This window comes from Streptomyces flavofungini, from assembly GCF_014650815.1.
Taxonomy (GTDB): domain Bacteria; phylum Actinomycetota; class Actinomycetes; order Streptomycetales; family Streptomycetaceae; genus Streptomyces; species Streptomyces flavofungini.
Map to the genome: position 1 here is coordinate 514,265 of NZ_BMVR01000002.1, position 57,671 is coordinate 571,935.

The window sequence follows — 57,671 nt, forward strand, 5'->3', positions numbered from 1 at the left end:
ATGCTGAGCATCCCGGCGGGGAAGATCAGCGTGTGCGGGTTGTTCCGGATGTCGTTCAGGGCGTCGGAGATGTCACTGCCCCAGGAGAACGAGTCGTTGCCGAAGCCGAGACCCAGGAACGAGAGGGTCGACTCGGCGACGATGTACGTGCCGAGCGAGATGGTCGCGACCACGATCACCGGAGCGAGGGCGTTGGGCAGGATGTGGCGGAACAGGATCCGCCCGGTGCCCGCGCCCAGAGCCTTCGCCGCCATCACGTAGTCCGCGTGCTTGGTCGTGATGACCGCGCCGCGCATGACGCGGGCGATCTGTGTCCAGCCCAGGAACGCCAGCGCGCCGATGATCACCATCGCGGTGCGGTCGGTGAAGGCGTTCAGGACGACCATCGCGCCGAGCAGGAACGGGATGCCGAAGAACACGTCGACGATCCGGGACAGCAGGCTGTCCCAGAAGCCGCCGAAGTACCCGGCGAGCATGCCGACCAGACCGCCGAAGGCGGTCACCAGGATCGTGACGCCGAGGCCGACCATGATCGAGTTACGAGCGCCGAAGATGACGCGGGCGTAGATGCTGCGGCCCTGCCGGTCGTACCCGAACCAGTCGGCCTGGAAGAAGTGGCCGAGGTTGGGCTTCTCCAGGAAGTGGTTCTGGAGATCGCCGGATTCCGGGTTGGCGTCCGTGAACAGACCGGGGAACGCGGCCACCAGGATGAGGACCACGATCAGCGCCGCGGATATCACGAACAGCGGCCGACGCCGCAGATCCCGCCAGGCGTCGCCCCACAGGCTGCGCGGCTTGCCGCTCGCCTCGCCGCCGTCGACGACCTTGGCGGCGACCGGTGTCTCGGCCACGGCTTCCGCGGCCGTGGTCTTGGTGGCGTCAGGCATAACGAATCCTCGGGTCCAGGACCGCGTAGAGCAGGTCGACGATCAGGCTGGCGAGGAGGTACACGAGCACCAGGACGGTCACGATGCCCACGATGACGGCGCCCTCGCGATCGCCCAGGGCGTCGAAGAGAAGGTTGCCGACACCGGTCACGTTGAAGATGCCCTCGGTGATGACCGCGCCGCCCATCAGGGTGCCGATGTCCGTACCGAGGTAAGTGACCACCGGGATCAGGGAGTTGCGCAGCAGGTGCCGGGTGATGATGCGCTGGCGCGGCAGGCCCTTGGCGACCGCGGTGCGCATGTAGTCCGCCTGCCGGTTCTCGGCGATGGCCGTGCGCGTCAGGCGCGCCACATAGGCGAGTCCGACGAGGCCGAGCACCAGCGCCGGCAACATGAGCTCTCCGAAGTTCTCGGAGTCCTGGACCGTCGGTGTCACCCAGCCGAGTTCGTTGCCGAAGACCATCTGGAGCGCCAGGCCGAAGACGAAGATCGGGACGGAGATCACGAGCAGCGTGAAGAGCGTCACCGTGTTGTCGATGAAGCGGCCGCGCTTCACACCTGCCAGCACGCCCAGGGCGATGCCGACGACGAGCTCGAACGTCCACGCCATGATGGCGAGCCGTGCCGAGACCGGGAAGGCCTGCTTGATCTCGTCGATGATGGGTCTGTTACCGGCAATGGTCTTGCCGAAGTCGCCCTGCAGCAGCCCCTTCATGTAGTGCAGGTACTGCTCCCACAGCGGCAGATCGAGCCCTCGGTCGTGCTTGATCTGCGCCACCTGCGCGGGGTCCGGCGGCTTGTCTCCCCACAGCGCCCGTACCGGGTCGCCGGGGAGGACGTTGACCATCAGGAAGATCAGCAGGGTTGTCCCGATGAAGACCGGGATCATCTGGAGCAGTCGCCTCGCGACGTAGCGCCCCATGGTGGTGCCTCCGTCCATTGCGGAGCCGTTCCGCAAGCGACGCCCGGGGTCGCCGGGCGTCGCTTTACGGGAACGGGACTCCGGCGACTGCTACTTCTCGAAGACCTGGACCTCGGAGAGGATCGGGTCACCGGCCTGGTCGAACTCGACGTTCTTCACGTTGTTCGAGTACGCGGAGAGCGTCTTGTTGTACCAGAGCGGGATGCCCGGGAAGCTGTTCTGCAGTTCCTTCTCGGCCTGCGTGTACAGCTTGGCGGACTCGTCGATGGTCTTGGCCTTGTCGGCCTGCGCGGTCAGCTTGTCGAACTTCTTGTCCGAGAAGCCGCCCTTGTTGCCGTCGACGCCGGTGCCGTAGAGGTCGGCGAGGAAGTTGCCGTTGAACGGGTAGTCGAGCACCCAGCCGGAGCGGTAGATCGACTTGACCTTCTTCTGGTCACGGATCTCGGTGTCGGCCGCGAAGTCCGTCACCGGGTCGCCGACGCACTTCACGCCGGTGCTCTTGGTGATGGAGTTGCAGACCGCGACGACCCAGTCCTTGTGCGGCTGGTCGGCGTTGTACTGGATGGAGATCTTGTTGCCCGGGACGCCGCCGCCGTCCTTGATGAGCTGCTTGGCCTTCTTGGCGTCGAACTTGCAGTACTCGCCGCAGGTGTTGGCCTCGTAGCCCTTCACGCCCTTGGCGACCCAGCTGGTGGCCGACTCACGGGTGCCGCTGAACACCGTCTTGGCGATGGTGTCGCGGTCGATGGCCATCGACAGGCCCTGAATGACCTTGACGTCGATGTCCTTCCACTGCTTGGTGTAGAAGGCGGGGTTGATCGTGTTGATGGCCGAGAAGTCCATCTCGATCGCGCGGTCGCCGAAGTCGTTCTTGAAGTTGGCGATCTCGCTGTTCGGGACGAGCGGCATCGTGTCGACCTTGTCGGACCGCAGGTCGGCGTAGGCGCCGGTGTCCTTGTTGTAGGCCTTGAAGTCGATGCCGCCGTTCTTCGGCTTGTCCGCGCCCTTGTAGCCGGGCCAGGTGCGGACCGAGATCATCTTCTTGCGGTCCCACTTGGAGAACTTGTACGGGCCGTTGCCGACCGGCGCCTCGCCGTACTTCTTCGGGTCCTTGAGCGCGGCCGCGGGCAGCGGGAAGAAGGGCTTGTAGACCAGCTTGTACGCGTAGTACGGGATGCCCGTCTTCAGCGTGATGGTGAAGGTGTTCTCGTCCACGACCTTGAGGCCGGACATCGCCTTCTTGGTGGCCTTGCCCTTGGCCGGGTGCACGGCCTCGTAGCCCACGATGTCGCGGTACCACGAGCTGTTCTGCTGGCCGTTGGCCGGGTCGGCGGCCCAGTTCCAGGCGTCCACGTACGACTTGGCCGTGACCGGCGTGTTGTCGTGGAACTTCCAGCCCGGCTTGAGCTTGACCGTCCAGACCTTGTTGCCCTCCGACGGCTTCACCGACTCGGCGTTCTCGTACGTGATGTTGCCCTGCTTGTCATAGTGAACAAGCCCGGTGAAGAGCGCATCGATGACGACGCTGCCGTACGCCTCCATGGTGTTGGACGGCTGCAGCAGGTTCTGCGGCTCACCATTGGCGTAGCTGACGATCCCCTTGGGGTCGACCTTGCCGCTGCCCTTGTCGTCGTCGCCGCCACCACAGGCAGTAGCGGTAAGCGCCACAACGCCGGCTATGGCGACCCACTTGGCGCTCTTGGCACCACGCATGGGGTTCCTCCTCATGAGTCCACTTGTTCACTACAAGAGGGGGTACGCGGAGCAGCGCCGACACCCCTGCCGGCGAAGATCGAGTACCCCAGTGTGCTCGTGAGTCGGCGCTCCCCACAGCGCGTGACCCATTGACCCGAGCTATACGCGGTCAACTATTAGCCATGAGGTACGGCCCGACCACACCCTTTTGGTCTCGGTTCAATCACACCTGACACGTACAACTTCCAAAATCCGGACAAACCGATCCCAGATAGATGGTTGCGAAACGGACGTGTTACACATCTAACGGTCAAGTGGGTCCGCATACCGGACAGATCGCGGGCGAAAACCGGTTGCCAGGCGACCCGTCGACGGCCCCCGAGGTCGACGCGCGTCACGCCGTCACCGTATCGCCCGCCGCAACGTGAGAGGCCGGTTCTCCCGCACACAACCTGTGCGGGAGAACCGGCCTCAGCGACCGAAGGGGCGCGGGGAACTGCGCGACCAGCCACGACGGAGTCGCGGACGAGAGACGGCAGGTGGCGACCCAGCTCGGAGGGCTAGGCCACGCCCGCGTGGCTCAGCCGTGCTTGGCGCGCGAAGCCGTGCGGCCGCGCTCCTTCTGGTCCAGGACGACCTTGCGGATGCGCACGGACTCCGGGGTCACCTCGACGCACTCGTCGTCGCGGCAGAACTCCAGGGACTGCTCCAGGGAGAGCTTGCGCGGCGGGACGATCGCCTCGAAGGAGTCGGCGGAGGAGGAGCGCATGTTGGTGAGCTTCTTCTCCTTGGTGATGTTCACGTCCATGTCGTCGGAGCGCGAGTTCTCGCCGACGATCATGCCCTCGTACACCTCGGTGCCGGGGTCGGTGAACAGCACGCCGCGCTCCTGCAGGTTCGTCATCGCGAAGGCGGTGACGGCACCGGCGCGGTCGGCGACCAGCGAGCCGTTGTTACGGGTCTTCAGCTCGCCGAACCACGGCTCGTGGCCCTCGTGGATGGAGTGCGCGATGCCCGTGCCGCGGGTCTGGGTCAGGAACTCCGTGCGGAAGCCGATGAGGCCGCGGGACGGGACGACGAACTCCAGGCGGACCCAGCCGGAGCCGTGGTTCGACATGTTGTCCATGCGGCCCTTGCGGACGCCCATGAGCTGCGTGACGGCGCCCATGTGCTCCTCGGGCACGTCGATGGTCATGCGCTCGACGGGCTCGTACGTCTTGCCCTCGACCTGCTTGGTGACGACCTGCGGCTTGCCGATGGTCATCTCGAAGCCCTCGCGGCGCATCTGCTCGACCAGGATCGCGAGCGCCAGCTCGCCGCGGCCCTGCACCTCCCAGGCGTCGGGGCGCGCGGTGTCCAGGACGCGGAGCGAGACGTTACCGATCAGCTCGCGGTCCAGGCGGTCCTTGACCTGGCGGGCGGTGACCTTGCGGTCCTTGACGGCCGCCTTGGCCTCCGCGCCCTTGCCGGTGCCGCCGCGGCCGACCAGCGGCGAGGTGTTCGTACCGATGGTCATGGAGATCGCGGGCTCGTCGACCGTGATCAGCGGGAGCGCGATCGGGTTCTCGGGGTCGGCGAGGGTCTCGCCGATCATGATGTCCGGGATGCCGGCGACGGCGCAGATGTCGCCGGGGCCCGCGACCTCGGCGGGCTTGCGGGTGAGCGCCTCGGTCATCATCAGCTCGGTGATGCGGACGTTGGCGATCGAGCCGTCCCGCTTGATCCACGCGACGGTCTGGCCCTTGCGCAGCTCGCCCTGCTCGACGCGGAGCAGCGCGATGCGGCCGAGGAAGTTGTCGGCGTCCAGGTTGGTGACGTGGGCCTGGAGGGGCGCGCTCTCGTCGTACTCCGGCGCCGGGACGTGCTGGAGCAGCGTGGTGAAGAACGGCTCCAGGTTGGTGCTGTCGGCCGGGACGGTGCCGTCCTCCGGCTTGGTCAGCGAGGCCACGCCGTCACGGCCGCAGGCGTAGACGATCGGGAACTCGATCTGGTCCTCGTCGGCGTCCAGGTCGAGGAAGAGGTCGTACGTCTCGTTCACGACCTCGTCGATGCGCGAGTCCGGACGGTCCGTCTTGTTGATGCAGAGGATGACGGGCAGCCGCTGCTGGAGCGCCTTGCGGAGCACGAAGCGGGTCTGCGGCAGCGGGCCCTCGGAGGCGTCGACGAGGAGGACGACCGCGTCCACCATCGACAGACCGCGCTCGACCTCGCCGCCGAAGTCGGCGTGGCCGGGGGTGTCGATGATGTTGATGGTGATGACGTCGCCGCCATCCTTGGGGTGGTACTTGACGGCCGTGTTCTTGGCCAGGATCGTGATGCCCTTCTCACGCTCCAGGTCGTTGCTGTCCATCATGCGGTCGTCGAGGGACTCAGCGGCGTGCGCGGCAAAGGCGCCCGCCTGCTTGAGCATGGCGTCGACGATGGTCGTCTTGCCGTGGTCGACGTGGGCGACGATGGCGACGTTACGAATGTCGTGGCGCGTGGGCATGCGAGGTGCGCTTCTCCCGGGAGGCTTGGACGGCGGCGCGTACGTCCATTTCGTACGCGTGCCCTGCCGGGCAGACGTGCCACGGCCTTACCCCATCCTACGGGTCCGCGCCGGGGGCGGCTTGTCGGGCTCCTGGGCGGCCCCCGGAACAAGGGGTTCCGGGGGGCCGGGGGCCGCCCGGGAGCGCGTCCTCCGGCCCGGCTCGTCCGCCGTCGCCGGACGGGCTTGCTACCTCCCGGAGCGACTCATTCGGCCTTCGGCTGCCTGCTCGCCTTCGCGCCCGGCTTCAGGAAGCCCATGTCCTGGTAGACGGGGGTCTCGAAGCCGAAGGCGCCCGCGTTGGCGAGGTTGGTGCGGGCCGCCATCAGCTGGGGGCGCTGGTAGAGGGGGACGGAGCCCGCCGCCGCCCAGATGCGGGCGTCGGCCTTCTTCACCAGGGAGCGGTTCTCGGACTCGTCCAGCTCGCTCACGGCCTGGTCGAAGAGCTGGTCGATGTGGTCGGTGCCGACGCGGGTGTAGTTCTGCTCGACGTTCAGGGAGCCGTCGGCGGCGGGCACCGGCTTGGCGAAGATCGGGCGGGCGTCGGTGGCGGGGAAGGCCGACGCGGGCCAGGAGTACAGCGCCAGGTCGTACTGGCCGGACGCGATGTGGTCCTTGAAGTAGCTGTCGTCGGCGACCTTGGCGATCTCCGTACGGACCCCGATGCGCTGCAGCATCCGCGAGATCCGGTCGGCGACACCGCGCAGCGACTCCGAGCCCGTCCCGGAGGGGAGCACGAAGCGCAGGGTGAGCGCCTTGCCGTCCTTGGCCAGCGGGCCCGCCCCGGCACCCTTGGCGCCCTTGGCCGCCTTGGGGGCGGCGGTGCCCTTGGGGGCGTACGCACCCGGGGCGCCGCCCTGGGCCTGCTTCTTCGCGTGCTGCTTGGCGTGCCCGCCGGGGTCCTTCTTCTGCTCCTTGTCGGCCTCGCGGCGCGCGATAAGGGCGTCGGCCTGCCGCATCAGGACGGCCTGCTGGTAGGCGGCGGCGCGGGCGGGGGCCAGGAGGGCGGTGCGGGGGTCGCCGGGCTTCTGGTCGTCCTCGCCGACGATGTAGGTGCCGTCGTCGGACTCGGAGCCGGAGCCGGACTCGGTGTCGTCCTCGGCGGCCTCCGAGCCCGCGTCCCCCTCGCCCTTCTCTCCCTTCTCGCCCTTCTCCCCCTTCTTCTTGCCCTTCTCCTTGAGCGGGCCGCCGGGGGTCCAGCCCGCGTCGGCGAGGAGGGCGGAGGCCTCTGCGGTGTCCTGGTCGCCGAGGGCGCCGCTGTTGTCGGCGTAGGCGTCCTGACCGGCGAGGGCGAGGTGGCTGCCGACGGGCTCGGCGGGCAGGCCGAGGGGCTTCAGAACCGTTTCCGCAAGTTCGTCGCGGTTCAGGGCGCGGGCGACGGCGCGGCGGACGCGGTCGTCGGCGAGGGGGCCCTCGGAGCCGTTGAGGGCGAGCTGGGTGTAGGCGGGTTCGAGGGACTTGCGGACCTGGTAGCCGCGCAGGCCGGACTGCTCCTCGGCGTACCGCTCGACGGCCTTGGCGGACTTCTCGCGGGCCTGCTGCTCGGTGTCCGCGGCCTCCTCGTCGGAGCCGTGGGCGCGGGCCCAGGAGCGGAGGGCGGCGGCCGGGGTGAGGGCGGCGCCGGGGCCGTGGGCGAGCGGGCCCCCGGCGCCCTTGTCGCGGCGGGCGAGGGCGATGCGACCGGCTTCCGAGGCGTCGATCTCGGCGAGGTCGACCTTGCCGTCGGCGAGGGCGGCGGCGCGCTTGTCGCGGGGTACGGCGCGCAGGACCAGCTTGTCGAGCTTGGCGGGGCTGCCCCACCAGCGGGGGCTGCGGCGGAGGGTGAGCTCGCCCGCGGCGCGGTCGACGTCCTTCAGGGCGAAGGGGCCCGCGGTGACCTTGAGCTTGGTGCGGGCGCCGTCGTTGAAGGAGTCGGGGGTGCCCATGACCTCCTTCGGGTACAGCGGGGAGAACAGGGAGCGCCAGTCCGCGTAGGGCTTGTCGAAGGTGACGCGGACCTCCAGGTTGTTGGCGCCGCGTTCGATCTTGCCGATGCGGTCGTAGCCCGCGTTGCGGGCGGTCCAGTACGCGCTGTCCTTGCCGGAGAGGGCGCGCCACTGGGCGGCGAAGTCGTCGGCGCCGATCTCGCGGCCGTCGCTCCAGACCGCCTGCTGGTTCAGCTTGTAGAGCACGACCTGCTGGGGCTCGCGCTCGACGACCTTCGCGGACTCCAGGAAGTCGGCGTTGGGCTGGGGTCTGCCGCGGGCGTCGAGGCGGTACATCGACGGGAGTACGGCGGCGGCGACGCGGGTGGTGGCCTCGTCGGCGTCGGACTGGAAGGAGTTGAAGGTCTCCGGGAGGGCGTCGACGGCCCACTTCATCGAGCCGCCGTCGGCGACCAGGTCCCGGGCCGCGGGGGCGATGTCCTGCCCGGCCGTCGGGGCGCCCGACTCCTCGCCGGAGCCGCAGCCGGTGAGGGCGGGCAGGGCGAGGACTCCGGCGGCGAGGAACACGGCGGATCGGGCCGTGGCCGCCGGGCGGACCGGTCGCGGCCTGGCGCGGTCGTGGGGCATGACGGTACCTCCGGGGGTTGCCCGGGCTCGCCCGCCCTGCCGGGACGGGGGCGGGGGCGGCCGGATGTGGTGGCTTCGCCGTTTGTGCGCGTTTGCACGTTTGGCGGTACTACAGGGGGAATATGGAGTTGATCACACGTATGGCATCCACTGAAGGGGACGCCCAGCCGGGGGCGGCGCCGACACGGCGGGGCGGGCGGGGGATGCCACCCGTGCGGCCCAACGGGCGCCCGCGGCCGCGGCTGTCCGCCCTCGGCCGGCTCGGCTCGACGTGCCTCCAGCCCTGCGCCGGGGGTTCCCTGCGGGAGATTTTGAGCCCGTCCGGCGATTGAGGACGCGCGCGGAGCGCGATCGGGAGCGCCCCCGGCCCACGGCCGGAGAACGTCCCCTTCAAGGCGCCCCCGCCCGAATCCGTGCGCATGGGTTCCCAATCCGGGATGTGAGGCGCGACACTCTCAGGCGCATGAGCGTTGCCACCGCACCCGTGAAGTGAGGGCAAGTCATGGCTCTGCACGACGATCTGACGGCCATTCAGCGCTGCGTCGACGAATTGGTCCGCACGATGGGCCAGGTCGAGCGGCGCGCCGGCGCCGAACTCGCGGGCGTCGACTTCCGCCGCGTCCGCATGGACACCGACCACCTGCGCGAGAGCGTCGCCCTGCTGCGCGCGGCCGCCACCTCCGCCGCCGCGCCACCGACCCCATCCGCACCCCCCAAGCCCCGCCCCGACCTGGTCACGATCCCGGACACGCCGTACGACCGCTCCCTGTGGACGGACTCGGACGACGAGGGCCTGGGCGCCCGCGACCGCCACGCGCCCTAGCGAACCGGCGGGCCGTCCGCCCCGGCACCCCCACCCGCCCGGCACCTCGCCCGCAGGGCCCCCATCCCCCGTCGACGAAGGAGTGGAGCCTCGTTGGCCACTGGCACGGAACCCCATCTGAAGAAGGGCACGAGCCCCGGCGGCGTACGGCACCACACGCGCGCCGCGATCTCCGCTGCCCATTTGCGGACGGACCGCTGGTGGCTCCAGCCCGCCGCGACCGCCGCCGGACTCTTCGCCTTCGTCGTGTACTCGACGTGGCGGGCGTTCGCGAACGCCGACTACTACGCGGCACCGTACGTCTCGCCGTTCTACTCGCCGTGCGTCGCGGAGAACTGCGAGCCCATGAAGAACGGCCCCAACTGGGAGATCTTCGGGAGCTGGTGGGGCCTGTCCCCCGCGCTGCTCATCCTGATCTTCCCGCTCGGCTTCCGCCTCACCTGCTACTACTACCGCAAGGCCTACTACCGCGGCTTCTGGGCGTCCCCGCCCGCCTGCGCGGTGGCGGAACCGCACGCGAAGTACACGGGTGAGACGCGTTTCCCGCTGATCCTGCAGAACATCCACCGGTACTTCTTCTACGCGGCGGTACCGGTCGCGGGCATTCTCACGTACGACACCGTCCTCTCCTTCCGGAACGAGGACTACGAGTGGGGGCACGCCGGACTCGGCACCCTCGTCTTCGTCGTGAACATCAGCCTCATCTGGGCGTACACGCTCTCCTGCCATTCCTGCCGGCACATCGTCGGCGGCAAGCTCAAGCACTTCTCCAAGCATCCGGTGCGCTACCGGATGTGGCGCTGGGTCGGCTGGCTGAACGGCCGTCACATGCTGCTCGCCTGGGCGTCGTTGATCAGCGTCGCACTCGCCGACTTCTACGTGTATCTGATCGCTTCCGGCGCTTTCGACGATCCGAGGTTCTTCTAGATGTCTCAAGTAGAGCGGCAGCAGTGGGATGTCGTCGTCGTGGGCGCGGGCGGCGCCGGTCTGCGGGCCGCCATCGAGGCGCGGGAGCAGGGCGCCCGTACGGCCGTGATCTGCAAGTCGCTGTTCGGCAAGGCCCATACGGTGATGGCCGAGGGCGGCATCGCGGCGTCCATGGGCAATGTGAACTCCGGCGACAACTGGCAGGTGCACTTCCGCGACACCCTGCGCGGCGGCAAGTTCCTCAACCAGTGGCGGATGGCGGAGCTGCACGCCCGCGAGGCCCCCGACCGGGTGTGGGAGCTGGAGACGTGGGGCGCGCTCTTCGACCGCACGCGGGACGGCCGCATCTCGCAGCGCAACTTCGGCGGGCACGAGTACCCCCGCCTCGCGCACGTGGGCGACCGGACGGGCCTTGAGCTCATCCGGACCCTGCAGCAGAAGATCGTCGCGCTGCAGCAGGAGGACAAGCGTGAATTCGGCGACTACGAAGCCCGGTTGAAGGTCTTTCAGGAGTGCACGGTCACACGTGTGCTGAAGGACGGCGACCGGGTTTCGGGCGCCTTCTGCTACGAGCGCGAGAGCGGGCGCTTCTTCGTCATCGAGGCGCCGAGCGTGGTCCTCGCCACCGGCGGCATCGGCAAGTCCTTCAAGGTGACGTCGAATTCGTGGGAGTACACCGGTGACGGGCACGCGCTCGCGCTGCTCGCCGGGGCGCCGCTCCTGAACATGGAGTTCGTGCAGTTCCATCCGACCGGAATGGTCTGGCCGCCGTCGGTGAAGGGCATTCTCGTCACCGAGTCCGTGCGCGGCGACGGTGGCGTACTGCGCAATTCCGAGGGCAAGCGCTTCATGTTCGACTACATCCCGGACGTCTTCAAGGAGAAGTACGCCGAGTCGGAGGCGGAGGGCGACCGCTGGTACGACGACCCGGACCGCAACCGCCGCCCGCCCGAGCTGCTCCCCCGCGACGAGGTGGCCCGCGCCATCAACTCCGAGGTGAAGGCGGGCCGCGGCTCGCCGCACGGCGGGGTGTTCCTGGACGTGTCGACGCGGATGCCCGCCGAGGTCATCCGGCGCCGACTGCCGTCGATGTACCACCAGTTCAAGGAGCTGGCGGACGTCGACATCACCGCCGAGGCGATGGAGGTCGGGCCGACCTGCCACTACGTGATGGGCGGCATCGCCGTCGAGTCGGACACGGCGGCGGCGCGCGGCGTGCCGGGTCTGTTCGCGGCCGGTGAGGTCGCGGGCGGCATGCACGGCTCGAACCGGCTCGGCGGCAACTCGCTCTCCGACCTGCTGGTGTTCGGGCGCCGCGCCGGGCTCTACGCGGCGCGCTACGCGGACGCCCTGACCACCGCCCCGGTCGTGGACAACGCCCAGGTGGACGCGGCGGCCGCCGAGGCCCTGCGGCCGTTCAGCGCCGAGGGCCCCGAGGCCGGGACGGCGCCCGAGAACCCGTACACCCTGCACCAGGAACTCCAGCAGACGATGAACGACCTGGTCGGCATCATCCGCCGCGAGGGCGAGATGGCGCAGGCCCTGGAGAAGCTGGCCGAGCTGCGCCAGCGCGCCCGCAGGGCCGGGGTCGAGGGGCACCGCCAGTTCAACCCGGGCTGGCACCTGTCGCTCGACCTGCGCAACATGCTCCTGGTCAGCGAGTGCGTGGCGCGCGCCGCCCTGGAGCGCACCGAGAGCCGCGGCGGGCACACCCGCGAGGACCACCCCGGCATGGACCGCGACTGGCGCCGCGTGAACCTGCTGTGCGCCCTCGCCGACCCCACGGGCGCCCTCGCGCTGAGCGACCCGGCCCGCGGCCAGATCGACCTCACCCGGGTCACGACCGACCCCATCCGCCCCGACCTGCTCGCCCTCTTCGACAAGGAGGAGCTGGTCAAGTACCTCGCCGAAGAGGAGCTCCACGAGTGAGTACGAGGACGACTTCCGGCACGGGTTCCAGCGCCGCCGACGGGGACGCGGGCGGGGATTCGGGGGCGTACGACGCGCGCTTCCGGGTCTGGCGCGGCGACGTCGACGGCGGTGGCCTGAAGGACTTCACCGTCCAGGTCAACGACGGCGAGGTGGTGCTCGACATCATCCACCGGCTGCAGGCCACCCAGGCCCCCGACCTGGCCGTGCGGTGGAACTGCAAGGCGGGCAAGTGCGGTTCGTGCTCCGCGGAGATCAACGGCCGCCCACGGCTGCTGTGCATGACCCGGATGTCGGTGTTCGGCCGCGACGAGGTCATCACGGTGACGCCGCTGCGGGCCTTCCCGGTGGTGCGGGACCTGGTGACGGACGTGGGCTTCAACTACACGAAGGCCCGGGAGGTGCCCGCGTTCGTACCGCCCGCGGAGCTGGCCCCCGGCGAGTACCGCATGATGCAGGAGGACGTGGACCGCTCCCAGGAGTTCCGCAAGTGCATCGAGTGCTTCCTGTGCCAGGACACCTGCCACGTGGTGCGCGACCACGAGGAGAACAAGACGGCCTTCGCCGGGCCCCGCTTCCTCATGCGCGTCGCCGAGCTCGACATGCACCCCCTGGACGCGGCCGCCGCCACCGGCCTCGACCGCAAGGCCACCGCCCAGGAGGAGCACGGCCTCGGCTACTGCAACATCACCAAGTGCTGCACGGAGGTGTGCCCCGAGGGCATCCACATCACCGACAACGCGCTGATCCCGTTGAAGGAGCGGGCCGTCGACCGCAAGTACGATCCGCTGGTCTGGCTGGGCAACAAGATCCGGCGGCGGCCGACGACATGACGTAGCCAGGGCCCGGAGGTGGGGGTAATCCCCCACCCCGGATTCTCGGGATTGCCTCCATGGTGGCGGGCGTTCGGCCAGGTCAGCATGGAGGCATGGACCTCAGCGATCGTCAGACCTCCCGTTCGACCCGCCCTTCCCCGCCCGCCCGGAGGGGTGCGCTCGCCCTCGGCCTCGCGGTCGCGACCGTGCTGGCCGCCGGGGCCGCGGCGCCGGTCTCCGCGCAGGAACCGGCGGGGGCGCCGGGCCCACGGGACGGCGTGCGCGCCACTCTGCCCGCGCCGACGGGACCGCACGCCATCGGTACGTACTCCACCCGCCTCGTCGACAGGTCCCGGCACGACCCGTGGGTCGGCTCGCAGCCGTACCGGGAGCTGATGGTGAGCGTCTGGTACCCGGCGCGGGCGTCCGGCGGGCACCCCGTCGCCCCGTACATGGCGAAGGGCGCCGCCGCGCGCTGGAACGCCGGCGTGCGGCACGGGGTCCCGAAGGGCGCGGTCGACTGGGCGGGCATGCGGACCCATGCCCGGCAGGGGGCGCCCCTGAAGGCCGCGGGCGGCAAGCGGCTGCCCGTCCTCGTGTACAGCGCGGGCGCGGGCGACCCCCGCACCTGGGGTACCTCCCTCGCCGAGGAGATGGCGAGCCGCGGCTATGTCGTGGTGACCGTCGACCACACCTACGAGTCCCCGGGCGTCGAGTTCCCCGACGGCTCCGTGAAGGACGACACGCCCCTGCTGGACGCGCTCGCGCAGGCGGAGCAGAACGGGGGGAACCTGAGGCCTCTCATGAAGAAGGTGATGGACGCCCGCGTCGCCGACGACAAGTTCGTCCTCGACCGGCTGAAGTCGCTGCCCCACGGCGTCGGCGAGGCGATCGACTCCCGGCGCATCGGCATGTTCGGGCAGTCCGGGGGCGGGATGGCCGCCGCCCAGACCATGTACGAGGACAAGCGGGTGAAGGCGGGCGTCAATCTGGACGGCACCCTGGAGCACAACTCGGAGCCTGTCGGCACCCACCTCACGCCCGTCGCCCGGCACGGCCTCGACCGGCCGTTCCTGCTGATGGGGCGGGACGGCAGCGACCACACCACCGAGCCGTCCTGGGGCTCCTTCTGGAAGCACAGCACGGGCTGGAAGCGGGATCTGAACCTGCGCGGCGCCAGGCACCAGGCGTACACCGACCTGGCGTCGGTCCTGCCGCAGGCCGGGGTGGGGCGCGACGTCGTCAAGGAGAACATCGGCACCGTCGACCCGGCGCGCGCCACGGCCGCCCAGCGCGCGTACGTGGCCTCGTTCTTCGACCGCTGGCTCGGCGGCCGCAACGACCACCTCCTGGACGGGCCTTCGCCGCGCTTCCCCGAGGTCCGGTTCGTGCGGCCTTAGGGGGGGCCGGGGTCGGGGGGCGACCGGGGCGGGGCGGCGACGGGGGTGCCGCCCCGCCCCGGTCGCGTGACCTCAAAGGCGGTCATACGCTGCCAGATGTGACGCCGTCCTCCCGCGCCCCGTCGCACATAGCCGCGCGGGCGGCGGCCGCCGCGCTGCTGCTCTGGTGCTGGCTCCCGCTGTCGGCACCCGCGGCGAGCGCGGCGTCCGCGCTGCCCGCCGCTCCCCACGCGCCGCCCGCGCCCCCTGCGCCCGCCGCTCCCCGCGCGCCCGCCGCCGACCCGGTCCCCCTCGACCGCGACGGCCAGATCACCGACCGCACCGACGCGCTCGGCGACCGCCGCGAGGCCGTGGCCACCGCCCTCGACCGGCTCTACGAGGAGCAGCGGGTCCAGCTCTTCGTCGTGTACGTACGCGACTTCTCCGGCAGGTCCGCGCAGGGCTGGGCCGACGCCACCGCCGACCGCAACGGCCTCGGCACCGACGACGTGCTGCTCGCCGTCGCCACCCACGACCGGCAGTACGCCTACTCCGTCGACACCGCGTCCCGGCTCACCGACGACCAGCTCCGGGACGTCGCCCGCACCGCCGTCGAGCCCGCCCTGCGGCGCCACGACTGGGCGGGTGCCGCCGTCGGCGCCGCGAACGGGTACGCGGCGGTGCTCGACGGGCAGCGGGTGCCGACGCCGACGATCACACCGGGCGCGGCCGACCCGGGCGGGGGCGGCACGGGCGCCGCCGACGACGGGGTGGCGGGTGATCTGGTGCTGCCGGTGGTCGCGGCCTGCGCGGCGGGCGGCTTCGCCGTGGTCGCGTACCGGCGTCGACGGCGGCGCTTCACCTCCCGTACGACACCCGGGCGGCCCGCCGGCGCCGGGCCCGTGCCGCTGCCCGAGCTGGACGCGCGCGCCAGGGCCCTGCTCGTCGGGACCGACGACGCGGTGCGCACCAGCACCGAGGAACTCGGCTTCGCCACCGCCCAGTTCGGCGAGGAGGCCGCGCGGCCCTTCACCGATGCCCTGGCCGCCGCGCGCGACGAGCTGACGGCGGCCTTCCGGCTGCGCCAGCAGCTCGACGACGCGCATCCCGAGGACGACGCGACCCGGCGCCGCATGCTCGACGAGATCGTCGCCCGCTGCACCGAGGCGGGCCGCCGCCTGGACGCCGAGGCCGCCGCCTTCGACCAGCTCCGCGCCCTGGAACGCGGCGCACCCGCCGCCCTCGACCACGCCGAGACGGTGTTCCAGCAGGTCAGCGCCCGCACCCTGGACGCCGAGAGCACCCTCAAGGTACTGCGCGCGAGCTACGCCCCCGGCGCGAGCGAGGCCGTCCTCGGCAACGTCGAGCAGGCCAAGGACCGGCTCACGTTCGCCACCGCCCAACTCCACCAGGCCCGCACGGCCGTCGACGGCGCCGACAACGGCACGGCCGCCGTCCACCTGCGCGCGGCCGAGGGCGCCGTCGACCAGGCCGCCACGTTCCTCACGGCCGTGGAGCGCCGCGCCGGTGAACTCGCCGCAGCGGCGGGCCGGTTGCCGGGCGCGCTGAGCGAGGCGGACGCCGACCTCGCCGAGGCACACGGTCGGCTCACGGGCACCGGCGACGCGCCCGACGCCGACCTGCGCGGGCGCGTGGCCCGGGTGGAGGCCGTCATCGGCGAGGTGCGGCGGGCCCTCGCCTCCGGACCGTACGACCCGATCGACGCCCTGCGCCGCGTGGAGGAGGCGGACGCCGCCCTCGACGCCGCCCTGTCCGGCGCCCGCACCCGCGAGGACGCCGACACCCGCGCCCGCTCCCTCCTCGGCCAGGCCCTCCTCACCGCCCGCAGCGCGGTCGCCGCCGCCGCGGACTACGTCACGACGCACCGGGGTGCGGTGGGCAGCGCCGCGCGGACGCGGCTGGCGGAGGCGCAGCGGCATGTGGAGCGGGCGGAGGGGCTGTCGGGTGCGGCCACCACGGCGACCGCGGCCGGGAGCGGTGGCGGCGGTGGCACGCAGCCCTCGGCCGCGCTCGACGAGGCCCGGCGCGCCGACGCCCTCGCCCGCGAGGCCCAGGCCCTCGCCGAGCGGGACGTCCGGGCCTACGGCAATCCGTACGGCGGCGGGGGCGGTGGCCGAGGCGGGACGGGCGGTGCCGTCCTCGGCGGGATCGTCCTCGGGCAGATCCTCGGCGGGATGGGACGCGGGGGTTTGGGCGGGTCGGGTGGGGGCGGCTTCGGCGGGGGCGGCGGGCCCGGGCCCGGGAGCTTCGGCGGGGGCGGGACCCGGGGCCGCAGGGGCGGGGGCGGACGGTTCTGACCCTCGTACGCGCACCCCGTGGACACACCCCGTACGCGTAGACACACCTCGTACGCAAGGAGACAGCCCTCATGGCCAAGCAGACGATCCTCGGGCGTGTGGCGCAGTTGGCGAAGGCCAACATCAACGCCCTCCTCGACCAGGCCGAGGACCCGCAGAAGATGCTGGACCAGCTCATCCGCGACTACTCGGAGAACATCCGGGAGGCCGAGCAGGCCGTCGCGACCACGATCGGGAACCTGCGGCTGCTGGAGCAGGACCACAAGGAAGACGTGGCGGCCGCCGGCGAGTGGGGCGGCAAGGCGCTCGCGGCCAGCAAGAAGGCGGACGCGCTGCGGATGTCCGGGAACGCCGCGGAGGCCGACCGGTTCGACTCGCTCGCCAAGGTGGCGCTCGGGCGGCAACTGCGGTCGGAGCAGGAGGCGAAGGACGCCGAGCCGACGATCGCCGCGCAGTCCGAGGTGGTCGGCAAGCTCAAGGACGGCCTGGACTCAATGAAGATCAAGCTGACGGAACTGCAGTCGAAGCGGGACCAGTTGGTGGCCCGCGCCAAGTCCGCGCAGGCGCAGAACCAGATGCTGGACGCGGCCCGGAGCGTCGACGTCCTCGATCCGACGAGCGAGCTGAGCCGGTTCGAGGAGAAGGTGCGGCGCGAGGAGGCGCGGGCCCTCGGCAAGCAGGAGCTGGCCGCCTCCTCGCTGGACGCGCAGTTCGAGCAGCTGGACAGCCTGAGCGACACGGCGGAGGTGGAGGCACGGCTGGCCGCGCTCAAGGCGACAACGTGAGGGCACGGCTGTACGGAGGGCGGGCACACCCAGGGCGTACGCGGGCAGCGCGCACACGGACCGCGAGCTCCCGGACAGCGCGCACGCCCGGCCCGACCGCCCTCAGAACAGACTCATCAGCGCCTCCGCCGCGTCCATCGGCTCCGAGTCCCCGTCCGGCAGCGCGAGTTCGAACCAGACCGTCTTGCCGCGCGGTGTCCGACGTGAGCCCCAGGCCGCGCTCAGCAGGCCGACGAGCTGCAGTCCGCGTCCGCCCTCGTCGGTGTCGCGGGCGCGGCGGCGGCGCGGCTGGACGAGCCCCGCGTCCCACACCTCGCAGACCAGGGTGCGGTCGAGCAGGAGCCGCAGCCGGATCTCGCCCTGGCCGTACCGCAGGGCGTTCGTGACCAGTTCGCTGACCAGGAGTTCGGCGGTGTCGACGAGCGCTTCGAGGTCCCACGCGCGCAGCCGCTCGCAGGCCAGTTCGCGGGCGCGGCCCACGGACTGCGGTTCGCGCGGCAGCGTCCAGTCGCCGACGTGCTCGGCGGGCAGGCCCTGCACCCGCGCCATGAGCAGCGCGATGTCGTCCTCGCCGTGGTGGGTGTCGAGGGTGCTCAGGACGTGGTCGCAGATGTCCTCAAGGGCCTGCGCGGGGTCGGTGAGCGCGCCCACGAAGGCGTTCAGGCCCTCGTCCAGGGAGTGGTCGCGGGACTCGACGAGGCCGTCCGTGTAGAGGGCGAGGAGCGCGCCCTCGGGCAGGTCGACGTCGACCTCCTCGAAGGGTTCGCCGCCGACGCCAAGCGGCATGCCCGGGGGGACGTCGAGCATGAGCGCGGACTCGCCGGGTTCGACGAGGACGGGCGGCAGATGGCCCGCGTTGGCGAAGGTGACGCGGCGGGTGACGGCGTCGTACACCGCGTACACGCAGGTCGCGAGGTAGACCTCGGCGAGGTCGTCGGTGTCGCGGCCGCGGCCCCTGGCGGTGCCGGCGCGGCGGGGGTGCTGCGGGCCCGGCGGGTTGCCGAGGCCGCGGGCGATCTCGTCGAGCGCGGAGAGGACCTCGGCGGGCTCCAGGTCGAGCAGCGCGAGGGTGCGCACGGCGGAGCGCAGTTCGCCCATGGCGACGGCGGCGCGCAGGCCGCGGCCCATGACGTCGCCGACGACCAGGGCGGTGCGGTGGCCGGGCAGTTCGATGACGTCGAACCAGTCGCCGCCGACCTCGGTGGCGGCGTTGCCGGGCAGATAGCGGCAGGCGATGTCGAGCCCGGCGGCCTCCGGGTCGCCGGGCGGGAGCAGGGACCGTTGCAGTATCAGGGCGCGCTCGTGCTCGCGGCGGTAGAGGCGGGCGTTGTCGATGCAGACGGCGGCGCGCGCGGCGAGCTCGACGGCGAGGGCCCGGTCGCGTTCGCCGAAGGGTTCGCTGCCCTTCGTACGGGAGAACTGGGCGAGGCCGACGACGGTGTCGTGCGCGACCATCGGCACGGCGAGCGTGGACTGGATGAGTCCGCTGGTGAGGCGGCGGGCGGGCCCGCAGTCGTCGTCGGCGGCGACCAGCCGGGGCCGGGCCGTGCGCAGGGCCTCCGCGCAGGGCGAGGTGAAGGCGAAGCGGTGCACGGAGCCGACGTCGACGGGGCCGGTGCCGTCGGGGAAGGGCGCGTCGGCGACGGCGCTCGCGAAGGCGACCCGGCGCAGTTCGGCGCTGCCCTCGGCGAGGCTCTGGCGGATGTGGGCGGCCTCGTCGCCGTCCAGGAGGCCTTGGTAGAGGTCGACGGAGGCGAGGTCGCAGAAGCCGGGGACGGCGACGTCGAGGAGCTCGCGTGCGGTGGTCTCCAGGTCGAGGGAGTTGCCGATGCGGGCGCCGGCCTCGTTGAGGAGGGCGAGGTTGCGGCGGGCGTGGGCGGCCTCGCGGGCGGCGGCGTGGCGGTTGGTGACGTCGTTGCCGAGGCCCGCGACGCCGATGGGGCGGCCCGAACCGCTGTGCACGCGGTAGAGGTTGATCGACCAGTGGCGGCGTTCGTTGCTGCCCGGGGCCGGGCCGACGATCTGCATGTCCGTGACGGCCTCGCCGGTCTCCAGGCAGCGGCGCATCGCGTCCTGCATGCGGTCGGCCTCGTGGCGGGGCAGATAGTCGTAAACGGTGCGGCCGCGGTGGTCGTCGACGACGCCGCCGAAGACGGCGGCGAAGCGGCGGTTGGCGCGCTGCACCTTGAGGTCGGTACCGAACAACAGGAAGCCGAAAGGAGATTGACCGAAAATGGCCTGCGAGGCGGCGAGGTCGGTCTCGATCCGGCGCAGCGCGCGGACGTCGACGACGATGCAGACGGCGGACCGCTCGCCCTCGGGCGTCCTGGCGGGCATCACATAGACCTCGGCGATGCCCTCGATCCCGGCGGCGCCCGCGGCGGCCCCGGCAGACCCGCGCGCGGCGGCTCCGGCACCCGCGACGCCCGGACCGCTGTCCGGAGTTCCCGTCCCGGACTCCGGCGCCCGGACCCCGGACTCCGGCACCCGGAACGGGACGGACCCCGTCCACTCCCGCCCGTCGAGGATCTCGGCCATCTTGCGCCGCCCCGCGGGCCGCAGCTCGGGCGCGATGAACGCGTCAATGGGGTCCTTGCCCACGGCGTCCCGCGCGGCCACGCCGAACAGCCGCTCGGCGCGGGCGCTCCACTGGTCGACCAGGCCGTCCGGGCCGATCGAGAAGGAGGCCACCTTGATGTAGTCGTAGATGGACCCGGGCGGGCTGCTCTGCCAGATGACGTCGTCCGGTGTGTGGGGCGGGTCGTCGACACGGGCGGGCACCGCACCGGCGCCGCGGTGACGCGCGTCGGCGTCCCCGGGCATCCCGGCTACGCCATGCGACCCACGGGTGCCTACGGTTCCGGGCGCGCCGAGGTCTACGTCACGCGGGGGGCCGTCGTCCGGAAGGGCGTCGTCCGCGGCGCCCCCGTCCACGGGGCCGTCGTCCGCGGGTCCGGGCGCGTCCTCGCCCCCGGGGTCGCCGGGGCCGTGGCCGGTGCCGGGACCGGCGGTGGCGCGTGCGCCGCCGCCTGCCACGTCCGCCGCACCCGTCGCACCTGTCACGACGTCGGTGGTCCCCGTCGGCGCCGACGAGAGAGGTCCGCCCCCGGCTCCCGGCACCGGACGTGCGGGGAGCACCCCGCCCGACCGCGCCACAGGCCGCTTCGAACCCGTCGCCTTCGCTGGTATCTCGCTCACGCGAACCGTCCCCTCCAGCTCACCGCGTCCGGTACCGGTCACCGGATGTGGCTGCCCGCAGTATCCAGCACTACGGTGCCGGGCCACACGCCGTTCACGATCACAGCACGGACTAAACGCTTTTTGGCCCGTGTCCGCCTTGTGCTCGTCCCGTGCACTTGTACGTACCGGCGCCCTCTGTCTTCTATCCGGGCAGCGCCAGCTCGAACCACACCGTCTTCCCCGTCGTGCCCGTGCGCCCCGGCCGCGTACCCCAGCGCCGGGACGACCGGGCGACGAGCTGGATGCCCCGGCCGCCCTCGTCGTCGGGCGCCGCGGCCCGTTCCCGGGGCGGGTCCGGCAGCGGGTCGGACACCTCGACGAGCAGTGTGCCGAGCGGATCGGCCGGGCGCACCAGGCGGACGCCGATGGGGCCCGAGGCATACCGCAGGGAATTGGTCACCAGTTCGCTGACGAGCAGCACGGTGACATCGCCGAGGGCGCCGAGCCCCCACGCGCCGAGTTGCGCGCGGACGACGGCACGGGCCGTGCGGACGGCGCCCGGGTCCGCGGGAAAGTCCCACTCGGCGCATTCGCCTTCGGTGTCGATCACGCCGATCACTTCCCGGCCCAGCGGCGGACCTATGTCCGGTTTCATGGGGTTAATGGGCACATACCCGATATCCAGGTGGAAGTACCGCGTTCCAGGTGTCGTTGTGGCACGAACGGCGTAGAGAGGCGTACGACCTGTCCCGTCATCACCTCGCGCGCCCCTGCGCCCCGGCCGCCGCAAGGCCGGGCAGGCCGCCGACAGCTCCGGCTCCGGTGGGGTGTTCCGGCAGGTCGGAGGGGTGGCGGAGGGTCCGTCAGGCGGGGTGTTTCGCCAGGCGGGGGGGGTGCCGAGGCGCCGACGGTAGCGCGGCGCGCTCGGGCCCCGCCGGGAGATCCGGGCGAAAGTCCGTCAGGATTCCGTCAGGGCGTGGATCGCCGGGATGTCGCCGGGGAGCCAGTCCACGGTCCACAGTTCGCCGGGGCCGAGCCACCGCAGCTCGTCGTGGTCCTCAAGAGCCTTGGGCTCCCCCGCGAGCAGCCGGGCCCGCCACACCCGCATCACATAGCCGCGCCCGAGGTCGAACTCCCCCGGCACCCGCGCGAGGGGCTCCGCCTCGACGCCCAGCTCCTCGCGCAGCTCGCGCACCAAGGCGTCCTCGCCGCGCTCGCCGGGCTCGACCTTGCCGCCGGGCAGCTCCCAGCGTCCGGCGAGTTCCTCGGGCGCGCTGCGCCGGGCGGCGAGCAGCCGGCCTTCGTCGTACAGGGCCGCGCCCACCACCAGGATCCGATCGGTCATGCGCGGGAGCTTACGACCTTCACCGCGCGCCGTTCTGGTTCAGCCGCTCCACCCAGTAGAGCTGCTCCCTGCCGCGGTCGTCGAGGCTGTCCGCGATCTTCTGCGCCTCGGCCTTGGTCGCGTACCTTCCGACGCGGTAGCGGTTGCCGTTGTCGTCCTGACGTATCACGAGCCAGGGCAGTATGACCGTCCCGTCGTTCATGCCGTCCCTCCGCTCCCCGCCCCCGGCGCACCCCACGCCTCGATCAGTAAGGAAACCGCAATCCGCATATGCCCGAGCTTACGCCCGACCTTTACGCAGCGGATACGACTTTGCACAAAGAGATACGCAATCGGCCAGCGCGGAGGGGGCGCGTCCTCGTGGACGCGCCCCCTCCAACGGCCGCCGACGAGCGCGGCAAGCCCGAACTCGGCCCCCTTTACGGCTCGTTGGTGAATGCCCCGCTGTCGTGCGCCCCGCCTCGCGAACCCCCCGTCGGCGCGGGCACCGCCGGCACCGTCGGCACCGGCATGAGCACGGGGCCGCTCACGGGCGACGTACGGCAGACGTCCCCGCACTGGGCGTCCAGCGAGCAGCACAGCGAGCAGATCGGCCCCGACTGGACGGGGCAGTCGGCGATGTCGGGGAGTTCGTACGCCGTCTCGCACACCGCGCAGAGGTGGGTGGCCGTGAGGTCGGGGACCTCGACGTGCGGGCCGTTCACCGGGTTCGGCCGCGCCAGGTAGTACCTGCCCCGGGTGGCCCAGGCGATCAACGGGCACAGGAGCAGGGCGAGTCCGGCGGCGATGAAGGTCGAGAAGGCCTCGGCGTACCGGCCGAACAGACCGAAGAACGCCAGGATGGAGACCGTCGAGGCGATCACCATCGCACCGAATCCGGCTGGGTTCACCGCGTACAGATAGGCCCGTTTGAACTCGATGTACGGCGGACTCCACCCGACCCGTTTGTTGATGACCAGGTCGGCCGCGACGGCGACGATCCATGCGATGCCCACGTTGGCGTAGAAGCCGAGCAGCTTGTTGAGGGCCGCGAACATGTTCATCTCCATCAGCGTCAGCGCGATGGCGAGGTTGAGGAAGATGTACCAGACCCGGCCCGGGTGGCGGTGGGTGACGCGGGAGAAGAAGTTCGACCAGGACAGCGAACCGCTGTAGGCGTTGGTCACGTTGATCTTGATCTGGGAGACGATCACGAAGACCGCGGCGGCGGGCAGCGCGAACGAGCCGAGCCAGGGGCGCAGCGCCTCGATCTGCGGAGCGATCGGCTCCAGGGCGTGCGTCCTGCCGACCGCTTCGAGCGCCACGAAGGCCAGGAACGCGCCACCGAGCTGCTTGGCGGCACCGATGATCACCCAGCCGGGACCGGCCGCGAGAACGGCCAGATTCCATCGCCTCTTGTTCGCCTCGGTCTTGGCCGGCATGAAGCGCAAGTAGTCGGCCTGTTCACCGATCTGGGCGATGAGGGAGAGCGCGACGCCGGTGCCGAGCCCGAAGCCGATCCAGGAGAAGCCCGCTCCCGCGCCCTCCGTCCCCTCGAACGATCCGAAGGCGCCCCAGGCGTCCGGCGCCTCGAAGGCGAGCACCAGGAACGGCAGGACCATGCCGATGATCCAGATCGGCTGCGTCCAGGCCTGCACCTTGGCGAGCGCGCCCATGCCGCGGAACACGATCGGGATGACGATCAGCGTCGTCACCAAGTAGCCGATCTCCACCGGGAGTCCGACGGCCTGGTGCATGGCCTGCGCCATGATCGAGCCTTCGAGGGCGAAGAAGATGAAGGTGAACGAGGCGTAGATGAGGGACGTGAGGGTGGAGCCGAAGTAGCCGAAGCCCGCGCCGCGCGTGACCAGGTCCATGTCCAGGCCGTACGTCGCACAGGCCCGGGCGATCGGGATGCCGGTGACGAAGATGATCGTCGCGGCGCACAGGATGGACGCGAAGCCGCTGGTGAAACCGTACGTGAAGACGATGGACGCGCCGATCGCGAAGTCCGCGAGATAGGCGATGCCGCCGAGCGCCGTGGACGCGACCATGGTCGGCGACCAGCGGCGGAAGGAGTGCGGGGCATAGCGCAGCGAGTAGTCCTCGCGGCTCTCGTCGGCGGCGAGCCTGGCGTAGCTGCGCCGCGGCGGGCCGTCGGCCGGGGCGGCGGCGCCCGCCGTGGCCGCGTCGTCGCGCGTGACCGTATCCGTCATGTGGATTCCTGACTTCCGAAACGTCCGACCGGACTGCGGGTACGGAGGGGGAAGTTAGGAGCCGTGCGTGACGATCCGCTGCGGGGCGCCGTTGCCCGGGCGTTACGGAACCCGGGCGGGCGTTAACTCGCGATCACGCGGGACGGACGGGCCGTTCGCATTCCGGTCGGGCCGGGGCGGCGAGCAGCCCCGGCGGCCGGGCGGGCGGTCACCGCACCGGCAGGTGGTATGCGATGCGATAGCGGTCGGCGGGGACGACGATGTCGGCCGTCTCCACGGGGCGTCCCGAGGCGTAGTACGTCCGCTGGAGGGCGAGGACGACGTGGCCGGGGACGCCGCCGAGGGCGAGCAACTCCTCGGCGAGGCCGGGGCGGGCGCCGACCTCCTCCGCGACGTTGTCCACGATCACGTCGATGGCGGCCATGCGGTCCACGACGCCGCAGCCGCCGAGGGGGCCCTCCTCCGGGAGCATCACCGGGGTGCGGCCGGTGACGGCCAGGGGCTCCCAGGACGTGGAGATCATCATCGCCTCGCCCGCGTCCCGGAAGACATAGCGCGTGCACATCACACGGTCCCCGGGGCGGATGGCGAGACGCTCGGCGATCTCTTCGTTCGCGTCCGCCTGCTCGCTGCGGGACTCCCAGGTGCCGCGGGCGTTCTCGGCGGCCTGCTCCTGGCGGAACGGGGTGGAGGTGCCGGGGCCGCGGAAGCCGGTGCGGGCGACGCGGCGGGGGTCGGGGCGCTCGCGCACATAGGTGCCGGAGCCGGAGCGCCCCTCGACCAGGCCCTCGGCCATGAGCACCTTGCGGGCTTCGAGAGCGACCGTGTCCGAGACCCCGTACTCCTCGCGGATTCTGGCCTGCGAGGGGAGCCGGGTGTGCGGCGGCAGCGAACCATCGGTGATCTTCTTACGGAGATCACCCGCGACGCGCAGATAGGCCGGCTGCTCACCGAATGTCACTGGCCACTCCCATCAGGTTGACAGACAGCAACAGCCTGGCAACCGTGGGTTGTTGGCCGCAACCCTAGGCCAAGGAATCACTCGAAGTGATGATTTCCTTGTGGGCAGGTCTTTACGCAGGGCCTTTCGAGCGATATAGCAATCAACTAACCGACCGGTCATCCCAGTTACCCCACCAGCGCACGCCGGTCACCGCACGGCGCACGCTGGTCACCGCAGGGGCGCACGAGGGGTGGCTCCGCGCGGGTGGGCAACGGGCCCTGCCCTTCGGGTTCCTGGCCGTCCGGCGCCACACGCGCCTCGTCCTCGCGGCCGGCTGGGTCACGGACCCGGAGCCGTACCGCGAGGACGAGGATGAAGAGGTGTGCCGGTGAAGCCGATTGATCAGTTTTGATCAGTCAGACCCGACGGGCGTCAGAACTGCAGGCCCCACGAGTCCAGGGTCCCGATGTCCTGGGCAGCGTTGTCGGTGACCTTCAGCTTCCAGGTGCCGTTGGCCGTCTCCGAGGAGGCGTTGACGGTGTACGAGGTGTTGATGTCGTCCGAGCTGCCGCCCGCGCCGAAGGCCTTGAGGACGTAGGCGGTCCCGTCCGGGGCGACGAGTTCGATCTTCAGGTCACCGACGTACGTGTGCTTGATGGCGACCGGGACGCTGAGCGCCGACGGGGCGTTGCCGGGGACGCCGGTGACGGTCACCGGCGACTCGACGGTGGAGTTGTCGGTGATGGCGAAGTCCGCGCCGTTCTCGAACTTCGGCCCGGGCGGGTTGGTGCCGCCCCCGCCCACGTACAGGAGGCGGTTGGGCGAGCCGGTGCCGGGGCTGCCGACGACGTTCGGGGTTGCGGCGGTCGTCAGGGCCGTGGAGACCTGCGCCGGGGTGGCCGACGGGTTCTCGGCGACGTACAGGGCCGCGGCGCCCGCGACGTGCGGGGACGCCATCGACGTACCGGAGATCGTGTTGGTCGCCGTGTCGTTGGTGTTCCACGTCGACGTGATGCTGGAACCGGGGGCGAACAGGTCGAGGACCGTGCCGAAGTTGGAGTAGCTCGCCTTGGCGTCGGTGTTGGTGGTGGCGCCGACGGTGATGGCCTCGGTGACGCGTGCGGGCGAGCGGGTGTTGGCGTTGGTGGTCTCGTTGCCCGCGGCGACGGCGAAGGTGATGCCGGCGGCTATGGAGTTGCGGACGGCGGTGTCGAGCGCGCTGTCGGCCGGGCCGCCGAGGCTCATGTTGGCGACGGCGGGCTTGGTGGCGTTGCGGGTCACCCAGTCGATACCCGCGACGACCTGCGCGGTGGTGCCGGAGCCCGAGTTGTTGAGCACGCGGACGCCGACGATCTTGGCCTTCTTGGCGACGCCGTGCGCGATGCCGCCGACGGTCCCGGCGACGTGCGTGCCGTGGCCGTGGCCGTCCTGCGCGGTGTTGTCGTTGTCGATGGCGTCGTAGCCGTCGACCGCGCGGCCGCCGAAGTCCTGGTGCGTCTTACGGACACCGGTGTCGATGATGTAGACCGTGGCACCCTCACCGGCCTTGTCCGGGTAGGTGTACTTCTGGTCCAGCGGGAGGTTGCGCTGGTCGATGCGGTCCAAACCCCACGACGGCGGGTTGGGCTGGGTCGCGGCGACCGTGTACGTACGGTTCTGCACGACGGAGGCGACGGCCGGGTCGGCGGCGAACTTCTTCGCCTCGGCCTCGGACGCCTGCACCTCGTAGCCGTTCAGGACCTTCTTGTACGTCCGCTCGATCTCGGCGCCGTGCTTCTTCGCGAGCGCCTTGCCCGCGGGCGAGTCCGCCTTCGGGGCGTCCGCGTCGAGGGTGACGATGTAGCTGCCGGCGATCGAGCCGGGGGCGTCCGCGTACTGGATCCGGCCTTCGTCCGCCTTCGGCTGCGCGCTCGCGGGGAGCGCGGCGACGACACCGAGGGCGACGGCGGTGGCGGCGGTCAGGGCGAGGGTGCCCGTACCGGCCAGTCTTCGGCGGGGGTGACGCATCACTGCCATCTGAGGGGTCCTCCTCAATCGGTGGTGCGCTGGTGGGGGATGCGACAAGGGCATGACAATGTTTGGCCGACATGTTCACGCCGAGTTGATCAATGTTCAACTCTCTGTCGCCGACGAAAGATTGGCGGATCCATAGGAAACCCACAAGGGCGGTGTTCGGACGTAACACGACCGCCACGCACCGGCCATGACATGGCAGCAATAATCCGTGCATTACCCCCGTAAAGGTGGCGTGGCACGTGGGGCGGGGTGGCACCACCGGACTGCGGCTTCCGCGAGGCGGAGGGGGCGGGGGTGCGGCGATGGCGCGATTTCAGCCACCATCGATTTCGCGCGGGCGGGGCGGGGGTCGGGGAGCGGGCGGGGCGGGGGTCGGGGAGCGGGCGGGGCGCCCCGACCGACCGGACCCGGCCAGCCGACGCCGTCCCGCCGATCCACCCCCTGGACCGGCCGATGCCCGCGGCGCCGCCGCGCCCGCGGTGGCGCTACGAGATCGACGCGTCGCCGTGCAGCTCCAGGAACTTGCGGAGCAGCGCCGCGGCGGCGTCGACCTCCTCGGGGTCGAGGCCGTCGAGGAGCCGGGCGTAGCGGCCGAGGTGGTCGGCCATCAGGGTGTCCGTGAGCTGCTTGCCGTGCTCGGTGAGCTTGATCCGTACGGTGCGGCGGTCGGCGCCGTCCCTGACCCGCTCGACCAGGCCCTTGGCCTCCATCTTGTCGATCCGGTTGGTGATCGCGCCCGAGGTGACCATGGCCGCCTTGAGGAAGGCGCCCGCGGTGAGGGCGTACGGCGGCCCGGAGCGCCGCAGCGTCGTCAGGACGTCGAACTCGCCCCACTCCACGCCGTGCTTGGCGCAGAACACCTTGGCCTCGCGGTCCAGGATGCGGTTCATCCGCTGGACCCGCGCGATCAGCTGGACCGGCCAGAGGGCGTCACCCAGCTCGGGCCGCTCCTGGTCCCACTGCCCGACGATCGCGTCCACGGCGTCGCTCATGCCCCACCACTCCCATTCCTCAACACTGACTCTCTCAATACTAAGACACTTGACGTTGAACGAACCCCCGTGGTTTTATCTCAACGTTGAGATTCTCAGTCCTGATAAGACGAACCCGAAGACAACTCGTCCGGGGCGTGCTCGGCCGAACCCGGCCGAGGACGACTCGGCCGAAGACACCTCACAGGAGTACGCCATGTCCCCGCTCGCCCTCGCCCCCGCCGCCCAGGACCTGCTCTTCCGCGAGGCCCGCACGGCCAACACCTTCACCGCCGAGCCCGTCACCGACGAGCAGGTCCAGGCGATCTACGACCTGGTCAAGTACGGCCCCACGGCCTTCAACCAGTCCCCGCTGCGCGTCATACTCGTCCGCACCCCCGAGGGCCGCGAACGCCTGGTCAAGCACATGGCCGAGGGCAACCGCGGCAAGACCGAGACGGCCCCGCTGGTCGCGATCCTCGCCACCGACCACGAGTTCCACGAGGAGCTCCCCCAGCTGGTGCCGCACGCCCCGGGCATCGGCGAGACGTACTTCTCCGACCGCGCCGTCCGCGAGGACTCCGCCCTCCTCAACGGCGCCCTCCAGGCGGCCTACTTCATCGTCGGCGTCCGCGCCGCCGGTCTCGCCGCCGGACCGATGACGGGGTACGACGCCGCCGGGCTCCGCGAGGAGTTCCTGGACGCGGACCACGAGCCGCTGATGGTGGTCAACATCGGCCGCCCCGGAGAGGAGGCGTGGTTCCCGCGGTCGCCGCGGCTGGCGTACGAGGACGTCGTGACGACGGTCTGAGCGGGTCCCCCCCCCTCACCCGCCCATCGCGGGCCCACCCGCCTCGCCCACCCATCGCGGGCCCACCCGCCTCGCCCGCCATCCACCATCGCCGGTTCCGCTCCAGGGGGTCCCCGTGTCCAGTACGACCGCGTCCGCCACCGCACCCACCACCACCGTCACCACGCCCGTCGCCACCACGACCGGCACCGACACCCCCCGCCAAGTCCCCGTCTTCTGGCTGGCGTTGCTCGCCGCCCCCGTGGCCGCCGGAGCCAACGCCCCCGTCCTGATCCTCCCCGACATCGCACGCTCCCTCGGCGTCGCGACCGCCACGGCGACGTGGCTGGTGACGGCCTTCGCCTGGGCCATGGCGGCAGGCACCCCGCTGCTCGCGGCCCTGCTGCGGCGCCGCGGCCTGAAGCCGCTGCTGCGCCTGAGCTCGGCCCTCGTGCTCGGCGGCACCGCGCTGGTGGCGATCGCGCCCTGGCTGCCGGTGGCCCTCGCGGGCCGCGTCGCGCAGTCCCTCGGCGGGGCGGGCCTGGTCGCGGCGGCGATGAACCTGGCGGGCAGCGCGCGCCGGATGGGCGTGATCAGCTCCGGCTTCGGCGTCATGGGCGCGGCGGGACCGCTGCTCGGGGCGACCCTCACGGACGCGGTGTCGTGGCGCCTCGCGTTCGCGGTGTCGGCGATCGCGCTGCTCGCGGTGCCCGCCGTGGCGCGCTACGCCCGCAGTACGCCGCCCGGCGAGGGCCGCTTCGACGCACGCGGCGCAGCACTGCTGATCGCACTCGCGACCTCTCTGATCCTGCTGCCGACCGCCCCGCTCCCGGCCCTCGCGGCCGCCCTGCTCACCGCCGTGCTCCTCACCCTGCACGTCCGCAACCGCCCGGAGGGCTTCGTACCCGCAGGCCTCCTCCGCTCCCCCGTCTTCCTCACCTCCGCGGCCCTCGGCGCGACCCTCTCCACCACCTACTTCACGCTCCTCTTCACCGTGCCGACCCTGCTCCAGGACCGGGCGGGCTGGTCGAAGGGCGCGATCGGAACGGGCCAGCTGGTGACCCTGCTCATCGCGTCGGCCCTGTCCTGGCTGCTCGCGGCGAGCTCGGCCCGCCTCGGCCGGACGGCGGTCCGCACGGTCCTGCTGACGGTCGGCGCGACGGCCGTGGCGACGGCGGTCTTCGCCGGCTCGGGCCTCCTGCTCCTCCTGGCGGCGGGCGCGGCCGCCTTCACCGCGACAGGCGCCAACGCCACCCTCTCGGTCCACGCCGCCACCTCCACCACCCCCGCCCAACGCCCCACCGCCATCGGCCTCTTCGCCCTCAGCTACCAACTGGGCGGCGCCTTCGGCCCCGGCATCACCACCCTCCTGATCCTCACCTGATCACCGCCCCCAGCACACGACGGCCCCCACCCACCAGGGCGGGGGCCGCACCGCCGCCCGACGACCGACCCCGTGACCAGCTGTGTGCCGCACCGAGCAAGAATCGCCGAAGAGCCCGCCCTCACCCCTTGGCCCGCTCCACGAGCCAGCCCGCCATCGCGCGCACACCGACCCCGATGGCCCGCTCGTCGGGATCGAAGGCGCCGTAGTGCGGATAGCCCTTCGTGATGACGGCTCCCGGAGGCCGTACGCCGAGGAAGGTGTACGTACCGGGGATCTTGTCCAGGAACAGCGCGAAGTCCTCGCCGTTGAAGGGGAACGCGGCGTGCATCACGGTCACCGCGTCCGCCCCGAACCGCCGCCGCAGGTGCCGCCCGAGCTCCCGGGCATCCGCCTCAGGGCAGACCATGGCGGGGAACGGCTCCTTGGCGAACTTCACGACGGCACCGTCATGAGGCTTCGCCAGCCGCTGGATGGCCGCGCGCACCTCGGTGTACCGCTCCTCGGGCCAGCAGCGGTACGAGACGGGAACAGTGACCTTCCCCGTCCCGGGGTCCTTCACAGCGCCCGCCCTGACGACAACGAACCTGGCCAGCGGCCCGTCAGCCGTCTGCACGTCGGCGACCATCTTCTCCAGATCGGCGGGCGTCTCCGGGAAGGCCACCGTGGAGAGCTTCTTGATCTCGGCGGCGAGCCGCTCCGCCGAAGCGAACGCGTCCGGACCGCTCATCTCGATCACGGCCTCGTCCTGCCCCGGCAGCCCGCTCCCGGGCGTCACGGCGAACTGCCCCACGGGGAAGGGCCCACAGTGCAGCGCGTGAATCTCCTCGGGCCGATAGTCCTGCAGCACACGGGCCTCGATCATCGCCCTGGCCCCCACGAGGGCCTCCTCCCCGGGCTGGAAGAAGAAGACCACGGTGCCACTGAGCCGCTCCCGCAACTGGGCGAGGGTCTGCGCGACGCCAACGCCGACGGTGGTGTGGATGTCATGCCCACAGGCATGAGCGGGCTCGGCACCCTTGGGGATGATCCCTGTCTCCGGTACGGCATCCATGTCGGCGCGATAGGCGACGGTACGCCCGGGCCGCGCCCCCTTCAGCACGGCGACGACGCCGTGCCCCCCGACATCGGTCCGCACCTCAAGCCCGGCGAAGCGCAGCAGATGAGCCACGATCCGGGACGTGCCGACCTCCTTCCCGGCCAGCTCGGGGTACCGGTGGAAGTCCCGCCGCAACGCGACCAGATGCGCGTCGAGCCGAGCGACGACACCATCGATGGCGCCCTGCCCCATCCCTCCACGCCGCCCACGGACCCCGGCACCGGCACCAGCACCAGCACCAGCACCAGCACCGGACCGAGTACCGGCCACGGCGACGCCCGTCGGCAACACCACCCCGGCCCCGACGGCCGCGGTCCCCCCGAGCAGCGCACGACGATGCAGAGCGGGCTTCCCAGAACGCGTCATTCTTCCCCCAGGCTCACGGCGCGAGGGCACAGCGAACACCGACCCCCGTCAAGCTCACCGCAAGTCAACCAACAGCCCCCACCACAACCTCAACTGCCCCCCGCGGCAAGGAAACCGGAACCCAGAAACGCAGCGGGACCGGACGCCACAGCGCCCGGCCCCGCTCACCCGCAACAGCGGTCACACGTTGAAGCGGAACTCCACCACATCCCCGTCCTGCATCACATACTCCTTGCCCTCCATGCGGGCCTTGCCCGCCGAGCGGGCGTCGGCCACCGAGCCGGTCTCGACCAGGTCGGCGAAGGAGATGACCTCGGCCTTGATGAAGCCCTTCTGGAAGTCGGTGTGGATGACGCCGGCCGCCTCGGGGGCCGTCGCGCCCTGCTTGATGGTCCAGGCGCGGGATTCCTTGGGGCCTGCCGTGAGGTAGGTCTGCAGGCCGAGGGTGCGGAAGCCGACGTGGGCGAGGGTGGCGAGGCCGGGCTCCTCCTGGCCGACGGACTGGAGGAGTTCGAGGGCCTCCTCGTCGTCCAGCTCGGCGAGGTCCGCCTCCAGCTTGGCGTTGAGGAAGATCGCCTCGGCCGGGGCGACCAGGGCGCGCTGCTCGGCCTTGAAGTCGTCGTCCGTCAGCTCGTCCTCGTCGACGTTGAAGACGTAGAGGAAGGGCTTGGTGGTCAGGAGGTGCAGGTCGTGCAGGAGCTCCGCGCGCTCCGAGCCCTGGACGATGCCCTGCGAGAAGAGCGTGTCGCCCTTCTCCAGGATGTCCTTCGCCGCCTCCACCGCCGCCACCTTCGGGGCGATGTCCTTCTTGATGCGCGACTCCTTCTGGAGGCGCGGCAGGACCTTCTCGATCGTCTGGAGGTCCGCGAGGATCAGCTCGGTGTTGATCGTCTCGATGTCGTCCTTCGGCGAGACCTTGCCGTCGACGTGGACGACGTTCTCGTCCTTGAAGGCCCGGATGACCTGGCAGATCGCGTCGGACTCGCGGATGTTCGCGAGGAACTTGTTGCCCAGGCCCTCGCCCTCGCTCGCGCCGCGCACGATGCCCGCGATGTCGACGAAGTCGACGGTGGCGGGGAGGATCTTCTGGGAGCTGAAGATCTCCGCCAGCTTGGTGAGGCGGGGGTCGGGGACGCCGACCACGCCCACGTTCGGCTCGATCGTCGCGAACGGGTAGTTGGCCGCAAGGACGTCGTTCTTGGTCAGGGCGTTGAACAGGGTCGACTTGCCGACGTTGGGCAGACCGACGATTCCGATCGTGAGCGACACGTTGCGACTTCCCGTACGTGAGGACTGGCAGAGGACTCTGTCAGGGGACTGGCTGGGGTGACAGGGGCTGGCTTGCCTCCCGGGACGGTCGGCGGTGCTGCGCGCTGTCCTCGTCGTCCGGGGCGATCCACCAGTCTGGCGATCCACCAGTCTACGGCGTGTCGCGCCCCGCCCCCGTACCGCCGTCCGGCCCGCCCGGGGACGCCGTCGGGCCCCGCCCCGGGGCACCGGCACCCCCGCCCCGTACCGCCGCCCTGTCGAACGCATCGCCAAGGTCGGCCAAAACGCGTGTCCCAATACGGTATGACCACCCGGGCCGACCTAGGTTGGTCCGGTGGAGCAACACAGGACCCGTCCCCCGGGCGCAAGGCCGCGCCGCACCGCGCCGCTGCCCGAACAAGGCAGCCCCGCGGAGCCCCCCGTCCCCCGTACCCCGCCGGGCCCCCGCAGGCCCGCGTCGCCGGTCGTCCGCGTCCTGCGCAGAACGCCGGTGTACCGCAAGGTCAGCCGGATGCCGCTGTACCGGGCGCTGCGCCGCATGCCCAATCCGCGCCTGACCGGCCTCGGCAGCGGGCTCTTCGCCGCGGCCGTGATGTTCGTCCTCGCGTGTCTGCTCCGGCTGCTCTTCGGCGGTTCGCTCGTCGCGTACGGCGTGCTGTTCCTGCCCGTGAGCGCGCTCACCGCGCTGTGGGTGCGGCCCGCCGACCTGGTCACCGCGCCCGTCGCGGTGCCGATCGCGTTCGCGGCCGGGGTGCTGCCGATCTCCGGCGGCACCGGTGGCTTCGGCGGTCAGTTCATGGGGCTGCTCACGTCGCTCGCGCTGCACGCGGGGTGGCTGTACGGCGGGACGCTGGTCGCCGGTGTCATCGTGACCGTACGCAAGGTCAAGCTCATGACGCGGCGGCGGCAGCAGCGACAGTGGCAGCAGCAACAGCAGCGGCAGCGGGGTGGGCAGGTACGGCCGGGCGGACAGCCGCAGCGGCGCGTGCCTGCCTCCTAGGGCCAGGAGGTCGCGCCGGGGCGCCGCGCCGGGGCGCGCCCCCTCCGGGCCGCACGGGGCACGTGCCGCCCAGGCCGCACGGGGCACCCGCCCTGCCGACCCCACGGGCACCGCACGGGCACCCCACCGCCGGGCCCCGCGGGCTACGCCCCCTGACCGGCCGCCCGCGCGGCCATCGCCGCGCCCACGATGCCCGCGTTGTTCTGCAGTTCCGCCGGGACGATCTCGGCCTCGATGCCCTCGATCAGGGGCAGGAACTTGTGGGCCTTGCGGCTCACGCCGCCGCCGATGATGAACAGCTCGGGCGAGAACAGCATCTCGACGTGGGCCAGGTACTTCTGGACGCGGTGCGCCCAGTGCTCCCAGGTCAGCTCCTCGTCCTCGCGGGCCTTGGAGGAGGCCTTCTTCTCCGCGTCGTGACCGTGCAGCTCCAGGTGGCCCAGTTCGGTGTTCGGCACGAGGTGGCCGCCGGTGAAGACGGCGCTGCCGATGCCCGTGCCGAGGGTCAGCGTGATGACCGTGCCGGTCCGGCCGCGGCCCGCGCCGAAGTGCATCTCGGCGACGCCCGCCGCGTCCGCGTCGTTCAGGACGGTCACCGGGGCGCCGCCGATGCGCTCGGAGACCAGGGCCCGGATGTCCGTACCGATCCAGCTCTTGTCGACGTTCGCCGCCGTCCGCGCCGCGCCGTCCATGATCACGCCCGGGAACGTGGCACCGACCGGGCCGGTCCAGCCGAAGTGCTCGACGACCTCGCGCACGCCCTCGACCACGCCCTCGGGCGTGGCCGGCTGCGGCGTCAGCACCTTGTGCCGCTCCTGGGCCAGGTCCCCGCGCTCCAGGTCAACGGGTGCCCCCTTGATCCCGGATCCGCCGATGTCCACACCGAAGATCTGCATGGGCTCCACGTTACGACGCCGGACTGACCGTCACTCCCCGGTTGCCCCGGACGGCAGCGCCCGGGGCTACTTCTTCCCGGACAGCTCCGCCGCCTCGCCGCGCAGGTCACGGCGCAGCTCCTTGGGCAGCGAGAACGTGATCGACTCGTCGGCCGTCTTCACCGTCTCCACGTCCGCGTACCCGCGCTCGGCCAGCCACTCCAGGACGCCGTTCACCAGGACGTCCGGGACGGACGCGCCCGAGGTCAGGCCGACCGTGGTGACGCCCTCCAGCCAGGCCTCGTCGATCTCGTCGGCGCTGTCCACCAGGTGGGACGCGGGCACGCCCGCTTCCAGGGCGACCTCGACCATGCGGATGGAGTTCGAGGAGTTCTTGGAGCCGACGACGATGACGAGCTCGGCGTCCTCCGCGAGCTTCTTCACCGCGATCTGGCGGTTCTGGGTGGCGTAGCAGATGTCGTCGCTCGGCGGCGAGAGGAGGTTCGGGAACTTGCCCTTCAGGGCGTCCACCGTCTCCATGGTCTCGTCCACGGAGAGCGTGGTCTGGGAGAGCCAGACGACCTTGTCCGGGTCGCGCACCTCGACGTTGGCGACGTCCTCGGGGCCGTCGACAAGCGTGATGTGGTCGGGGGCCTCACCGGACGTGCCGATGACCTCCTCGTGCCCCTCGTGGCCGATCAGGAGGATGTCGAAGTCCTCCTTGGCGAACCGCACCGCTTCTTTGTGGACCTTGGTCACCAGCGGGCAGGTCGCGTCGATCGTCGCGAGCTTGCGCTCGGCGGCCTCCGCGTGGACCGTCGGCGCGACGCCGTGCGCGGAGAACATCACGATGGAGCCCTCCGGCACCTCCTCCACCTGGTCTACGAAGATGGCGCCCTTCTTCTCCAGGGTCTGCACGACGTACTTGTTGTGGACGATCTCGTGGCGGACATAGATCGGGGCCCCGTACTGCTCCAGGGCCTTCTCGACGGCGATCACGGCACGGTCCACACCCGCGCAGTAGCCACGGGGAGCGGCGAGCAGGACACGGCGGGAGCCAGGCGTTGCAGTCATGCAGACCATCGTAAGGCCGCGTACGACAGGTCAAAGATCGCCTCAGTGGGGAGACTGGAGCCACTGCGTGACCAGCGGAGGCACCCGGAGGCTCGATGTCCCCCCACACGACGAATGCGCCCCTGCCGCCCGACGGGGACGGACCCCCGGCCGAGGGCGAGGGCCTCAGACGGAGCCTCGGCTTCCGTGACCTCGTCGTCTACGGGCTCCTCTTCATCGCCCCGATGGCCCCGGTCGGCGTCTTCGGGACGCTCGACGCGAAGTCGCACGGCGCGGTCGCGCTGGTCTACGTCATCGCGACCGTCGCCATGGCGTTCACCGCCTTCAGCTACGCGCAGATGGTGAAAGTGGTCCCCCTGGCGGGCTCGGTGTTCGCCTACGCGCGCGCGGGGCTCGGCAACGGGCCCGGGTTCGTCGCGGGCTGGATGGCGATGCTGGACTATCTGCTCATCCCGGCCGTCGCGTACCTCTTCTCCGGGATCGCCATGCACGAGCTGGTGCCGTCGGTGGGCCAGTGGGTGTGGACGTCGATCGCGGTGGCCCTGACGACGGCCTTGAACCTGTGGGGGGTGCGGCCCGCGGCCCGGGTCGGGTTCGCGGTGCTCGCGCTGGAGATCGTGGTCCTGCTGGTGTTCGTGGTGTCGGCCGTCGTGGTGCTCGCGCGGGACGGGGCGGAGCGGGGGTGGCTCTCGCCGCTCACGGGCGACGGTACGCAGGGGGCGTTCGCCCTTTCGGCGGTGGTGGGCGCCGTGTCCGTGGCCGTCCTGTCCTACCTCGGGTTCGACGCGATCGCGTCGTTCGCGGAGGAGGTGACGGGCGGGTCGGCGAAGGTGGCTCGGGCGGTGCTGTTCTGTCTGGCTCTGACCGGTGTGCTGTTCGTCGCGCAGACGTATCTGGTGGCGCTGCTGTCGCCGGTCTCGTCGGCCGACCTCGCCGCCCATCCCGGCGATCAGGGGTCCGCGTTCTACTCCGCCGTGGACGCGGCGGTCGGGGACTGGCTGCATGACCTGGTGGCGGTCAGCAAGGCGATCGGTGCGGCGTTCGCGGCGCTGGCCGGGCAGGCGGCCGCGGGGCGGTTGCTGTTCGCCATGTCGCGGGATCGGCGGTTGCCCCGGCTGCTGTCAAAGACCGAGTCGGGTACGCCCCGGGTCGCGCTGCTGTGTGCGGCTGTCGTCACGCTCGTCGCCGCCGTGTGGGCGTCCCGGCGGGACGACGGCATGGACCATCTGGTGTCCGTCGTGGACATCGGGGCGCTGACGGCCTTCTTCCTGCTGCACGCGAGCGTGGTGGGGTGGTTCGCGGTGCGGCGGCGGGCGGGTGCGGTGAGCTGGTGGCGGCATGTTCTGGTGCCGGTGCTCGGTGCGGCGATCGTCGTCGCCGTCATCGTGGAGGCGTCCGGCTCGGCGCAGGTGGTGGGCGCGATCTGGCTGGGGGTGGGGCTTGCGGTGCTGGCCGCCCAGGGGGCTCGGGGCAAGCCGCCGGTTCCGTAGGGGGCGGTGTCAGTGAGGGCCGTTACGCTCGGCTCATGGGTCTCAATACGTCCGCTGACGCGCCGCTTCCCGTGGGGGAGGTGTCCCGGCTCATCGGAGGGTGGATCGATCGGCTCGGGGCGATCTGGGTGGAGGGGCAGATCACGCAGTTGTCGCGGCGGCCGGGGGCGGGCGTGGTGTTCATGACGCTGCGCGACCCCTCGCACGACATCTCCGTGAGCGTCACGTGCTACCGGCAGGTGTTCGATGCCATCGCGGACGTCGTGTCGGAGGGCGCCCGCGTCGTGGTGCACGCCAAGCCGGAGTGGTACGCGCCGCGGGGCCAGCTGTCCCTGCGGGCGGCGGAGATCAAGCCGGTCGGCGTCGGGGAGCTGCTCGCCCGACTTGAGCAGCTCAAGAAGTCCCTGGCCGCCGAGGGCCTGTTCGCGCCGGAGCGCAAGAAGCCGCTGCCGTTCCTGCCGCAGCTCATCGGCCTGGTCTGCGGCCGCGCCTCGGCCGCCGAGCGGGACGTCCTGGAGAACGCCCGGCACCGCTGGCCGGCCGTCCGCTTCGAGGTGCGCAACGTCCCGGTGCAGGGCGTGCACGCCGTGCCCCAGGTGGTGCAGGCGGTCAAGGAGCTGGACGCGCTGGACGAGGTCGACGTGATCGTCGTCGCGAGGGGCGGCGGCAGCGTGGAGGACCTGCTGCCGTTCTCCGACGAGCAGTTGGTCCGGACGGTGGCCTCGTGCCGTACGCCCGTGGTGTCCGCGATCGGCCACGAGCCGGACACGCCCCTGCTCGACTACGTGGCGGACCTGCGCGCCTCGACCCCCACGGACGCGGCGAAGAAGGTCGTGCCGGACGTCGGCGAGGAGTACGAACGCGTCGCGTTCCTGCGGGACCGCGCGCGCCGCAGCGTCGAGGCCTACCTGGACCGCGAGGAGCGCGGCCTCGCGCACGCCCTGGCCCGCCCCTGCATGGAGCGCCCGCACCGCATGGTCGAGGAGCGCGAGGAGCAGATCACGGCGTACGCGGACCGCGCGCGCCGTACGCTCGGCCACCTCCTGGACCGCGCGGAGTCGGAGCTGACCCACACGCACGCGCGCGTGGTGGCCCTCTCCCCCGCGGCCACGCTCCAGCGGGGGTACGCGGTGCTGCAGAAGCAGACCGCGGCCGGGGGCGGTGGCGCGGTGGTCCGGGCGGCCGACGAGGTGACGTCCGGCGAGGAGTTGCGGGCCCGGGTCGCCGACGGCGAATTCACGGTACGAGTCGACATCTAGGGTGGGCGCATGACCAGCAGTACGGACACGGAAGCGGCGTCGCTCGGCTACGAGCAGGCCCGGGACGAGCTGATCGAGGTGGTGCGCCGCCTGGAGGCCGGGGGCACGAGCCTGGAGGAGTCGCTCGCCCTGTGGGAACGCGGCGAGGAGCTGGCCGCGGCCTGCCGCCGCTGGCTGGACGGGGCCCGCGCCCGCCTCGACGCGGCGCTTGCGGCACCGGACGCCGCCGACGACGACTCGGACGCCGAGGACGCGTAGGCCACCGCGGCCGCGCAGGCCACGCAGGCCACGTAAGACAAGCCAGGGCGGCCCCCGGGCACCGGCCCCCCGGGGCACCGCCTGATCCACTTCCACTCCTGTGAAGCGGATCACCACACCCCGGTTTTAGTTGAACATTGAACCTCGCTGTCGTACTGTCGATCTCACCGGCAGCCACCGGAGCACCCCCCAAGTGCCCCGACACCCCCGCCGGAACCCTCAGCCACGCATCGAGAAGGTTGTAAAGATGTCCCTCGTTCTTGACCCCGCCGCCCAGGACCTGCTGTTCCGCGAGGCCCGCACCGCGAACACCTTCACCGACGAGCCCGTCACCGAGGAGCAGGTCCAGGCCATCTACGACCTGGTCAAGTACGGGCCCACCGCCTTCAACCAGTCGCCGCTGCGCGTGACCCTGGTCCGCTCCCCCGAGGCCCGCGAGCGCCTGGTGCAGCACATGGCCGAGGGCAACCGCCCGAAGACCGCCACGGCGCCGCTGGTCGCGATCCTCGCCGCGGACAACGAGTTCCACGAGGAGCTCCCGGCCCTCTTCCCGCACTTCCCGCAGGCCAAGGACGCGTTCTTCTCCGAGCGCCCCGTCCGTGAGCAGGCCGCGGGACTGAACGCCGCCCTGCAGGCCGCGTACTTCATCGTCGGCATCCGCGCCGCCGGCCTCGCCGCCGGACCGATGACCGGCTTCGACTTCGCGGGCGTGCAGAAGGAGTTCCTGGACGACGACCACACCCCGCTGATGGTCGTCAACATCGGCAAGCCGGGCGACGACGCCTGGTTCCCGCGCTCCCCGCGCCTGGAGTACGACGACGTCATCACGACCGTCTGAGTCCCGCCGTACGACGAGAGGCCCCCGGCAACCGCCGGGGGCCTCTCGTCGTACGGCGAACCGCCGCGCGCGAACCGCTACACGCTGGTCTCGACCGGCGTCCGCTTCATCTCCAGGGACTCCGCCATCGCCGTGAGCTGACCGAACGAGGCCGTCCCGGCGACCACCGTCGTGGCGCCCTTGTCCTGCAGGACGAGCGCGTCGTAGCGCGAACCCTCGTAGCGGTGCCAGGTCTTGCCCGCGATCTTCTGGGTCCGGTCCGTCTTGCGGGCCTTCTGCGTGGCCGTGTCGATGAACTGGGACGGCTTGGCCGTGGACTGCTTGACCGTCACGTACTCGCCGGCCGGGTCGAGGAAGCCCAGGTGCCAGCTGTCGTGGTCGGCGCCGTTGAACCGCACCGACGTCGGCTTCCACGACTTGGGCAGGCCCTGGGGCGCCGCCACCGGATACGCCGCGGCCCGCCGGGCGGTCAGAAGCTCGACGCGGTAGTCGACCCGCTCGACCGGTTGCTCGGACTCGTCGTGCGGGACGAAGACGTAGATCACTGCCACCACGATGCCGATGACGGCCATCGAGAGCAGCATGTTCCGCACGGTCTGCTTGCCATTTCTGCCTGCCACGCCCCCAATCGTCGCAGGTCCCGTCAGCGCCCCGGGCCGCACCCCCACCCGCGCTCAGGTGTAGGGCCCTCTGCTCATTCTTTCGACCTGCGGATAGAGTCAAGGCATATCCCTCATCCGGCCGCCCGCCCGTCTCCCACCCCCGCCCTTCCAGGGACGCCCTTCGGGCGCAGTTTTTATTCGCATCAGAAAGGTGCGCCTCGATGACCGAGCATCATTCGCTGCCGTCCGAACTCGTGGTCTCCCCGGAGGCCCCCGACCGCAACCTGGCCCTGGAGCTCGTCCGGGTCACCGAAGCCGCCGCCATGGCCGCGGGCCGCTGGGTCGGCCGCGGCGACAAGATCGGCGCGGACGGTGCCGCCGTCAGGGCCATGCGGACCCTCGTCCACACCGTGTCGATGAACGGCGTCGTCGTCATCGGGGAGGGCGAGAAGGACGAGGCGCCGATGCTCTTCAACGGCGAGCGGATCGGCGACGGCACGGGCGCCGAGGTCGACATCGCCGTCGACCCGATCGACGGCACCACCCTGACCGCCAAGGGCCAGCCCAACGCCATCGCCGTCCTTGCCGCCGCGGACCGCGGCGCCATGTTCGACCCGTCCGCCGTGTTCTACATGGACAAGCTGGTCACCGGCCCCGAGGCCGCCGACTACGTGGACATCAACGCGCCCGCCGCGGTCAACATCCGGCGCGTCGCCAAGGCCAAGAAGTCCTCGCCCGAGGACGTCACGGTGATGATCCTGGACCGACCCCGGCACGAGGGCATCGTCAAGGAGATCCGCGAGACCGGCGCCCGCATCAAGTTCATCTCGGACGGCGACGTGGCCGGTTCGGTCATGGCGGTCCGCGAGGGCACCGGCGTCGACCTGCTGATGGGCGTCGGCGGCACCCCCGAGGGCATCATCAGCGCCTGCGCGATCAAGTGCCTGGGCGGCGTCATCCAGGGCAAGCTGTGGCCCAAGGACGACGAGGAGAAGCAGCGCGCGATCGACGCCGGGCACGACCTGGACCGCACGCTCTCCACGAACGACCTGGTCAGCGGCGACAACGTGTTCTTCGTCGCGACCGGCATCACCGACGGCGAACTGCTCCGCGGGGTGCGCTACCGCGCGGAGAACGCCTCGACGTCCTCGCTCGTGATGCGCTCCAAGTCCGGCACCATCCGGCAGATCGACTCCGACCACCGGCTCTCGAAGCTGCGCGCGTACAGCGCCATCGACTTCGATCGCGCCAAGTAGGCACGGGCCGCGGTCGGCGGCGTACGACGACGGGGGCGCTCCGTGCGGGAAGCGCCCCCGTCGTCGTACGAGGATGCGGTCTCGTGGCGAACGGGACCTAGCCCGCGGCCGCGATGGTGCCCGCCGCGGTGCGGGTGGCCTTCTGCAGCTCCAGGTCGCGGCGGCGGCGCCGGGCCAGGACCACGCGGCGCTCGGCGGCGGTCAGGCCGCCCCAGACGCCGTACGGCTCGGGCTGGAGCAGGGCGTGCTCACGGCACTCGACCATCACGGGACAGCGGGCGCAGACGCGCTTCGCGGCCTCCTCGCGGGAGAGCCGGGCGGCGGTGGGCTCCTTGGACGGGGCGAAGAACAGTCCGGCCTCGTCCCGGCGGCACACGGCGTCGGAGTGCCATGGGTTGTCCTGGTCCCGCTCTCGCGCTGGCACCCTTCCCCAAGCATTCGACTGCCCTCGTGCAGGGGCGGCCCCGTCCGCCGGGGCGGCGACCTGCAGGGACTGATGCGTCGGTTGCAGCACGGTCTACTCCTGACGACGGCTTCGCGAGCGAGAGACGATGCCCGAAGCTCTACCCGCTGTGTGCGGGCCTATGCACTGTGTTCCGGTGTACGGAAGCTCCGGTTCCTGCCATGCGGCGCGGGTGGCCGGAACCTGTCGTCGTGGGGAGTGCGCCGGAGCGCGGCCGCGGCGGGCGGTCCGCTCAGCCCTCCAGCCGCTTGCGCAGATATCCGCGCAGGTCACGGACGAGTTTGCCGCGCTTGGGGCGGGCCTTGATGTCCCCGAAGACGGCGCAGCCCTCGACGAAGACGACCGGGGCGTCCTCCTCCTCGGCGTCCAGGGTGTCCACTTCGACGGTGCCGAAGACTCCGGTGCCGCGGCCGCGCAGCGAGATGTTCTCCGGGACCCGGATCCGCACGTCGCCGAACAGCGCGAATCCCTTGATCACGACCTGCCGGTGCTCGAACACGGCCTCGCTGAGGTCGATCACCACGTCGCTGAACACGGCGTACGCGTGCGTGCGGCGGCCGACGCGCCAGCGGCCCTTGCGGACGGCGTCACCGAAGACCGCGTGCAGGGTCTCGTCGGCGGTCTCGGGGACCTCTCCGGGCGCGGGGCGGGCGGGGGCCTTCTGGAACGCGGGGGCCTTGTCGCCGGGGGCGGGCAGGTCCTCCACGAAGGGTTCGAGCTCGGCGACGGTCTTGGCGTGGTAGACCCCGTCGAGCCGCTCGCCGTGCTCCTCCGGGTCCAGGCGGCCCGTGGCGAGCGCCTCGGCGAGGATGTCGGCGGCGCGGTCTCGGTCGGCGTCCGAGGCGCGCAGCGGCGCGGGCGCCTTGGCGGCAGGGGGCTGGGAACGCTTCTCTAGGTCCACGCCGTCAGCGTACCCAGACGCGATAGATCGCGACTAGCCCCCGCGACGGGTGGCTCCCCCGGCGCCGTCAAGTGAGCCTTACCTCACCAGATGACCGCGCCCGGCGCGCTCTACGCTGGTCTGGCGCCACCAATGGAGGTCGCGCCGCTGTCTGCCGAGTGAGGAATTGGGCGTCATGCCAGAGTTTGCGTACTCCGATCTGCTCCCGCTGGGAGAGGACACCACTCCGTACCGGTTGGTGACCTCCGAGGGTGTGTCCACCTTCGAGGCCGACGGGCGCACGTTCCTCAAGGTCGAGCCGGAGGCGCTGCGCAAGCTCGCCGCCGAGGCGATCCACGACATCCAGCACTATCTGCGCCCCGCCCACCTGGCGCAGCTGCGGCGCATCGTGGACGACCCGGAGGCCTCGGGCAACGACAAGTTCGTGGCCCTGGACCTGCTGAAGAACGCGAACATCGCCGCCGCGGGCGTCCTGCCCATGTGCCAGGACACCGGCACGGCCATCGTGATGGGCAAGCGCGGCCAGCACGTCCTCACCGAGGGCGGCGACGAGGAAGCCCTCTCGCGCGGCATCTACGACGCGTACACGAAGCTGAACCTGCGCTACTCGCAGATGGCCCCGCTGACCATGTGGGACGAGAAGAACACCGGCTCCAACCTGCCCGCGCAGATCGAGCTGTACGCGACCGACGGCGGCGCCTACAAGTTCCTCTTCATGGCCAAGGGCGGCGGCAGCGCCAACAAGTCCTTCCTCTACCAGGAGACCAAGGCGGTCCTGAACGAGGCCTCCATGATGAAGTTCCTGGAGGAGAAGATCCGTTCGCTCGGCACGGCCGCCTGCCCGCCGTACCACCTGGCGATCGTCGTCGGCGGCACGTCCGCCGAGTTCGCCCTGAAGACCGCGAAGTACGCCTCCGCGCACTACCTGGACGAGCTGCCCGCCGAGGGCTCGGCGACCGGCCACGGCTTCCGGGACAAGGATCTTGAGGAGAAGGTCTTCGAGCTGACGCAGAAGATCGGCATCGGCGCGCAGTTCGGCGGCAAGTACTTCTGCCACGACGTGCGCGTGGTGCGCCTGCCCCGGCACGGCGCCTCGCTGCCCGTCGCGATCGCCGTGTCCTGCTCGGCCGACCGCCAGGCCACCGCGAAGATCACCGCCGAGGGCGTGTTCCTGGAACAGTTGGAGACGGACCCGGCGCGCTTCCTGCCGGACACCGAGGACTCCCACCTGGACGAGTCCGGCGACGTCGTCAAGATCGACCTCAACCAGCCCATGGACGCCATCCTCGCCGAGCTGACCAAGCACCCGGTGAAGACCCGCCTCTCCCTCACCGGACCGCTCGTCGTGGCCCGCGACATCGCGCACGCCAAGATCAAGGAGCGGCTCGACGCGGGCGAGGAGATGCCGCAGTACCTGAAGGACCACCCGGTGTACTACGCCGGTCCCGCGAAGACCCCCGAGGGCTACGCCTCCGGCTCCTTCGGGCCGACCACGGCCGGGCGCATGGACTCCTACGTGGAGCAGTTCCAGGCGGCGGGCGGTTCCAAGGTGATGCTGGCCAAGGGCAACCGCTCGCAGCAGGTCACCGCCGCGTGCGACGCGCACGGCGGCTTCTACCTGGGCTCCATCGGCGGCCCGGCCGCGCGGCTCGCGCAGGACTGCATCAAGAAGGTCGAGGTCGTCGAGTACGAGGAGCTCGGCATGGAGGCCGTCTGGAAGATCGAGGTCGAGGACTTCCCGGCGTTCGTCGTCGTCGACGACAAGGGCAACGACTTCTTCCAGAACCCGGCTCCCGAGCCGACGTTCACGTCCATTCCGGTGCGGGGGCCGGGGCTGGCGTAGCGGTTGCGGACGGCGGGGGATGGATTTCGCCCCCGCCGCCCCTACCCGTCCCGTCACCAGGGGCTGCGCCCCTTTGACCCCCAAGTGCGGGCTATCTGTGGCTGGGCGCGCAGTTCCCCGCGCCCCTTTGGGGCGCTTACGCGAACCGCTGGTTCGCCGCGCCCGTGCACTTCTGGAGCCGCAGCGGCTCCTTCGCGCCCGCGAGGGTCAGGCAGAGCGTGCTGTCCGCCGCCGGGCGCAGGGTCCCGGACTGCTTGACGAACTTCTGGTTGCCGTCGCCGTGGCAGTTCCAGAGGGTGACGGCGGTGCCTTCCTTGTACGCGCCCTCGGGCACGTCCAGGCAGCGGTCCTGGGTGAGGCCCGTGTGCAGGGAGCGTTGCCCGGAGTCGTACCACCAGGTCTGGTTGCGGTTGCCGGTGCAGTCCCAGCCCTGGACCTTGGTGCCGTTGCGGCTGCTTGAGGCGTCCACGTCGACGCAGGTCTTCGTGGCCTCGTTCGTCAGCGGCCGGTACGCGTCGTCCCAGCCGCCCTCCTGGAGCTTGGCGCTGCCCGTGGAGGCCGGGTCGGCGCAGCTGCCCTCGCGCCAGCCCGAGTTGTAGAGCTGGGTGAGGCAGGAGGCGAAGGCGCCGTGGCCCCGGGCGTTGGGGTGGAAGGACTGGCGGACCGAGTTGGAGTCCGGCGGGAACGGGTTGGTCAGGTCCACGTACAGGCCGCGGGCCCAGGTGTCCTCCATGCAGACCTCGTGGCCGTGGAAGAGCCGGGAGTTGTCGAGGTAGAGCGCGCCGGAGTTCTTCGCGGCCCTGCGCATCCCGCGTTCGAAGGCGGGCACGGCCTCGTTGCGGCCCCACTCGGTGTCGGAGTCGTACCCGAGGCCCCCGCAGGCCAGCTTGCCGGGGAACTGCGGGTTGTCGCGGAAGTCGGGGCCGATCGGGCTCGGGTAGCCCATGACGACGAGCTTGTAGTCGCCGCCCGCGTAGCCCGCCTGGTCCATGACGGTGCGCAGATCGCGTACGGACTGCTCGACCTTGGGCACCAGCGCGTCGACGCGGGCCTGCCAGCCCGCCTTGTACTTGGGCGCGCAGGGGCCCTGGAAGGTGAGATAGCGGGTCACGCAGTCGGTCATGACCGGTGAGAACTGCAGGTCGTCGTTGGCGCCGATGACGAGCAGGATCGTCTTGATCCGGGTGTTGCGGGCCTTGATGGCGAGGTTGTCGCTCTGCACCAGCTCGTCCGCGTACTGCTGCTGGCCGCCGATCCTGATGTTGGCGGTCTGCGCGCCCGAGCAGGCCACGTTGTACGTGACGTCCGCCGGGATGCCGGTGCGGTGGATGGCGGCGTCCGGCGAGCGGTGGCACCAGTTGTCGGGACCATTGGTGCCCTGCTCGTACGTGCCGATGCCCTCGCCGCTGATCTCGCTGTCCCCGAGGGAGATCAGGCCGGTCTTGCGGTCGGCGAGCGGGCGCTCGGCGGCGTCGCCGTAGAGCTTGGTGGCCTCGGCCGCGCGGATCTTCTCAAGCTCCGGCGGCAGTGGCGTCGCCGCCGGGGCGGGGCCCTTCGGGTCCGCGGCCTGCGCGGGGACGGCCGTCGCGGCCCCGCCGATCAGGACCGCGACGGCGGCGGCCGCCGTGAGCGTGCCGCGCAGCCGGCTCGCGCCGTCACGTCTGACGCGTTGAACGCGCTTCATTGCGCCTCCCCGGTTTCGTGTTACCCACGGTTTTTACTGGTGGGTAGGGGGGCTTGGGAATACTCCGAACAAGACAAGTGCTCAACTTTCTGAGGCAGTTGCGCATCCGGCACCACGGAAGGACCAACGGACATGAGCGGCGGCGACAGCGGCGAGCTTGGCCGAGACAACGGCGTTGACCAGGGCGGATACCGCGTCGAACACGACTCCATGGGCGAGGTGCGGGTCCCGGCCGACGCCAAGTGGCGGGCCCAGACCCAGCGCGCCGTGGAGAACTTCCCCGTCTCCGGCCAGCGTCTGGAGCGCGCCCACATCGCGGCCCTCGCCGAGATCAAGGCGGCCGCCGCGAAGGTCAACGCGGAGCTCGGCGTCCTCGACGCGGACATCGCCGGGGCCATCGTGGACGCCGCGCGCGAGGTCGCCGACGGGCGCTGGGACGCGCACTTCCCCGTCGACGTCTTCCAGACCGGCTCCGGCACCTCGTCCAACATGAACACCAACGAGGTCATCGCCACCCTCGCCACCGAGCGGCTCGGCCGGGACGTCCACCCCAACGACCACGTCAACGCCTCGCAGTCCTCCAACGACGTCTTCCCCTCCTCCCTCCACATCGCCGCCACCGCCGCCGTCACCGGCGACCTGATCCCCGCCCTCGACCACCTCGCCGCCGCCCTGTCGCGCAAGGCCGAGGAGTTCGCCGACGTCGTCAAGTCCGGGCGCACGCATCTGATGGACGCCACCCCCGTCACCCTCGGGCAGGAATTCGGGGGGTACGCGGCGCAGGTGCGGTACGGGGTCGAGCGGCTGCGGGCCTCGCTGCCGCGGCTCGCCGAACTGCCGCTCGGCGGGACCGCCGTGGGCACCGGCATCAACACCCCGCCCGGGTTCTCCGCCGCCGTCATCGCCGAGGTCGCGCGGGCCACGGGGCTGCCGCTCACCGAGGCGCGGGATCACTTCGAGGCGCAGGGAGCGCGGGACGGGGTGGTCGAGACCTCCGGTCAGCTCCGGACCATCGCCGTCGGGCTCACCAAGATCTCCAACGATCTGCGGTGGATGGCCTCCGGGCCGCGGACCGGGCTCGCCGAGATCAGCCTGCCCGACCTGCAGCCCGGATCCTCGATCATGCCCGGCAAGGTGAATCCCGTCGTTCCCGAGGCCGTCCTCATGGTGGCCGCGCAGGTCACCGGCAACGACACCACCGTCGCCGTCGCGGGGGCCGCCGGGAACTTCGAGCTCAACGTCATGCTGCCCGTCATCGCCAAGAACGTCCTGGAGTCGGTGCGGCTGCTCGCCAACGCGTCGCGGCTGCTCGCCGACCGGACGGTCGACGGGATCGTCGCCCATCGCGAGCGGGCCCGCGAGTACGCCGAGTCCTCGCCGTCCGTCGTCACCCCGCTCAACAAGTACATCGGGTACGAGGAGGCGGCGAAGGTCGCCAAGCGGGCGCTGGCGGAGCGCCGGACGATTCGTGAGGTGGTCCTCGACGCGGGGTACGTCGACCGGGGCGCCCTGACCCTCGCCCAGTTGGACGAGGCGCTGGACGTGCTGCGGATGACGCGGCCGTAGGCCTTCGTGGGGGCGCCCCAGTCCCACCCCTTCCCGGTCCCCGGGGCTCCGCCCCGGACCCCGCTCCTCAATCGCCGGAGGGGCTGGATTTTCCAGCCCGTCGTGGGGGTCCCCCCTGCTCCTTAAGAGCTTGGGGGAGATTGAGGACGAGGCGCGAAGCGCCGACAGCGGGGGTCCGAGGGCGGCAGCCCCCGGTTACGGGAAGGGGCGGGACTGGGGAAGCCCCCGGCAGGGCCCGCGGCCGCAGACCCTAATATCTGTTCATGACAGACGACGACGGAGCGGGCGCGGCGAAGGCGGCCCGGTGGGAGCCGGGGGCACAGATTCTGTGGCGGTACCGGGAGAACGCCGGGGACGGGTTCCACATTTGTCGGCCCGTCACCGTCGTGCGGGACGAAGAGGACCTGCTGGCCGTCTGGATGGCACCGGGCACGGAGTGCGTGAAGCCGGTGTTGGAGGACGGGACTCCGGTGCATCGGGAGCCGTTGGCCACGCGGTACACGAAGCCGCGTACGACCCGTCGGGACCACTGGTTCGGGACGGGTGTGCTGAAGCTGGCGCGGCCGGGCGAGCCGTGGTCGGTGTGGCTGTTCTGGGAGCCGGGCTGGCGGTTCAAGAACTGGTACGTGAACCTGGAGGAGCCGCGTACCCGCTGGCGCGGCGGCGTGGACTCCGAGGACCACTTCCTGGACATCTCCGTACACCCGGACCGAAGTTGGCGCTGGCACGACGAGGACGAGTTCGCCCAGGCCCAGCGGGCGGGCCTGATGACGACGGCGCAGGCGGAGGCGGTGCGGGCGGCGGGTCACGCGGCCGTGGACGTCATCCGCGCCTGGGGCCCCCCTTTCGGGGACGACTGGCCGAGCTGGCGCCCGGACCCGTCGTGGCGAATTCCCGCCCTCCCGGAGGACTGGGACCGTACGCCCGCGCACGTGTCCTCATGAGACCCTTGATGCGCCCCCGTGGTTCAAACGTAGGATCGTCCTCCGCAAGGGCGCACAGCAACAACTCCTCGTGCCCCCGCAGCGCCTGACAGGATGTCATCAAGGAGCGGCTGAACGTGAGCGAGGCATACCGCGCGCCTGGCGGCCACGACCGCACGGGCCAGGCCGAGGCGTTCGACGCCATCGGCTCGGCCTACGACGTCGCGTTCCCGCACAAGGCGGGTCAACTCGCGGCCGGCCGCCGCCTCGCCGCGGAACTGCCCGCGGGCTCCCGGATCCTGGATGTGGGCTGCGGCACGGGCCTGCCGACGGCCCGGCAGTTCACGGAGGCGGGGCACACGGTACTCGGCGTGGACCTGTCGGCGGGCATGCTGGAGCTGGCGCGCGCGAACGTTCCGTCACCGATGGCCGAGTTCCGCCGGGTGGATCTGGCGGATCTGCGCCCCTCGGGCGAAGGACCGGGCGCTGTGGGGCAGTTCGACGGAATTGCCTGTTTCTTCGCGCTGTTGATGCTGCCCCGGAAGGAGATACCGTCTGCTCTTCGACTGCTGCGGTCCCTGCTCAGGCCCGGCGGTCTGCTGGGAATGTCCATGGTCGAGGCCGACCTTGACGACGCGGCAATTCCGTTCCTGGGGCACACAATCCGGGTATCCGGTTACCTGCGGGACGAACTGCGGCAGGTCGTGCGGGACGCCGGCTTCGACATCGCCCACGAGGAGTCGTACTCGTACGCCCCGGCGAGGATCGATGCACCACCCGAGCACCAGTTATTCCTGCACTGCCGACGCGGCTGAGCAACGCTTGGACGGCGCGCGCGGCGCGCAGCCCCGGACGGACGGATTCGAAACGCGTGACGGAGCACCTCAGCCCCTACGAGGGCCGCAAGGCACCAGTTGCCCGGCCGACCGCCCCCGCGGATCCCCGCGGGGCACTGCTGCGTGCCCCGGAGACGGACACGTTCGGCTCCGGGGGCGTGAACGCCCTGCCCGCGCAGGCGCGCACGGGTGAACAGGACGCGGGCACGGGCAGCGAGCACGCCCAGTCGTCCACGCCCGCCACGGACGGCCCGGGCAGCCACCGCCCGCGCCCGGCTCCCGAGGGCGTACCGACGCAGCCACACCCCGGCCCCGACGCGGCCAGGCCCGGCACCGAGGGCCCGACGGCCCTCCCCGGCGTGAGTGACGTGCCGGGCGCCCCCGATGGCGCCGAGCGCCGCTCGGGCCGCCCGCGCCCGCCGGGTCCGGCGTCGATGCGGCGCGACGGGGACCGGCTGCGGTTCGTGGGCGCCGCCACCCGGCGCATCGCCCGCGGCATCGACCTCGACGAGATCGTGATGGGCCTGTGCCGGGCCACGGTGCCGACGTTCTCGGACGCGATCCTCGTCTATCTGCGCGATCCGCTGCCGGTCGGCGACGAACGCCCGGCCGGGCCGCTGCTGCTGCGCCTGCGCCGCACCGACCGCATCCCGGAGGACCAGGACACCGACGGCGGCACGCTGCCCGCCTTCCAGGTCCAGTCCGACCTGTCGTCGGCCGCGGAGCTGTGCGAGGTCCGGGTGGGCAGCGCGCTCGCCGAGGTCCTGCGCGGGGTGCGGCCGGTGTTCGCGGACGCCGCGACGGCGCGCGGCGCGCTGCCCGAACTGCTCGGCGAGGGGCGCACGGTGCCCGGCGGTCAGCGCGCGATCCTGGCGCCGCTGCGGGGGCGGCGTCGGGTCATCGGCGCCGCGGTCTTCCTGCGCCGCCCGGACCGGCACCCCTTCGAGGCCGACGACCTCCTGGTCGCCGCGCAGCTCGCCACGCACAGCGCGCTCGGCATCGACAAGGCCGTCCTGTACGGCCGCGAGGCGTACATCGCCGACGAGTTGCAGCGCACGATGCTGCCCGAGACCTTGCCGCGCGCCACCGGCGTGCGCCTGGCCTCGCGCTACCTCCCGGCCGCCGAGACCGCCCGCGTCGGCGGCGACTGGTATGACGCGATCCCGCTGCCCGGCAGCCGCGTCGCCCTGGTCGTCGGTGACGTCATGGGCCACTCCATGACCTCCGCCGCGATCATGGGCCAGCTCCGCACCACCGCGCAGACCCTCGCCGGGCTCGACCTGCCGCCCCAGGAGGTCCTGCACCACCTCGACGAGCAGGCCCAGCGCCTCGGCTCCGACCGCATGGCGACCTGTCTGTACGCGGTGTACGACCCCGTCTCGCACCGCATCACCATCGCCAACGCGGGCCACCCGCCGCCCGTCCTGCTGCACCTGGGCGGCCGCGCGGAGGTCCTGCGGGTACCGCCGGGCGCGCCCATCGGCGTGGGCGGCGTCGACTTCGAGGCCGTCGAGCTGGACGCGCCCGCGGGCGCCACGCTGCTGCTGTACACGGACGGGCTCGTCGAGTCCCGCCTGCGCGACGTGTGGACCGGTATAGAACAGCTCCGCGAGCGCCTCGCCGCGACCGCGCAGCTCACCGGGCACGACCACCCGCCGCCGCTTGAGGCCCTGTGCGACGAGGTCCTCGACATGCTCGGCCCCGGCGACCGCGACGACGACATCGCGCTGCTCGCCGCCCGCTTCGACGGGATCGCCCCGAGCGACGTGGCGTACTGGTTCCTGGAACCGGAGGACGCCACGCCGTCGCGGGCCCGGCGGCTCGCCCGCAGCGCCCTGGAGCGCTGGGGCCTGACCGAGCTGAACGACGCCGTGGAACTCCTGGTGAGCGAGGTCGTCACCAACGCCGTGCGGTACGCCACGCGGCCGATCACGCTGCGGCTGCTGCGCACGGACGTGCTGCGCTGCGAGGTCGGCGACGACGTGCCGCAGCTCCCCCGGCTGCGCCAGGCCCGCGCGACGGACGAGGGCGGCCGCGGGCTCTACCTGGTCAACAGGCTGGCGCGGCGCTGGGGTGCCACGCGGCTGAGCACGGGGAAGGTCGTCTGGTTCGAGCTGAACCAGAACGGCTGACCGGCTGACGGCTGACCGGCTGACGGCTGACGGCTGACCGGCTGACCGGCTGACCGGCTGACCGGCTGACGGCACAAGCGAAGGCGCCCGGAACCGAAGAGGTTCCGGGCGCCTTCGTGCTGCCCTGTGCGGCGGGCGTCGCCCGCTCAGTCAGCCCGGTCCGAGCGGTCCGCCCGGTCGTCCGGGTCGTCCGGGATGCCCCACGTCGGCGGCGGTGTCGTCGGCGTCGTGGGCGGGTCCGTCGGCGTCGTCGGGGTCGTCGGCGGCGTCGTCGGCGGGGTCGTCGGCGGCTTGGTCGTCGGGGGCTTCGTCGACGGCGGCCGGGTCGTCGGCTTGTCCTTGTCCTCGTCGTCCGTCTCGGTGGGCGGGGCCGTCGGGGTCCGCGGGGCCTGCGTCGTCGGCTCGGGCGGCGCCTCGACGCCGGAGCCCATGTCCGTGTCGAGCTTGAACTTGGTGCGCGAGCCCGTCGCGTTGAACGTGTACGCCGCCCAGACCTCGGCCGGGAAGCTGCCGCCGTCGACGCGCGGCTTGCCGCCCGCGCCCTTCATCGACACCTGCTGGCCGCGCTTGAGCTCGCCGTCGTTCTCGGGCTGCTCGCCGAACAGGCCGACGGACGTGACCAGCTTCGGCGTGTAGCCCACGAACCAGGCCGACTTGTTGTCGTCGGACGTACCGGTCTTGCCCGCGACCGACTGGCCCTTGCGGTTGCTCGCGTCGCGCACCGACGCCCGCGCCGTACCGTCGTCGACCACGCCGGTCAGCACGGACGTGACGGAGTCCGCGGCGCCCCGGCTGATGACCTCGTCGCCGATCGCGTCCGGCAGGTCGATGGAGCGGTCCTTGTGCTCGACCGACTTCACCAGCTGCGGCGTGACCTTCTTGCCGTGGTTGTCGAGCGTCGCGTACGCGCCCGCCATCTCCAGCGGGCTCGCGCCCATCGACCCGAGCGTCTGCGCGGGCACGGCGGGCAGGCCCTTGACGTCCATGCCGAGCTTGCCCGCGGTCTCGAGCACCTTGTCCATGTCCACGTCCACGCCCATCTGCGCGAACACGGAGTTGATGGACTTGTTCATCGCCGTCTGCACGGTGACGGGGCCGTAGGAGTGGCCGTCCTCGTTGGGCGGCGCGAAGCCGATGTCGCTGCCCTTGACGGGGCGCTTGCTGCGGCCGCTGTAGATGGTGTCCGCCGTGATCGGCCTGCCCTCCTGCGTCTTCGCGCCCTGTTCCAGGGCGGCGGCGAGGATCAGCGGCTTGAAGGTGGAGGCGGGCTGGTAGTCGGCGCGGGTCGCGTTGTTCGTGAAGTGCTTCAGATAGTCGCGGCCGCCGTACATCGCGACGACCCCGCCGGTCTTCGGGTCGACGGACACCGCACCGGCCTGCACGCGCGCGTCGGCCTTGTCCTTGCCCGGCTTCAGCTTGTCGTTGAGCTTCTTGTCGACCGCCTTCTCCAGCTGGCGCTGCTTCTTGGGGTCGATGTTGAGCGTGATGGTGTAGCCGCCGGCCTTGAGCTGCGCCTCCGCCTCGGACTTGGTGTAGCCCTCCTTGACGAGCTGTGCCTCGATGGCCTCGTTGGCGGCCCGGACCAGATAGCCGGTCTGCCCCTTCATCTCGGGGTCGGGCTTCGGCCCGTGCGGCTTCGGGAACGTCAGGCGGTCGCGCTCGGCGGAGTCGAGCCAGCCCTGCTCGACCATGTTGTTCAGTACGTAGTCCCAGCGCTCCCGGACCAGCTTCTTGCCGGTGGGCGTGGCCACCGCCCAGTCGTAGGAACTGGGGGCCTGGAGGAGCGCGGCGAGGTAGGCGCCCTGGGCGACGTTCAGCTTCTCGGCGTCGACGCCGTAGTAGGCCTGGGCCGCGGCCTGGATGCCGTAGGCGCCGCGGCCGTAGTACACGGTGTTGAGGTAGCCCGCGAGGATGTCGTCCTTGCTCTTCTCGCGGTCCACCTTCAGTGAGATGACCAGTTCCTTCAGCTTGCGCGAGACGGTCTGGTCCTGCGTGAGGTAGTAGTTCTTCACGTACTGCTGGGTGATCGTCGAGCCGCCCTGCTTGCCCTTGCCCGCCAGCGTGTTCAGCACACCGCGGGCGGTGCCCTTCAGGTCGACGCCCGAGTCCTTGTAGAAGGACTTGTTCTCGGCGGCGACGAAGGTGCGCTGCACCGGCTTCGGGATCTTGTCCAGGTCGATGATCTCGCGGTTCACGTCGCCGTCGCCGTCGCGGGCGAGGAGCGAGCCGTCGCTGTACTTGTAGACGTTGCTCTGCAGCTTCGCGGCGGCGTTGCCCTCGGGGATGTCCACGACGAGGTACAGCACGACGAAGCCGAGCATGCCGAGCAGGATGAAGCTGAAGAAGGCGCCCAGGAGCTTCTTCCAGGTGAAGAAGCGGCGGATGCCGGTGCGCTTGGGCTTGGCCGAGCGGGCGCGGCGGGCCGCGCGGCCACCGTCGCCGTCGCCCTCACCGGACTCGCTCGCGCCGGGTATGCCCTCGCGCGCGGTGTCCTCGCCGCCGGGGCCGCCGGGGCCGCCGGGGTCGACGCCCGTCGGCCCGTCCCCGCCGGGTCCGGCGACGGACGGACTGCCGGTGGCGGGGGCGCCGCCGGACGGGCGGGGGCGCGCTGCCCGGCGCGCACCGCGCTGCCGCGCTTTTCGCTCTTCCGCTCGGCCCATGACTGTGGCGCTCCGCTTCGTCTCGTCGTCTTGGTGCTTCGTGCTGCGTGCTGCGTCGTGCTCGGTTCGTGCTCGGGTCGTGCCTCTGCGTACCGATGGCACCTCAGGTCAGCTCATGAAGCTAACACCGCGCCAGAGGACAAACTCCCCACGATCCAGCCTTTTCCGGACGTGACAATCAGCACCCATCCCTGGGGAACCAGTGCCGTCCCACCCAAATCGACTCACCAGGGCCACTGACGGTTGCCCGCGACCCGAACACACAGTCGTCCGGCGACCTAGACACTGCGCGTATACACACCACGTATACGTGCTGTGTATAGTGCTCCGCATGTCCATCGGTCACACCCTCCTCGGGCTCCTGGAATCCGGGCCCCGCCACGGCTACGACCTCAAGCGCGCCTTCGACGAGAAGTTCGGGCACGACAAGCCGCTGCACTACGGCCAGGTCTACTCGACCATGTCCCGGCTCCTGAAGAACGGCCTCGTCGAGGTCGACGGGGTGGAGGCGGGCGGCGGTCCCGAGCGGAAGCGGTACGCCATCACCGAGGCGGGCATCACCGATGTCCAGCGGTGGCTCGCGACGCCGGAGAAGCCCGAGCCGTACCTCCAGTCGACGCTCTACACCAAGGTCGTCCTCGCGCTCCTCACCGACCGCGACGCCGGCGACATCCTCGACACCCAGCGCGCAGAACACCTGCGCCTGATGCGGATCCTCACCGACCGCAAGCGGAAGGGCGATCTCGCCGATCAGCTCATCTGCGACCACGCCCTGTTCCATCTCGAAGCCGACCTGCGCTGGCTGGAGCTCACCTCCGCCCGACTGGGCAAGCTCGCCAAGGAGGTGCTCCCCTCATGACCCCCGCTGGTTCCCTGCTCACCGCAGACGGGCTGCGCAAGGCCTACGGCCCGACCACCGCGCTCGACGGCGCCGAGTTCTCCATCCACCCGGGCGAGATCGTCGCCGTGATGGGCCCCTCCGGCTCCGGCAAGTCCACGCTCCTGCACTGCCTCGCGGGGATCGTGCGGCCGGACGCGGGCGAGATCACGTACAACGGCCGGAGCCTGGCCGGCATGAGCGACACCGCGCTCAGCGCGCTGCGCCGCAGCGAGTTCGGGTTCGTGTTCCAGTTCGGGCAGCTCGTCCCGGAGCTGACGTGCCTGGAGAACGTCGCCCTTCCGCTCAGGCTCAACGGCGCCAAGCGCCGCGACGCCGAGCGGACCGCCCTGACCTGGATGGAGCGCCTGGAGGTCGACGACGTACGCGACAAGCGTCCCGGCCAGGCGTCCGGCGGCCAGGGCCAGCGCGTCGCCGTGGCCCGCTCCCTCGTCACCAACCCGCGCGTGCTGTTCGCGGACGAGCCGACCGGCGCCCTCGACTCCCTCAACGGCGAGCGCGTGATGGAACTGCTCACCGACGCCGCCCGCTCCACCAACGCGGCCGTCGTCCTCGTCACCCACGAGACCCGGGTCGCCGCCTATTCCGACCGCGAGGTCGTCGTGCGCGACGGCAAGTCCCGGGACATGGAGCGCCTGGTATGAGCACGACCCGTACGAAGCCGGTGGAGCGGCCCGTCACCGCGGACCGGCCCACCGGACCCACCGGCGCCCGCGCCTGGCTGCGCGACCTCGTCATGGGCATCCGCTTCGCGGTCGGCGGCGGCCGGGAGGGCTGGGTGCGCACCGCGCTCACCGCCGTCGGCGTGGGCCTGGGCGTCGCGCTCCTTCTCGGCGCCGCCTCCGTGCCCGACCTGCTCACCAACCGCGACGCCCGCGCGACGGCGCGCCATCCCGCGGACACGATGGCCGCCAAGAAGATCGACCGCTCCGACTCGACGATCCTGATCGTCGACGCGGGCACCGACTTCCGCGACTCGGAGATCGGCGGCCGCTCGGTGCGCGCCGACGGCGACCACCCGGTGCTCCCGCCCGGCGTGAGCGAGCTGCCCAAGGGCGGCGAGATGGTGGTCTCGCCCGCCCTGCGCGACCTGATGAACAGCTCCGAGGGCAAACTCCTCAAGGAGCGCTTCGAGGGCTACCGCGTCACGGGCACCATCGGTGACGCGGGCCTCATGAGCCCCAAGGAGCTCTACTACTACACGGGTTCCGACACCCTCACCAAGGATCAGGGCGCCCACCGCATCAAGGCGTTCGGCTACGACGACCCGGCCGAGCCGCTCGACCCCCTCCTGGTCGTGCTCGTCGTCCTGATCTGCGTCGTGCTGCTCACCCCGGTGCTCATCTTCATCGGCACCGCGGTGCGCTTCGGCGGCGAGCGGCGCGACCAGCGCCTCGCGGCGCTGCGGCTCGTCGGCGCGGACCGGCGTTCGGTGCGCCGGATCGCGGCGGGCGAGGCGCTCTTCGGCGCCCTCCTCGGCCTCGCGCTCGGTGCCGTGTTCTTCCTGGGCGTACGGCAGTTGGTGGGCGTCGTCGACATCTGGAAGGTCAGCGCGTTCCCCTCTGACATGGTGCCGATGCCCGGCCTCGCCGCGCTGATCGCGGTGGCCGTGCCGGTCTCGTCCGTGCTCGTCACCCTGGTCTCGCTGCGCGCCGTCGCCATCGAGCCCCTCGGTGTCGTACGCAGCACGACGGCACGCAAGCGGCGGCTGTGGTGGCGGCTGGTTCTGCCCGTCGGCGGCCTGGTGATCCTGCTCAACCAGGACCAGGTGACCCGCACCGCGGGCGAGAACGTGCAGGTGTACTCCATCGCCGCGGGCGCCACCCTCGTCCTGGTGGGCCTCGCGACGCTGATGCCCTGGCTGGTCGAGGCGGCCGTGGCCAGGCTGCGCGGCGGCCCCGTGCCCTGGCAGCTCGCCACCCGGCGGCTGCAGTTGAGCAGCGGCACGGCGGCCCGCGCGGTCAGCGGCATCACGGTCGCGGTGGCGGGCGCGGTC

The 57,671-nt window shown here is 71.4% G+C and carries 45 protein-coding genes (2 of these 45 running past the window's edge); 23 read left to right on the forward strand and 22 right to left on the reverse strand.

Annotation, left to right across the window (positions count from 1 at the left end):
- The 5 genes from IE274_RS06120 to IE274_RS06140 form a co-directional block, all read right to left on the reverse strand.
- Positions 1-887: the 5' portion of an ABC transporter permease gene (locus tag IE274_RS06120; protein ID WP_190114527.1), read on the reverse strand. The gene continues 67 nt to the left of window position 1, outside the view; 887 of the gene's 954 nt are visible here — the first part of the coding sequence; its start codon is at positions 885-887; the stop codon falls past the left edge of the window.
- The gene (locus IE274_RS06125) at positions 880-1,809 is read right to left on the reverse strand and encodes an ABC transporter permease (protein WP_190114528.1); all 930 of its coding nucleotides are present in this window, start codon (positions 1,807-1,809) and stop codon (positions 880-882) included. The genes IE274_RS06120 and IE274_RS06125 overlap by 8 nt, the downstream gene beginning before the upstream one ends.
- A gap of 90 nt (positions 1,810-1,899) precedes the next feature.
- Positions 1,900-3,522, reverse strand: a complete 1,623-nt coding sequence (locus tag IE274_RS06130) for a peptide ABC transporter substrate-binding protein (RefSeq protein WP_190114529.1) — start codon at positions 3,520-3,522, stop codon at positions 1,900-1,902.
- 562 nt (positions 3,523-4,084) lie between these two features.
- Entirely contained in the window at positions 4,085-5,992 is a 1,908-nt protein-coding gene (typA, locus tag IE274_RS06135) for a translational GTPase TypA (RefSeq protein WP_190114530.1), read from the reverse strand.
- A 245-nt stretch (positions 5,993-6,237) separates the two neighbouring features.
- Positions 6,238-8,583: an ABC transporter family substrate-binding protein gene (locus IE274_RS06140; protein ID WP_190114531.1), complete on the reverse strand. Its 2,346-nt coding sequence runs from the start codon at positions 8,581-8,583 to the stop codon at positions 6,238-6,240.
- A 502-nt stretch (positions 8,584-9,085) separates the two neighbouring features.
- Between IE274_RS06140 and IE274_RS06145 the strand changes: the two genes are divergently transcribed.
- The 7 genes from IE274_RS06145 (at position 9,086) to IE274_RS06175 (ending at position 17,559) form a co-directional block, all read left to right on the forward strand.
- The gene (locus IE274_RS06145) at positions 9,086-9,406 is read left to right on the forward strand and encodes an Rv0250c family protein (RefSeq protein WP_190114532.1); all 321 of its coding nucleotides are present in this window, start codon (positions 9,086-9,088) and stop codon (positions 9,404-9,406) included.
- A 93-nt stretch (positions 9,407-9,499) separates the two neighbouring features.
- Positions 9,500-10,333 (forward strand): succinate dehydrogenase subunit SdhC, encoded by an 834-nt coding sequence (sdhC, locus tag IE274_RS06150; protein WP_190114533.1) that lies wholly within the window; start codon positions 9,500-9,502, stop codon positions 10,331-10,333.
- Positions 10,334-12,262 (forward strand): fumarate reductase/succinate dehydrogenase flavoprotein subunit, encoded by a 1,929-nt coding sequence (locus IE274_RS06155; RefSeq protein ID WP_190114534.1) that lies wholly within the window; start codon positions 10,334-10,336, stop codon positions 12,260-12,262.
- Positions 12,259-13,095 carry a succinate dehydrogenase/fumarate reductase iron-sulfur subunit gene (locus tag IE274_RS06160; RefSeq protein WP_190114535.1) on the forward strand — a complete coding sequence of 279 codons (837 nt, stop codon included), beginning with the start codon at positions 12,259-12,261 and terminating at the stop codon, positions 13,093-13,095. Before IE274_RS06155 ends, IE274_RS06160 begins: the two co-directional genes overlap by 4 nt.
- A 95-nt stretch (positions 13,096-13,190) precedes the next feature.
- Positions 13,191-14,477, forward strand: coding sequence for an alpha/beta hydrolase family protein (locus tag IE274_RS06165; protein WP_190114536.1), 1,287 nt, complete (start codon positions 13,191-13,193; stop codon positions 14,475-14,477).
- 212 nt (positions 14,478-14,689) lie between these two features.
- On the forward strand, positions 14,690-16,774 hold the full coding sequence (locus tag IE274_RS06170; protein ID WP_190114752.1) for a TPM domain-containing protein: 2,085 nt from the start codon (positions 14,690-14,692) through the stop codon (positions 16,772-16,774).
- A 71-nt stretch (positions 16,775-16,845) separates the two neighbouring features.
- Positions 16,846-17,559, forward strand: coding sequence for a PspA/IM30 family protein (locus IE274_RS06175; protein ID WP_190114537.1), 714 nt, complete (start codon positions 16,846-16,848; stop codon positions 17,557-17,559).
- Between the two features lie 102 nt (positions 17,560-17,661).
- Here the strand turns inward: IE274_RS06175 and IE274_RS06180 are convergent, their stop codons facing one another.
- The 8 genes from IE274_RS06180 to IE274_RS06215 form a co-directional block, all read right to left on the reverse strand.
- Positions 17,662-20,382: a SpoIIE family protein phosphatase gene (locus tag IE274_RS06180; protein ID WP_229909310.1), complete on the reverse strand. Its 2,721-nt coding sequence runs from the start codon at positions 20,380-20,382 to the stop codon at positions 17,662-17,664.
- Positions 20,383-20,941: 559 nt separating this feature from the next.
- Positions 20,942-21,394, reverse strand: a complete 453-nt coding sequence (locus tag IE274_RS06185; protein WP_190114538.1) for an ATP-binding protein — start codon at positions 21,392-21,394, stop codon at positions 20,942-20,944.
- A 303-nt stretch (positions 21,395-21,697) separates the two neighbouring features.
- On the reverse strand, positions 21,698-22,084 hold the full coding sequence (locus IE274_RS06190) for a (deoxy)nucleoside triphosphate pyrophosphohydrolase (protein WP_190114539.1): 387 nt from the start codon (positions 22,082-22,084) through the stop codon (positions 21,698-21,700).
- Between the two features lie 19 nt (positions 22,085-22,103).
- Positions 22,104-22,286: an SPOR domain-containing protein gene (locus IE274_RS06195; protein WP_190114540.1), complete on the reverse strand. Its 183-nt coding sequence runs from the start codon at positions 22,284-22,286 to the stop codon at positions 22,104-22,106.
- Positions 22,287-22,503: 217 nt separating this feature from the next.
- Entirely contained in the window at positions 22,504-24,279 is a 1,776-nt protein-coding gene (locus tag IE274_RS06200; RefSeq protein ID WP_190114541.1) for a purine-cytosine permease family protein, read from the reverse strand.
- A gap of 208 nt (positions 24,280-24,487) precedes the next feature.
- Positions 24,488-25,240 carry a GntR family transcriptional regulator gene (locus IE274_RS06205; protein ID WP_190114542.1) on the reverse strand — a complete coding sequence of 251 codons (753 nt, stop codon included), beginning with the start codon at positions 25,238-25,240 and terminating at the stop codon, positions 24,488-24,490.
- A gap of 414 nt (positions 25,241-25,654) precedes the next feature.
- Positions 25,655-27,238 carry a S8 family peptidase gene (locus IE274_RS06210; protein WP_190114543.1) on the reverse strand — a complete coding sequence of 528 codons (1,584 nt, stop codon included), beginning with the start codon at positions 27,236-27,238 and terminating at the stop codon, positions 25,655-25,657.
- 485 nt (positions 27,239-27,723) lie between these two features.
- Positions 27,724-28,230, reverse strand: a complete 507-nt coding sequence (locus IE274_RS06215) for a MarR family winged helix-turn-helix transcriptional regulator (RefSeq protein ID WP_190114544.1) — start codon at positions 28,228-28,230, stop codon at positions 27,724-27,726.
- Positions 28,231-28,426: 196 nt separating this feature from the next.
- Between IE274_RS06215 and IE274_RS06220 the strand changes: the two genes are divergently transcribed.
- Entirely contained in the window at positions 28,427-29,020 is a 594-nt protein-coding gene (locus IE274_RS06220; protein ID WP_190114545.1) for a malonic semialdehyde reductase, read from the forward strand.
- 115 nt (positions 29,021-29,135) lie between these two features.
- Positions 29,136-30,383 (forward strand): MFS transporter, encoded by a 1,248-nt coding sequence (locus IE274_RS06225; RefSeq protein WP_190114546.1) that lies wholly within the window; start codon positions 29,136-29,138, stop codon positions 30,381-30,383.
- A gap of 121 nt (positions 30,384-30,504) precedes the next feature.
- Here IE274_RS06225 and IE274_RS06230 read toward each other — a convergent pair whose 3' ends face one another.
- Together IE274_RS06230 and ychF are read right to left on the reverse strand one after the other, a co-directional pair.
- Positions 30,505-31,674: a M20 metallopeptidase family protein gene (locus IE274_RS06230; RefSeq protein ID WP_229909254.1), complete on the reverse strand. Its 1,170-nt coding sequence runs from the start codon at positions 31,672-31,674 to the stop codon at positions 30,505-30,507.
- Between the two features lie 354 nt (positions 31,675-32,028).
- Positions 32,029-33,117 carry a redox-regulated ATPase YchF gene (gene ychF, locus IE274_RS06235; RefSeq protein WP_190114548.1) on the reverse strand — a complete coding sequence of 363 codons (1,089 nt, stop codon included), beginning with the start codon at positions 33,115-33,117 and terminating at the stop codon, positions 32,029-32,031.
- A gap of 334 nt (positions 33,118-33,451) precedes the next feature.
- Between ychF and IE274_RS06240 the strand changes: the two genes are divergently transcribed.
- Positions 33,452-34,117, forward strand: a complete 666-nt coding sequence (locus IE274_RS06240; RefSeq protein ID WP_372447097.1) for a DUF6542 domain-containing protein — start codon at positions 33,452-33,454, stop codon at positions 34,115-34,117.
- 143 nt (positions 34,118-34,260) lie between these two features.
- Here IE274_RS06240 and ppgK read toward each other — a convergent pair whose 3' ends face one another.
- Positions 34,261-35,013 carry a polyphosphate--glucose phosphotransferase gene (ppgK, locus tag IE274_RS06245; RefSeq protein ID WP_190114549.1) on the reverse strand — a complete coding sequence of 251 codons (753 nt, stop codon included), beginning with the start codon at positions 35,011-35,013 and terminating at the stop codon, positions 34,261-34,263.
- 66 nt (positions 35,014-35,079) lie between these two features.
- Positions 35,080-36,066 (reverse strand): 4-hydroxy-3-methylbut-2-enyl diphosphate reductase, encoded by a 987-nt coding sequence (locus tag IE274_RS06250; protein WP_372447096.1) that lies wholly within the window; start codon positions 36,064-36,066, stop codon positions 35,080-35,082.
- 95 nt (positions 36,067-36,161) lie between these two features.
- Here IE274_RS06250 and IE274_RS06255 point away from each other — a divergent pair, with 95 nt between their 5' ends.
- From IE274_RS06255 to IE274_RS06270, 4 genes are all read left to right on the forward strand, one after another.
- Complete coding sequence (locus IE274_RS06255) at positions 36,162-37,556, forward strand: APC family permease (RefSeq protein ID WP_229909256.1); 1,395 nt, start codon at positions 36,162-36,164, stop codon at positions 37,554-37,556.
- A 35-nt stretch (positions 37,557-37,591) separates the two neighbouring features.
- Positions 37,592-38,815, forward strand: coding sequence for an exodeoxyribonuclease VII large subunit (xseA, locus tag IE274_RS06260; RefSeq protein ID WP_190114551.1), 1,224 nt, complete (start codon positions 37,592-37,594; stop codon positions 38,813-38,815).
- 9 nt (positions 38,816-38,824) lie between these two features.
- Positions 38,825-39,073: an exodeoxyribonuclease VII small subunit gene (locus tag IE274_RS06265; RefSeq protein WP_190114552.1), complete on the forward strand. Its 249-nt coding sequence runs from the start codon at positions 38,825-38,827 to the stop codon at positions 39,071-39,073.
- 247 nt (positions 39,074-39,320) lie between these two features.
- Positions 39,321-39,911, forward strand: a complete 591-nt coding sequence (locus tag IE274_RS06270) for a malonic semialdehyde reductase (RefSeq protein ID WP_190114553.1) — start codon at positions 39,321-39,323, stop codon at positions 39,909-39,911.
- 77 nt (positions 39,912-39,988) lie between these two features.
- On the opposite strand, the gene IE274_RS06275 is transcribed toward IE274_RS06270, so the two are convergent.
- Positions 39,989-40,531: a DUF4245 domain-containing protein gene (locus IE274_RS06275; RefSeq protein ID WP_190114554.1), complete on the reverse strand. Its 543-nt coding sequence runs from the start codon at positions 40,529-40,531 to the stop codon at positions 39,989-39,991.
- Positions 40,532-40,734: 203 nt separating this feature from the next.
- Between IE274_RS06275 and glpX the strand changes: the two genes are divergently transcribed.
- Positions 40,735-41,769 (forward strand): class II fructose-bisphosphatase, encoded by a 1,035-nt coding sequence (glpX, locus tag IE274_RS06280; protein ID WP_190114555.1) that lies wholly within the window; start codon positions 40,735-40,737, stop codon positions 41,767-41,769.
- Positions 41,770-41,866: 97 nt separating this feature from the next.
- On the opposite strand, the gene IE274_RS06285 is transcribed toward glpX, so the two are convergent.
- Both IE274_RS06285 and IE274_RS06290 read right to left on the reverse strand, forming a co-directional pair.
- Positions 41,867-42,283, reverse strand: a complete 417-nt coding sequence (locus tag IE274_RS06285) for a WhiB family transcriptional regulator (RefSeq protein ID WP_372447095.1) — start codon at positions 42,281-42,283, stop codon at positions 41,867-41,869.
- A gap of 181 nt (positions 42,284-42,464) precedes the next feature.
- Positions 42,465-43,133, reverse strand: coding sequence for a DUF1707 SHOCT-like domain-containing protein (locus IE274_RS06290; protein WP_190114557.1), 669 nt, complete (start codon positions 43,131-43,133; stop codon positions 42,465-42,467).
- A 175-nt stretch (positions 43,134-43,308) separates the two neighbouring features.
- Between IE274_RS06290 and IE274_RS06295 the strand changes: the two genes are divergently transcribed.
- Positions 43,309-44,976, forward strand: a complete 1,668-nt coding sequence (locus tag IE274_RS06295; protein WP_190114558.1) for a fumarate hydratase — start codon at positions 43,309-43,311, stop codon at positions 44,974-44,976.
- 136 nt (positions 44,977-45,112) lie between these two features.
- On the opposite strand, the gene IE274_RS06300 is transcribed toward IE274_RS06295, so the two are convergent.
- Positions 45,113-46,660 carry a ricin-type beta-trefoil lectin domain protein gene (locus IE274_RS06300; RefSeq protein ID WP_190114559.1) on the reverse strand — a complete coding sequence of 516 codons (1,548 nt, stop codon included), beginning with the start codon at positions 46,658-46,660 and terminating at the stop codon, positions 45,113-45,115.
- 132 nt (positions 46,661-46,792) lie between these two features.
- Here IE274_RS06300 and IE274_RS06305 point away from each other — a divergent pair, with 132 nt between their 5' ends.
- The 4 genes from IE274_RS06305 to IE274_RS06320 all read left to right on the forward strand — a co-directional run bounded on the left by IE274_RS06305 (position 46,793) and on the right by IE274_RS06320 (position 52,117).
- Positions 46,793-48,226: a class II fumarate hydratase gene (locus tag IE274_RS06305; RefSeq protein WP_190114560.1), complete on the forward strand. Its 1,434-nt coding sequence runs from the start codon at positions 46,793-46,795 to the stop codon at positions 48,224-48,226.
- 263 nt (positions 48,227-48,489) lie between these two features.
- The gene (gene fomD, locus IE274_RS06310; protein ID WP_190114561.1) at positions 48,490-49,170 is read left to right on the forward strand and encodes a cytidylyl-2-hydroxypropylphosphonate hydrolase; all 681 of its coding nucleotides are present in this window, start codon (positions 48,490-48,492) and stop codon (positions 49,168-49,170) included.
- A gap of 116 nt (positions 49,171-49,286) precedes the next feature.
- Positions 49,287-49,964: a class I SAM-dependent methyltransferase gene (locus tag IE274_RS06315; protein WP_372447093.1), complete on the forward strand. Its 678-nt coding sequence runs from the start codon at positions 49,287-49,289 to the stop codon at positions 49,962-49,964.
- A gap of 56 nt (positions 49,965-50,020) precedes the next feature.
- Positions 50,021-52,117 carry an ATP-binding SpoIIE family protein phosphatase gene (locus IE274_RS06320; RefSeq protein WP_190114562.1) on the forward strand — a complete coding sequence of 699 codons (2,097 nt, stop codon included), beginning with the start codon at positions 50,021-50,023 and terminating at the stop codon, positions 52,115-52,117.
- 146 nt (positions 52,118-52,263) lie between these two features.
- Here the strand turns inward: IE274_RS06320 and IE274_RS06325 are convergent, their stop codons facing one another.
- Positions 52,264-54,777 carry a transglycosylase domain-containing protein gene (locus tag IE274_RS06325; protein ID WP_229909258.1) on the reverse strand — a complete coding sequence of 838 codons (2,514 nt, stop codon included), beginning with the start codon at positions 54,775-54,777 and terminating at the stop codon, positions 52,264-52,266.
- A gap of 331 nt (positions 54,778-55,108) precedes the next feature.
- Between IE274_RS06325 and IE274_RS06330 the strand changes: the two genes are divergently transcribed.
- The 3 genes in view from IE274_RS06330 to IE274_RS06340 are tightly spaced (each overlapping or abutting the next) and all read left to right on the forward strand, a layout consistent with a single transcriptional unit that may run on beyond the window.
- On the forward strand, positions 55,109-55,636 hold the full coding sequence (locus tag IE274_RS06330) for a PadR family transcriptional regulator (RefSeq protein ID WP_190114563.1): 528 nt from the start codon (positions 55,109-55,111) through the stop codon (positions 55,634-55,636).
- On the forward strand, positions 55,633-56,319 hold the full coding sequence (locus tag IE274_RS06335) for an ABC transporter ATP-binding protein (RefSeq protein ID WP_190114564.1): 687 nt from the start codon (positions 55,633-55,635) through the stop codon (positions 56,317-56,319). Before IE274_RS06330 ends, IE274_RS06335 begins: the two co-directional genes overlap by 4 nt.
- Positions 56,316-57,671: the 5' portion of an FtsX-like permease family protein gene (locus IE274_RS06340; protein ID WP_372447092.1), read on the forward strand. The gene runs 1,074 nt beyond the window's last position; 1,356 of the gene's 2,430 nt are visible here — the first part of the coding sequence; its start codon is at positions 56,316-56,318; the stop codon falls past the right edge of the window. The genes IE274_RS06335 and IE274_RS06340 overlap by 4 nt, the downstream gene beginning before the upstream one ends.

Excerpts from the sequence above, each read along its gene's own strand:
- IE274_RS06125 (WP_190114528.1), bottom strand. The coding sequence starts at position 1,809 with ATGGGGCGCTACGTCGCGAGGCGACTGCTCCAGATGATCCCGGTCTTC.
- IE274_RS06130 (WP_190114529.1), bottom strand. The coding sequence starts at position 3,522 with ATGCGTGGTGCCAAGAGCGCCAAGTGGGTCGCCATAGCCGGCGTTGTG.
- typA (WP_190114530.1), bottom strand. The coding sequence starts at position 5,992 with ATGCCCACGCGCCACGACATTCGTAACGTCGCCATCGTCGCCCACGTC.
- IE274_RS06140 (WP_190114531.1), bottom strand. The coding sequence starts at position 8,583 with ATGCCCCACGACCGCGCCAGGCCGCGACCGGTCCGCCCGGCGGCCACG.
- IE274_RS06145 (WP_190114532.1), top strand. The coding sequence starts at position 9,086 with ATGGCTCTGCACGACGATCTGACGGCCATTCAGCGCTGCGTCGACGAA.
- IE274_RS06155 (WP_190114534.1), top strand. The coding sequence starts at position 10,334 with ATGTCTCAAGTAGAGCGGCAGCAGTGGGATGTCGTCGTCGTGGGCGCG.
- IE274_RS06165 (WP_190114536.1), top strand. The coding sequence starts at position 13,191 with ATGGACCTCAGCGATCGTCAGACCTCCCGTTCGACCCGCCCTTCCCCG.
- IE274_RS06175 (WP_190114537.1), top strand. The coding sequence starts at position 16,846 with ATGGCCAAGCAGACGATCCTCGGGCGTGTGGCGCAGTTGGCGAAGGCC.
- IE274_RS06180 (WP_229909310.1), bottom strand. The coding sequence starts at position 20,382 with ATGCCCGGGGACGCCGACGCGCGTCACCGCGGCGCCGGTGCGGTGCCC.
- IE274_RS06185 (WP_190114538.1), bottom strand. The coding sequence starts at position 21,394 with ATGAAACCGGACATAGGTCCGCCGCTGGGCCGGGAAGTGATCGGCGTG.
- IE274_RS06190 (WP_190114539.1), bottom strand. The coding sequence starts at position 22,084 with ATGACCGATCGGATCCTGGTGGTGGGCGCGGCCCTGTACGACGAAGGC.
- IE274_RS06195 (WP_190114540.1), bottom strand. The coding sequence starts at position 22,286 with ATGAACGACGGGACGGTCATACTGCCCTGGCTCGTGATACGTCAGGAC.
- IE274_RS06200 (WP_190114541.1), bottom strand. The coding sequence starts at position 24,279 with ATGACGGATACGGTCACGCGCGACGACGCGGCCACGGCGGGCGCCGCC.
- IE274_RS06210 (WP_190114543.1), bottom strand. The coding sequence starts at position 27,238 with ATGGCAGTGATGCGTCACCCCCGCCGAAGACTGGCCGGTACGGGCACC.
- IE274_RS06215 (WP_190114544.1), bottom strand. The coding sequence starts at position 28,230 with ATGAGCGACGCCGTGGACGCGATCGTCGGGCAGTGGGACCAGGAGCGG.
- IE274_RS06220 (WP_190114545.1), top strand. The coding sequence starts at position 28,427 with ATGTCCCCGCTCGCCCTCGCCCCCGCCGCCCAGGACCTGCTCTTCCGC.
- IE274_RS06230 (WP_229909254.1), bottom strand. The coding sequence starts at position 31,674 with ATGGGGCAGGGCGCCATCGATGGTGTCGTCGCTCGGCTCGACGCGCAT.
- ppgK (WP_190114549.1), bottom strand. The coding sequence starts at position 35,013 with ATGCAGATCTTCGGTGTGGACATCGGCGGATCCGGGATCAAGGGGGCA.
- IE274_RS06250 (WP_372447096.1), bottom strand. The coding sequence starts at position 36,066 with ATGACTGCAACGCCTGGCTCCCGCCGTGTCCTGCTCGCCGCTCCCCGT.
- IE274_RS06255 (WP_229909256.1), top strand. The coding sequence starts at position 36,162 with ATGTCCCCCCACACGACGAATGCGCCCCTGCCGCCCGACGGGGACGGA.
- xseA (WP_190114551.1), top strand. The coding sequence starts at position 37,592 with ATGGGTCTCAATACGTCCGCTGACGCGCCGCTTCCCGTGGGGGAGGTG.
- IE274_RS06265 (WP_190114552.1), top strand. The coding sequence starts at position 38,825 with ATGACCAGCAGTACGGACACGGAAGCGGCGTCGCTCGGCTACGAGCAG.
- IE274_RS06270 (WP_190114553.1), top strand. The coding sequence starts at position 39,321 with ATGTCCCTCGTTCTTGACCCCGCCGCCCAGGACCTGCTGTTCCGCGAG.
- glpX (WP_190114555.1), top strand. The coding sequence starts at position 40,735 with ATGACCGAGCATCATTCGCTGCCGTCCGAACTCGTGGTCTCCCCGGAG.
- IE274_RS06295 (WP_190114558.1), top strand. The coding sequence starts at position 43,309 with ATGCCAGAGTTTGCGTACTCCGATCTGCTCCCGCTGGGAGAGGACACC.
- IE274_RS06300 (WP_190114559.1), bottom strand. The coding sequence starts at position 46,660 with ATGAAGCGCGTTCAACGCGTCAGACGTGACGGCGCGAGCCGGCTGCGC.
- IE274_RS06305 (WP_190114560.1), top strand. The coding sequence starts at position 46,793 with ATGAGCGGCGGCGACAGCGGCGAGCTTGGCCGAGACAACGGCGTTGAC.
- fomD (WP_190114561.1), top strand. The coding sequence starts at position 48,490 with ATGACAGACGACGACGGAGCGGGCGCGGCGAAGGCGGCCCGGTGGGAG.
- IE274_RS06325 (WP_229909258.1), bottom strand. The coding sequence starts at position 54,777 with ATGGGCCGAGCGGAAGAGCGAAAAGCGCGGCAGCGCGGTGCGCGCCGG.
- IE274_RS06330 (WP_190114563.1), top strand. The coding sequence starts at position 55,109 with ATGTCCATCGGTCACACCCTCCTCGGGCTCCTGGAATCCGGGCCCCGC.
- IE274_RS06335 (WP_190114564.1), top strand. The coding sequence starts at position 55,633 with ATGACCCCCGCTGGTTCCCTGCTCACCGCAGACGGGCTGCGCAAGGCC.